Source organism: Ignavibacteriota bacterium (genome assembly GCA_019637995.1).
Classification (GTDB): Bacteria; Bacteroidota; Ignavibacteria; order Kapaibacteriales; family UBA2268; genus JANJTB01.
In genome coordinates, this window is the sequence record JAHBUQ010000003.1 from 403,701 (window position 1) to 461,371 (window position 57,671).

General features: G+C 34.7%; 56 protein-coding genes and 1 tRNA gene (2 of these 57 cut by a window edge). 34 read left to right on the top strand and 23 right to left on the bottom strand.

Annotated elements, in window-relative coordinates; genetic code table 11:
* On the bottom strand, positions 1-181 hold the beginning of the coding sequence (locus KF896_13790; GenBank protein ID MBX3044779.1) for a hypothetical protein. The gene continues 941 nt to the left of window position 1, outside the view; only the first 181 of its 1,122 coding nucleotides appear in the window; its start codon is at positions 179-181; its stop codon lies off the left edge, out of view.
* Positions 182-254: 73 nt separating this feature from the next.
* Positions 255-647: a hypothetical protein gene (locus tag KF896_13795; GenBank protein MBX3044780.1), complete on the bottom strand. Its 393-nt coding sequence runs from the start codon at positions 645-647 to the stop codon at positions 255-257.
* 579 nt (positions 648-1,226) lie between these two features.
* On the opposite strand from KF896_13795, the gene uvrC reads away from it, so the two are divergent.
* A complete protein-coding gene (gene uvrC / locus KF896_13800; GenBank protein ID MBX3044781.1) occupies positions 1,227-3,074 on the top strand; it encodes an excinuclease ABC subunit UvrC in 1,848 nt (615 codons plus the stop codon).
* 118 nt (positions 3,075-3,192) lie between these two features.
* On the opposite strand, the gene infC is transcribed toward uvrC, so the two are convergent.
* Complete coding sequence (gene infC, locus KF896_13805; GenBank protein ID MBX3044782.1) at positions 3,193-3,696, bottom strand: translation initiation factor IF-3; 504 nt, start codon at positions 3,694-3,696, stop codon at positions 3,193-3,195.
* A gap of 288 nt (positions 3,697-3,984) precedes the next feature.
* Between infC and pgi the strand changes: the two genes are divergently transcribed.
* Positions 3,985-5,631, top strand: coding sequence for a glucose-6-phosphate isomerase (gene pgi / locus KF896_13810; GenBank protein ID MBX3044783.1), 1,647 nt, complete (start codon positions 3,985-3,987; stop codon positions 5,629-5,631).
* An 85-nt stretch (positions 5,632-5,716) separates the two neighbouring features.
* Here the strand turns inward: pgi and KF896_13815 are convergent, their stop codons facing one another.
* Genes KF896_13815 through KF896_13825 form a run of 3 tightly spaced genes read right to left on the bottom strand, consistent with a single transcriptional unit; the run spans position 5,717 to position 7,857 of the window.
* Positions 5,717-6,346, bottom strand: a complete 630-nt coding sequence (locus tag KF896_13815; protein MBX3044784.1) for a tetratricopeptide repeat protein — start codon at positions 6,344-6,346, stop codon at positions 5,717-5,719.
* A gap of 46 nt (positions 6,347-6,392) precedes the next feature.
* Positions 6,393-7,343: an N-acetylmuramic acid 6-phosphate etherase gene (gene murQ / locus KF896_13820; GenBank protein ID MBX3044785.1), complete on the bottom strand. Its 951-nt coding sequence runs from the start codon at positions 7,341-7,343 to the stop codon at positions 6,393-6,395.
* A gap of 1 nt (position 7,344) precedes the next feature.
* The gene (locus tag KF896_13825) at positions 7,345-7,857 is read right to left on the bottom strand and encodes a hypothetical protein (GenBank protein ID MBX3044786.1); all 513 of its coding nucleotides are present in this window, start codon (positions 7,855-7,857) and stop codon (positions 7,345-7,347) included.
* 199 nt (positions 7,858-8,056) lie between these two features.
* On the opposite strand from KF896_13825, the gene KF896_13830 reads away from it, so the two are divergent.
* The 6 genes from KF896_13830 to KF896_13855 all read left to right on the top strand — a co-directional run bounded on the left by KF896_13830 (position 8,057) and on the right by KF896_13855 (position 13,673).
* Complete coding sequence (locus KF896_13830; protein MBX3044787.1) at positions 8,057-8,839, top strand: SDR family oxidoreductase; 783 nt, start codon at positions 8,057-8,059, stop codon at positions 8,837-8,839.
* A 19-nt stretch (positions 8,840-8,858) separates the two neighbouring features.
* On the top strand, positions 8,859-10,673 hold the full coding sequence (locus KF896_13835; GenBank protein MBX3044788.1) for a long-chain fatty acid--CoA ligase: 1,815 nt from the start codon (positions 8,859-8,861) through the stop codon (positions 10,671-10,673).
* A 26-nt stretch (positions 10,674-10,699) separates the two neighbouring features.
* Positions 10,700-11,716, top strand: coding sequence for a chemotaxis protein CheB (locus KF896_13840; GenBank protein MBX3044789.1), 1,017 nt, complete (start codon positions 10,700-10,702; stop codon positions 11,714-11,716).
* Positions 11,717-11,727: 11 nt separating this feature from the next.
* Entirely contained in the window at positions 11,728-12,417 is a 690-nt protein-coding gene (locus tag KF896_13845) for a serine/threonine protein phosphatase (GenBank protein ID MBX3044790.1), read from the top strand.
* Positions 12,418-12,500: 83 nt separating this feature from the next.
* Positions 12,501-13,259: an enoyl-CoA hydratase/isomerase family protein gene (locus KF896_13850; protein ID MBX3044791.1), complete on the top strand. Its 759-nt coding sequence runs from the start codon at positions 12,501-12,503 to the stop codon at positions 13,257-13,259.
* On the top strand, positions 13,260-13,673 hold the full coding sequence (locus KF896_13855; protein MBX3044792.1) for a putative toxin-antitoxin system toxin component, PIN family: 414 nt from the start codon (positions 13,260-13,262) through the stop codon (positions 13,671-13,673).
* A 1-nt stretch (position 13,674) separates the two neighbouring features.
* Here KF896_13855 and KF896_13860 read toward each other — a convergent pair whose 3' ends face one another.
* From KF896_13860 to KF896_13870, 3 genes are read right to left on the bottom strand one after another with little or no spacing between them, the layout of a single operon-like run.
* Positions 13,675-14,700 carry a serine/threonine-protein phosphatase gene (locus KF896_13860; protein MBX3044793.1) on the bottom strand — a complete coding sequence of 342 codons (1,026 nt, stop codon included), beginning with the start codon at positions 14,698-14,700 and terminating at the stop codon, positions 13,675-13,677.
* A gap of 2 nt (positions 14,701-14,702) precedes the next feature.
* Positions 14,703-15,080, bottom strand: a complete 378-nt coding sequence (locus tag KF896_13865; GenBank protein ID MBX3044794.1) for a DUF1987 domain-containing protein — start codon at positions 15,078-15,080, stop codon at positions 14,703-14,705.
* 3 nt (positions 15,081-15,083) lie between these two features.
* Entirely contained in the window at positions 15,084-15,614 is a 531-nt protein-coding gene (locus KF896_13870; GenBank protein MBX3044795.1) for a SiaB family protein kinase, read from the bottom strand.
* A gap of 143 nt (positions 15,615-15,757) precedes the next feature.
* On the opposite strand from KF896_13870, the gene KF896_13875 reads away from it, so the two are divergent.
* Positions 15,758-15,830 (top strand) — tRNA-Gln (locus KF896_13875).
* Between the two features lie 166 nt (positions 15,831-15,996).
* Positions 15,997-16,971, top strand: a complete 975-nt coding sequence (locus KF896_13880) for a class I SAM-dependent methyltransferase (GenBank protein MBX3044796.1) — start codon at positions 15,997-15,999, stop codon at positions 16,969-16,971.
* A gap of 27 nt (positions 16,972-16,998) precedes the next feature.
* Here KF896_13880 and KF896_13885 read toward each other — a convergent pair whose 3' ends face one another.
* Positions 16,999-18,810, bottom strand: coding sequence for a tetratricopeptide repeat protein (locus KF896_13885; protein MBX3044797.1), 1,812 nt, complete (start codon positions 18,808-18,810; stop codon positions 16,999-17,001).
* A gap of 96 nt (positions 18,811-18,906) precedes the next feature.
* On the opposite strand from KF896_13885, the gene KF896_13890 reads away from it, so the two are divergent.
* From KF896_13890 to rfbD, 6 genes are read left to right on the top strand one after another with little or no spacing between them, the layout of a single operon-like run.
* Complete coding sequence (locus KF896_13890; protein MBX3044798.1) at positions 18,907-19,440, top strand: hypothetical protein; 534 nt, start codon at positions 18,907-18,909, stop codon at positions 19,438-19,440.
* A complete protein-coding gene (wecB, locus tag KF896_13895; GenBank protein MBX3044799.1) occupies positions 19,440-20,543 on the top strand; it encodes a UDP-N-acetylglucosamine 2-epimerase (non-hydrolyzing) in 1,104 nt (367 codons plus the stop codon). The genes KF896_13890 and wecB overlap by 1 nt, the downstream gene beginning before the upstream one ends.
* Positions 20,540-21,172 (top strand): dTDP-4-dehydrorhamnose 3,5-epimerase family protein, encoded by a 633-nt coding sequence (locus tag KF896_13900; protein ID MBX3044800.1) that lies wholly within the window; start codon positions 20,540-20,542, stop codon positions 21,170-21,172. The genes wecB and KF896_13900 overlap by 4 nt, the downstream gene beginning before the upstream one ends.
* Before the next feature lie 10 nt (positions 21,173-21,182).
* A complete protein-coding gene (rfbA, locus tag KF896_13905; protein ID MBX3044801.1) occupies positions 21,183-22,055 on the top strand; it encodes a glucose-1-phosphate thymidylyltransferase RfbA in 873 nt (290 codons plus the stop codon).
* A 1-nt stretch (position 22,056) separates the two neighbouring features.
* Entirely contained in the window at positions 22,057-23,049 is a 993-nt protein-coding gene (gene rfbB / locus KF896_13910; protein ID MBX3044802.1) for a dTDP-glucose 4,6-dehydratase, read from the top strand.
* Complete coding sequence (gene rfbD / locus KF896_13915) at positions 23,046-23,876, top strand: dTDP-4-dehydrorhamnose reductase (GenBank protein MBX3044803.1); 831 nt, start codon at positions 23,046-23,048, stop codon at positions 23,874-23,876. The genes rfbB and rfbD overlap by 4 nt, the downstream gene beginning before the upstream one ends.
* Positions 23,877-23,973: 97 nt before the next feature.
* On the opposite strand, the gene dapB is transcribed toward rfbD, so the two are convergent.
* On the bottom strand, positions 23,974-24,714 hold the full coding sequence (dapB, locus tag KF896_13920) for a 4-hydroxy-tetrahydrodipicolinate reductase (GenBank protein MBX3044804.1): 741 nt from the start codon (positions 24,712-24,714) through the stop codon (positions 23,974-23,976).
* Positions 24,715-24,816: 102 nt separating this feature from the next.
* Between dapB and KF896_13925 the strand changes: the two genes are divergently transcribed.
* Positions 24,817-25,953 (top strand): PAS domain-containing sensor histidine kinase, encoded by a 1,137-nt coding sequence (locus KF896_13925; protein ID MBX3044805.1) that lies wholly within the window; start codon positions 24,817-24,819, stop codon positions 25,951-25,953.
* A gap of 22 nt (positions 25,954-25,975) precedes the next feature.
* Here KF896_13925 and KF896_13930 read toward each other — a convergent pair whose 3' ends face one another.
* The 10 genes from KF896_13930 to KF896_13975 all read right to left on the bottom strand — a co-directional run bounded on the left by KF896_13930 (position 25,976) and on the right by KF896_13975 (position 39,461).
* Positions 25,976-26,758 carry a hypothetical protein gene (locus KF896_13930; GenBank protein ID MBX3044806.1) on the bottom strand — a complete coding sequence of 261 codons (783 nt, stop codon included), beginning with the start codon at positions 26,756-26,758 and terminating at the stop codon, positions 25,976-25,978.
* A 4-nt stretch (positions 26,759-26,762) separates the two neighbouring features.
* A complete protein-coding gene (locus KF896_13935) occupies positions 26,763-28,748 on the bottom strand; it encodes a chemotaxis protein CheA (GenBank protein MBX3044807.1) in 1,986 nt (661 codons plus the stop codon).
* 9 nt (positions 28,749-28,757) lie between these two features.
* Positions 28,758-29,756 (bottom strand): protein phosphatase CheZ, encoded by a 999-nt coding sequence (locus KF896_13940; GenBank protein ID MBX3044808.1) that lies wholly within the window; start codon positions 29,754-29,756, stop codon positions 28,758-28,760.
* A gap of 22 nt (positions 29,757-29,778) precedes the next feature.
* Positions 29,779-30,147 carry a response regulator gene (locus KF896_13945; protein MBX3044809.1) on the bottom strand — a complete coding sequence of 123 codons (369 nt, stop codon included), beginning with the start codon at positions 30,145-30,147 and terminating at the stop codon, positions 29,779-29,781.
* Between the two features lie 20 nt (positions 30,148-30,167).
* Positions 30,168-30,533 carry a response regulator gene (locus tag KF896_13950; protein MBX3044810.1) on the bottom strand — a complete coding sequence of 122 codons (366 nt, stop codon included), beginning with the start codon at positions 30,531-30,533 and terminating at the stop codon, positions 30,168-30,170.
* A gap of 10 nt (positions 30,534-30,543) precedes the next feature.
* Positions 30,544-31,368 carry a protein-glutamate O-methyltransferase CheR gene (locus KF896_13955; GenBank protein ID MBX3044811.1) on the bottom strand — a complete coding sequence of 275 codons (825 nt, stop codon included), beginning with the start codon at positions 31,366-31,368 and terminating at the stop codon, positions 30,544-30,546.
* A 109-nt stretch (positions 31,369-31,477) separates the two neighbouring features.
* Entirely contained in the window at positions 31,478-32,794 is a 1,317-nt protein-coding gene (locus tag KF896_13960) for a HEAT repeat domain-containing protein (protein MBX3044812.1), read from the bottom strand.
* Between the two features lie 9 nt (positions 32,795-32,803).
* Positions 32,804-34,213: a sigma-54-dependent Fis family transcriptional regulator gene (locus tag KF896_13965; protein ID MBX3044813.1), complete on the bottom strand. Its 1,410-nt coding sequence runs from the start codon at positions 34,211-34,213 to the stop codon at positions 32,804-32,806.
* 116 nt (positions 34,214-34,329) lie between these two features.
* Positions 34,330-35,436 carry a PAS domain S-box protein gene (locus KF896_13970; protein MBX3044814.1) on the bottom strand — a complete coding sequence of 369 codons (1,107 nt, stop codon included), beginning with the start codon at positions 35,434-35,436 and terminating at the stop codon, positions 34,330-34,332.
* Positions 35,437-35,459: 23 nt separating this feature from the next.
* Positions 35,460-39,461 (bottom strand): hypothetical protein, encoded by a 4,002-nt coding sequence (locus tag KF896_13975; protein MBX3044815.1) that lies wholly within the window; start codon positions 39,459-39,461, stop codon positions 35,460-35,462.
* Positions 39,462-39,563: 102 nt separating this feature from the next.
* On the opposite strand from KF896_13975, the gene KF896_13980 reads away from it, so the two are divergent.
* From KF896_13980 to KF896_14000, 5 genes are all read left to right on the top strand, one after another.
* Positions 39,564-40,274, top strand: a complete 711-nt coding sequence (locus KF896_13980; GenBank protein ID MBX3044816.1) for a CPBP family intramembrane metalloprotease — start codon at positions 39,564-39,566, stop codon at positions 40,272-40,274.
* A gap of 33 nt (positions 40,275-40,307) precedes the next feature.
* On the top strand, positions 40,308-41,129 hold the full coding sequence (locus KF896_13985) for a haloacid dehalogenase-like hydrolase (protein MBX3044817.1): 822 nt from the start codon (positions 40,308-40,310) through the stop codon (positions 41,127-41,129).
* Positions 41,130-41,232: 103 nt separating this feature from the next.
* The gene (locus KF896_13990) at positions 41,233-44,634 is read left to right on the top strand and encodes a S8 family serine peptidase (GenBank protein ID MBX3044818.1); all 3,402 of its coding nucleotides are present in this window, start codon (positions 41,233-41,235) and stop codon (positions 44,632-44,634) included.
* A 663-nt stretch (positions 44,635-45,297) separates the two neighbouring features.
* Positions 45,298-45,900, top strand: coding sequence for a hypothetical protein (locus KF896_13995; protein ID MBX3044819.1), 603 nt, complete (start codon positions 45,298-45,300; stop codon positions 45,898-45,900).
* 71 nt (positions 45,901-45,971) lie between these two features.
* Positions 45,972-48,248 carry a T9SS type A sorting domain-containing protein gene (locus KF896_14000; protein MBX3044820.1) on the top strand — a complete coding sequence of 759 codons (2,277 nt, stop codon included), beginning with the start codon at positions 45,972-45,974 and terminating at the stop codon, positions 48,246-48,248.
* Between the two features lie 316 nt (positions 48,249-48,564).
* Here KF896_14000 and KF896_14005 read toward each other — a convergent pair whose 3' ends face one another.
* Positions 48,565-50,445 carry a VWA domain-containing protein gene (locus tag KF896_14005; protein ID MBX3044821.1) on the bottom strand — a complete coding sequence of 627 codons (1,881 nt, stop codon included), beginning with the start codon at positions 50,443-50,445 and terminating at the stop codon, positions 48,565-48,567.
* Between the two features lie 34 nt (positions 50,446-50,479).
* Positions 50,480-51,808 carry an AAA family ATPase gene (locus KF896_14010; protein MBX3044822.1) on the bottom strand — a complete coding sequence of 443 codons (1,329 nt, stop codon included), beginning with the start codon at positions 51,806-51,808 and terminating at the stop codon, positions 50,480-50,482.
* 160 nt (positions 51,809-51,968) lie between these two features.
* On the opposite strand from KF896_14010, the gene KF896_14015 reads away from it, so the two are divergent.
* The 12 genes from KF896_14015 to KF896_14070 all read left to right on the top strand — a co-directional run.
* Complete coding sequence (locus KF896_14015) at positions 51,969-52,493, top strand: hypothetical protein (GenBank protein MBX3044823.1); 525 nt, start codon at positions 51,969-51,971, stop codon at positions 52,491-52,493.
* Positions 52,494-52,500: 7 nt separating this feature from the next.
* Positions 52,501-52,707: a hypothetical protein gene (locus KF896_14020; GenBank protein ID MBX3044824.1), complete on the top strand. Its 207-nt coding sequence runs from the start codon at positions 52,501-52,503 to the stop codon at positions 52,705-52,707.
* Complete coding sequence (locus tag KF896_14025; GenBank protein ID MBX3044825.1) at positions 52,704-53,081, top strand: type II toxin-antitoxin system VapC family toxin; 378 nt, start codon at positions 52,704-52,706, stop codon at positions 53,079-53,081. The genes KF896_14020 and KF896_14025 overlap by 4 nt, the downstream gene beginning before the upstream one ends.
* A 273-nt stretch (positions 53,082-53,354) precedes the next feature.
* The gene (locus KF896_14030) at positions 53,355-53,624 is read left to right on the top strand and encodes a DUF4160 domain-containing protein (protein MBX3044826.1); all 270 of its coding nucleotides are present in this window, start codon (positions 53,355-53,357) and stop codon (positions 53,622-53,624) included.
* 7 nt (positions 53,625-53,631) lie between these two features.
* On the top strand, positions 53,632-53,874 hold the full coding sequence (locus KF896_14035; protein ID MBX3044827.1) for a DUF2442 domain-containing protein: 243 nt from the start codon (positions 53,632-53,634) through the stop codon (positions 53,872-53,874).
* A gap of 42 nt (positions 53,875-53,916) precedes the next feature.
* On the top strand, positions 53,917-54,645 hold the full coding sequence (locus tag KF896_14040; GenBank protein MBX3044828.1) for a hypothetical protein: 729 nt from the start codon (positions 53,917-53,919) through the stop codon (positions 54,643-54,645).
* Entirely contained in the window at positions 54,632-55,225 is a 594-nt protein-coding gene (locus KF896_14045; GenBank protein MBX3044829.1) for a hypothetical protein, read from the top strand. The genes KF896_14040 and KF896_14045 overlap by 14 nt, the downstream gene beginning before the upstream one ends.
* 1 nt (position 55,226) lies before the next feature.
* A complete protein-coding gene (locus KF896_14050; GenBank protein MBX3044830.1) occupies positions 55,227-55,610 on the top strand; it encodes a hypothetical protein in 384 nt (127 codons plus the stop codon).
* A complete protein-coding gene (locus KF896_14055; protein ID MBX3044831.1) occupies positions 55,610-56,404 on the top strand; it encodes a hypothetical protein in 795 nt (264 codons plus the stop codon). Before KF896_14050 ends, KF896_14055 begins: the two co-directional genes overlap by 1 nt.
* A gap of 2 nt (positions 56,405-56,406) precedes the next feature.
* Complete coding sequence (locus KF896_14060) at positions 56,407-56,784, top strand: hypothetical protein (GenBank protein MBX3044832.1); 378 nt, start codon at positions 56,407-56,409, stop codon at positions 56,782-56,784.
* Between the two features lie 41 nt (positions 56,785-56,825).
* Positions 56,826-57,428 (top strand): hypothetical protein, encoded by a 603-nt coding sequence (locus tag KF896_14065; protein MBX3044833.1) that lies wholly within the window; start codon positions 56,826-56,828, stop codon positions 57,426-57,428.
* A gap of 53 nt (positions 57,429-57,481) precedes the next feature.
* Positions 57,482-57,671 carry the 5' portion of a DUF4160 domain-containing protein gene (locus tag KF896_14070; protein ID MBX3044834.1) on the top strand. 77 nt of this gene lie beyond the right edge of the window, so only the first 190 of its 267 coding nucleotides appear in the window; the start codon lies at positions 57,482-57,484; the stop codon falls past the right edge of the window.

A 57,671-nucleotide genomic window follows, 5' to 3' on the forward strand; every position in this document is an offset into this window, starting at 1 on the left:
AGTTATCATTAGCTGAATACGAAAGACTCAAACTATTTGATGAGATCGGAGAGTTGAATGCTGTTCCATTAAACGAATTAGCAGTATATCCTGATTGAGAATTAAAATCAACATCAAGCTGAGAAAAACACAAGTTAATTGACATCATCAAAATTACACTATTTACAATTAGATTTTTCATATTAATAACTCTCCTGATTAAATTCAATTAAAATGCCGGTCTGTCATTCTATTGAAAGACCGGCATCATAAGATTACTTGTTACCGCGTTTTCTAAGACCGGTTTTTGAGCCTTCGCCGGCACCTGAGCCATCCATTAATCTCTGACGAACTGCACTGCCTGCATTATCACAAACACCATCACCATCTGCATCTACAAAATTCAATCTTTTACCTTTGCCTTGAGGATTACCGGCATTATCACAAACGCCATCGCCATCTGCATCTACAAAGTTTGGAGCTGCCGGATTATTCTTATTGAGTTTCTTTGGAGTTCCGGTATAGTTGTCACATACACCATCACCATCTGCATCAACCCAGTTAGTCTGGAGTTTTTTCTGAAGCATTTTGCCATTTTGAGCAAATGCATCGGTATTAAGAGTTACAGTAAGAATTACTGCTGCGAGGATTATCATCATCTTTTTCATTGGTTTACCTTTTAGGTTATAATTATTAAAAAACATTTTATTTTACTTTTCTGCACGCGTACAATTGTAGTTATACAAATGCCGTGCCAAGAACACAAGTCGATTATTAATATAGTACTTGCAAAATCATTCAAGTTTTTTACAAATTATTAATCGTCAATTATTGTAGTACTTTGCTTCATTACCGACAAAAATGTCGAAAAGTTATCAATTTCAGTTTATAATAATCTCTAATGAAATTGAAACCTACAAAGCTAATTATAAAATGATTGTTTTTTGCATGGTTCTGTCCTGATATTGGCTATTCAAAATAGTTCGGATATTGACACGTTAAATTTTTTATAAAAAACATTTAGAAATAAATTATGGAAATCAACAGGTAACATGAACCGTGACAACTTCGATGGCAGCTCATATGATGCAGAATCTGATTTGAAGATGCTCGGTTTTCAAATGTATAATAACGAAACTGGTCGTTTCAAAACGCCGGACCTTTCGAGAGCATATTTCTTGTAATTGAGATAAAAAAATAAATCTATTATGCTTGTGAATACAAACAATTGTCAATAACAAATTACTATGTTAAAAGAAAAAACGCATAATTACCCTAATGAGGATTTTAGAGATAAAGTGATGAATTTGCCGACCAAGCCAGGAATTTATCAATATTTCAACTCCTTGGATAAAATCATCTATATTGGCAAAGCAAAGAACTTAAGAAATCGGGTAAAGTCATATTTCCAGCAAGGGCGTCACTTGGATGCCAAAACTAAAGCGCTGATATCACATATTTTTAGATTTGAATATATAATAGTTGATTCCGAAACCGAAGCATTGCTTCTCGAAGATAATTTAATAAAGCAACACAGACCCAAATACAACATTCTGCTCAAAGACGATAAATCATATCCGTTTATACGTTTTACAAATGAAGCATATCCAAGAGTATTTCAGACAAGGCAGATTGTGCGTGACGGCTCAAAATATTTCGGACCATACACTGATATCCGGCAAGTCCGAAATATGCTGAAAATTATCCGAACTCTTTTTTTGATACGCAGTTGTGATTTGGCGATATCTGAAGATACAATAATGAAAAAAAAGCACAGAATCTGTCTTGATTTCCATATAAAAAAATGCGAAGGTCCATGCGAAGGTCTTGTCAGTAGTCAGTCATATAATGATAACATTCGCAATAGTATAAAAATTCTTCAAGGTAAGACGCGGGAAGTTGAGAAAATTCTCGAAAATCAAATGAATGAACTTAGCGAAAACCTCGAATTTGAAAAGGCGGCTGTTGTTCGTAACAGGTTTTTATTGCTCAAAGAATATTCATCCAAACAAAAAATTATTTCAGCAGATTTAGTTGACCGTGATGTTTTCGGAATTGCAAAGATTGACGACACGGCTTGCTCAATTGTGCTAAAAGTAAGAGAAGGTAAACTCATAGGCAAGCGGCATTATATCGTCAAAAATGCTGCAGAACTAAGTTATGAGAGCATTCTGCAACGCACGATTGAGAAATGGTATCTTGAAAGTGATTTTATCCCTTATGAAATTTTACTTCCTAATGAAACAGATGAATTTGAATACATTTCCGGTTGGCTTGCTAACCTTAGAGGCAAATCTATTGATTTTCAGATACCTCAAATCGGTGATAAGAGACGAATTATCGAAATGGCGAATTCCAATGCAGAATATGTTATCAGAGAGTACAATCTTGCTCTTGAAAAGCGAGATCAGGTAATACCAAGACCGGTTTTATCACTGCAGCGGGATTTACGCCTAAATAAACCACCGAGAATAATTGAGTGCTTTGATAATTCGCACCTTCAGGGAACTGATTTGGTGTCTTCTATGGTTTATTTTGAAGATGGCAAACCCAAGAAGTCAGAGTATCGTAAATTTAAAAATAGAACTGTAAATCAAAATGATGATTTCGCTGCTATGCGTGAAGCTGTCGAAAGGCGTTATTCACGACTGATTGAAGAGGATAAGCCTTTGCCTGATTTGATAATAGTTGATGGCGGAAAAGGTCAGTTATCATCAGCATATTCAGTTCTTGCAAAGCTTGAAATTACAGATAAAGTCCAGATAATCGGGCTTGCAAAACGGCTCGAAGAAGTATTTCTGCCCGGAAAGAGCGAAGCAATTAATCTACCCCGTACTTCGAGCAGTCTGAAGCTAATTCAAAAGCTTAGAGATGAAGCCCATAGAGTTGCGATTACTTATCACAGGCAACTACGCTCAAAACGAACTATTGCAACAAATCTAAGTGATATTAAGGGAATTGGCAAAAAGACAGGCGAGAATCTGCTCAGAGAGTTCGGCTCGATTGAAATCATCAAAACGATTTCTGATGAGGAATTATCAAAAATATTAAATAAAACTCAAATCAAAAATATTCGTGAATATTTTGCTATTTGACATAACTTGATTTGAATTATAATAGATGTGATTTGTTTTAAAAAATAAACCTTCCGAAATTTTAATTTTTTGGAAGGTTATAAATAGCATATTTTCAATTAAAATTAATGCAAATATTTTACTTTTTCTTAGTTTTTTGAGGGCTCATAATAACAGACAAATTTCTTCCTTCCATTCTTACAGGAGAGTCAACTTTGGCAATATCCTGTAGTTCAAGAACAAATCTTTCCAATAGCTCTTTACCAATTTCCTGATGTGTTATTTCACGACCACGGAACATAACCGAGGCTTTAACTTTGTTGCCTTCTTCGAGAAATTCACGTGCATGACGAGTTTTGAAATTGAAGTCATGAGTATCAGTACGCCACTTGAAACGAATTTCCTTCATAAGTTGTTGTTGCTGATTTTTCTTAGCAAGTTTTTCTTTTTTCTGAATTTCATAAGAAAACTTACCATAATCAATTAGTTTACAAACAGGCGGTTTCGCTTGCGGGGCAATTTCTACAAGGTCAACTTCTTTCTCTTCAGCCATTCTCAGGGCTTCTCGGGTTGACACTACACCTAACATATTACTGTCGGCATCTACTAATCTGACTTCCGGTACTTTAATCTCGTGATTGATTCTATGTGAGCGTTGTGGTTCTCTACCGCCTCTTGCAGGCGCTGATGGATTAAAAAAAATTGACTTCAAGCATTCCTCTAATAGTTAATAATAATTTTATTGAGATTTATAAAATTTTCGACTACAAAATTAATGATAATTCCTATTTTATCCTAATAAAAAATGAAATTTGTTACTAAATTATTGATAAATAGTTAATTTAGTATAAATTTTGCAATTTCTTTAGCTTTTTTCGTAATTGTAATAATAAAAAAGTGAATTTATATAATTAATATTTGGGTAGTGAAAATGTTTGATAATCAAAAAAATGAAGTGTGGTATCAATTAGAAAATCACAAAATTGAAATTGACAAAACATCAATTAAACAGTTATTTAAAGAAGATCAATATCGTTTCAAAAAATATTCAATTAGTTTTATGGATACTATATTCGATTTTTCAAAGAATATAATAAATGAGCAAACTTTAGACTTATTGATAAAATTGGCGGAAAGTTCGGATTTAAAGAGTAAAATCGATGCTATGTTTACCGGCGAAAAGATAAATTTTACAGAGAAAAGAGCCGTATTGCATACTGCTCTAAGGAATATGTCGGACAATCCTGTATTTGTAGATGGTCATAATGTGATGCCCGATGTAAAAAATGAATTGGAAAAAGCAATGAGCTTTGCAGAATCTGTTAGAAACGGAATTCATAAAGGGTTTTCGGGCAAGTCAATCACAGATGTGGTAAATATTGGAATTGGCGGTTCGCATCTTGGACCTGATATGGTTTGCACAGCTTTATCACCATACTCCGGTTCTGTATCTGTACATTTTGTTTCAAATGTTGACCCCACAGACATTTCCGAAAAGCTCAGGAACTTAATTCCCGAAACAACATTATTTTTGATTGCTTCAAAGACATTTACAACCCAAGAAACAATGTCTAATGCAGGCAAAGCCAAAGAGTGGTTCTTAAATAATTCCGGTGCAGGAAGTGAGGCAATCGCTTATCATTTTGCAGCTTTATCTACAAATATATATGCTTGCAAATCATTTGGAATTGCAGAGCAAAATATTTTTGGATTCTGGGATTGGGTAGGCGGCAGATATTCTGTTTGGTCTGTTATTGGTCTGTCAGTAGCAATTTCGATAGGCGCTGATAATTTTAAGAAATTTCTAAATGGTGCATATCAGATGGATTTACATTTCCGAAATAGTGATTTTGCTAAAAATATTCCTGTTTTGATGGCACTAATTGGAGTATGGTATGCGAATTTCTGGGGTGCATCAACTCAAGCTGTAATTCCTTATGATCAATATTTGCTCAAATTTAGCGAATTTTTACAACAACTTGATATGGAAAGTAATGGCAAGAGAATCAATTACAGCGGAGATGAGGTGAGTTACACAACCGGACCCGTAATTTGGGGAACAATTGGAACAAATTCCCAACATTCATTTTTTCAGCTGTTACATCAGGGCACCCAGATGATTCCTGCAGACTTTATTGCAGGTATAAACAGTCGCTCTGGCGACCAAAATCAGCACAGTATCTTACTCTCAAACTTTTTTGCTCAAACCGAAGCTTTAATGAGAGGCAAGAATCATGATGAGGTCAAATCAGAGCTTGAAGCAGCTGGATTAAGCGAAAATGACATTAATTTACTACTGCCTCACAAAATATTTCCGGGAAATAAGCCTACAAATACTATTCTTTACAAAGAACTCACTCCGGAAACACTAGGTATGCTGATTGCAATTTACGAGCATAAAGTTTTCGTTCAGGGTGTTATTTGGGAGCTAAATTCATACGACCAATGGGGTGTGGAATTAGGAAAACAGCTTGCTAAAGGTATTTTGAATGACTTTGCCAATCAAGGCGAAATCAATTCACACGACGCCTCAACAAATGCACTTATCAATTATTATAAAGACAATATGAAAGTATAGCAAAATGATAACACATGAAATGCATTACACACTTTTAAAAAATAAATCAAGAATATATACTCCTGATTTTGAGCAAAATGGACTGTTAGTCTTTAGATACTAACTCTTCGATAAGTCTTTCAACTTCGGACTTCAAGGGTGCATCTTTGCCTGACAGCTCCAAATATTTATCAAAATCCCGTAGGGCTAAATCATTGTTTTTCAAAACTTTATATGTTATAGCTCTGCCGTAATAAGCTTGTGCATACTTTGGATTAACACTTATAGCTTTAGAATAATCACTAAGTGCATTTTCATCTTCTTCAGCATAGTAATATACATTTCCTCGTGCGTAGTATGCTTCAGCAGAATTTGGATATGACTCCAAATGCTTGGTAAAGTCTTCAATTGCTCTGTTGAGATTATTTAACTGTGTATTAGTAAGGCCTCGTGCATAATATAAATCTTTTAGATTGGCATCAAACTGAGCTGCTTTATTCAAATCAATCAGCGACTGATTATAATTTTTCAAATGATAGTAAGCTATACCTCTGCCAAAATATGCAGGAGCATAATTAGCTTTGGTTTCAATAACTTTTGTATAATTTTGAATTGCAACATCAAAATTATTACTTTTCAAAGCATTAAAAGCAGTTTGAATCTGGCTAGCCTGCTGAGAAAATAAAAATGGGACGTTAAAAAATACAACTAAAATTAAAAATAATCTTCTAATCATAATAATTCTCAAAAATGTAATTCTAAATATTTTTAAAAATAAGAAATTATTTTGAATCACTGTTCAACTTTTTAGCAATTTCAATTGCCTGGCGTACAAATCCACCTGTTGAAGCAAGTAAGTCAATAGATTTTTCATAATCAACACTTCCCAAAATCATAACAAGAGCACTTTTGACATGCCCATTTGATATCATCAAATAATATTCAGCCGTATCATAATCCACTTCACAAATTCTCATGATGATTCTTTTTGCACGCTCTTTTAGCTTTTCATTAGTAAGTTGAAGGTCAACCATCACATTGCCTAATGTCTTACCCAGCTTAATCATTGATGCAGTTGTAAGCATATTCAAAACAAGCTTCTGTGCAGTTCCGGATTTCATGCGGGTTGAGCCTTCTACAACTTCTGGACCTACATCTGGGCATATAGCAACATCAATATTCAGTCCTAAAGATTCGATATGCTCGCGTGAAGATGTAGTTACAAAAATCGTGAAACATCCTAAAGATTTTGCATATTCAAGCGCTCCGCGTACATAGGGAGTTCTTCCTGAAGCTGCTATTCCACAGACAATGTCACGACTATTCAGTGATGTATCAATAAGTACTTCCCGTCCACCTTCATAGCTGTCTTCAGCACCTTCCTGAGCTTTAAATATTGCAGCAGTACCGCCGGCAATAATTCCTTGTATCATCTCACTGTCTGTTCCAAAAGTAGGTGGACATTCGGAAGCATCAACTATTCCAATTCTGCCACTAGTTCCGGCTCCAACATAGAAAAGTCTGCCACCATTTCGAAAGCCGCTGACAATTCTGTTAACAGCAGTCTCAATATAAGGCAACTCCTTTTCAACAGCGAGAGGAACAAGTTTATCTTCATTATTTATAATTTCAAGTATCTCAAATGTAGAAGCAATATCAATTGATCTGCTGTTTGGGTTATTTTGCTCTGTCCTTAGAGATTTTATTTCATCGAATAACGTGCTTGCGGGCATCTTAGTCCTTCAAATTTAATTGCTCTTTAACTTTATTATAATCATTCCAATCTATATCTTTATATGTTTTCGACCTGTAAAAAGCATCGTCAAAATATACAGCTTTGATTCTCATAGCATCTTTTGGAGCAGTTGCAATGCCGGGAATCGTATTCCTGTAATCAATATACAGAAACTGAAGATTATGAGAAAACCATAATTCATCCGAATAAACTACATCATTATCAGTCCAGAATATCCTTGTTGAAGGAAGAGCTTCCCAAGCATCGAACTGATTCAGATAATATACCATTACTCCTACGTAATCATAGTTAGAAAAACCTGAAGTTGGTAGTCTGAACTCCTGATACCACTGTATTGAATTATTTGGCACCTGTCTCCAACCGTTAGGATTAAGGGTATAAAATTCAGTACGGATATTTGCGTAGTAATTATCATTATAAACAGGATTCTCGGTGCATCCTATAATAAGTATTACAAGAAATGTAGCGATTAAAACTGATATTCTTTTCATTTTACTTTCTCCATATTATGATTTTATTTTTGTAGAACGAAATAAATATAAAAATTGTTGCAAAATAATTTTTTACACTTTATTTTAATAGAAGACATAATAAAATATTTAAAAAGAAAAAATAACATTTTTTTTACTAAAATCATTTGTATATATTTGTATTATATTATTTGAAATATTAAAAATTTATTGTATTAAAATGAAAGTAAATCTTTCTGATAAAACCGCTCTGATATGCGGAGCATCTAAAGGTATTGGTAAAGCCATTGCTATGCAGCTTGCCGAATCCGGTGCTAATGTGATTATAACAGCCCGCAACATAAAAGATTTAATGGCTGTAAATTCCCAACTTGGTGGCAACGGCAAACACAATTACATAGCTGCAGACTTTCAGGAACCGGAGAAAGCTGTGAAAATAATAATTTCTCAGCTTCCATCAAAGGGATGCATTGATATACTTGTCAATAATTCCGGCGGTCCTCCTGCCGGGAAGATAATCAAAAATGAAATCGAAGATTTTCGTCTGGGAATTGAAAGGCACCTTTTTGCATCTCATTTATTGGTAAAAGCATTATCACCGGCGATGGAAGAAAGGCGATGGGGCAGAATTTTAAATATTATTTCAATATCGGTCAAACAACCGATTGATAACTTAGGCGTCTCAAATACTGTCAGAGGTGCTATGGCAAGCTGGGCTAAAACTCTTGCAGGAGAACTTGGTCCATCAGGTATTACTATTAATAACATTCTTCCCGGACAGACCGCAACTGCAAGATTATTCTATCTTATTGAAAATATGGCAAAAAATTCAGGGAAGCAAACCTCCGAGGTTGAGGAACAATTAATTTCTCAAATTCCTGTAGGAAGATTTGCCAAACCTGAAGAAATAGCTTATCTTGCGGCTTTTCTTGCTTCCGACTTTGCAGCATTTATTAATGGTACGAGTATTCCGGTAGATGGAGGATTTTTGAAATCATTATAGTATTTCAAGAATAATTATTATGAAAAACATCAAGAAATATAAAAATATTCCTGAAAGATTTGTCGAAAGATGCCATTTATCATCAAACTTGGGTAAACCGGCATTTAGATTTAAAAAAGATGGATTCTGGATTGAAATGTTACATAATGAGTTGCTTGAAAAAGTAACGTGTATGGCGCTGGGATTGCTTGAACTTGGTATAAGGCATGGCGACCGAATAGGGATTGTATCCGAAAACAGAATCGAGTGGATAATTTCCTCACTTGCTATCAACTGTATTGGCGCTGTTGATGTTCCACTTTTTCCAATTTTAACATCTAAACAAATAGAAGATATTTTTGGGGACTGCTCTGCAACAGCGGTAATTGTTTCGAATAATTATCAGCTTTCTAAAATTCTCGAATTTAAAGACAGACTGACTTCTTTGAGGCAAATCATCCTTATGAGCGAAGAGGAGCAGCCCAGAGATGTTTTTGTCCATAATTTGAATAATATAATTGCCAGAGGATGCGAGCTTAGGACCTCAAACGAGAGAATGAATTTGATTCAGGAGCAAATCGAGAAAATCAAACCTGATGATTTGATTACTTTGATTTATACAAGCGGTACAACCGGTAATCCAAAAGGCGTAATGCTCTCTCACGGCAATATATTATCTAATATTGATGGTTCAATGGCATTGCTTCCTGATTTATCAAATCATGAATCGCTGATGTATCTTCCATTGTGCCACTCTTACGAAAGAATTGCAGGATTTTATACATTGTTTTTCTTTGGAACATTAATATCGCTTGCCGAATCAATCGAAAGTGTTCCGGCTAATGTAAGTGAAATTAAACCATCTTTGATTACTACTGTTCCAAAAATGCTTGAAACAATGAAAAAGAAAGTTTACATCAGCATTGATAAAGAAAGTAAAATAACTAAGACTATGTTCAATTGGGCAGTAAGTATTGGCGAAAAGAAAAGCAGACTTGATTCTGAAAAAAAATCTAATCCTATAGTAAATGCTCAGTATAAAATAGCAGAAAAAATTGTTTTATCTAAAATCAGAGCTAAGCTCGGTGGAAGAATGAAACTTTTTGTCTCAGGTGGAGCACCAATGTCGCCTCAGGTTGGTAATTTTTTCCAGGCTATTGGCATAACAGTACTTCAAGGCTACGGTTTGACAGAAGCTTCACCCGTTGTTTCTCTCAATTCTTATGAAAATAATGAAATTGGTACTATTGGACTTCCTCTTCCAAATATTGAAGTAAAAATTGCCGCAGATGGTGAAATTCTGGTCAAAGGACCAAATGTGATGAAAGGCTACTGGAATGACCAAGCCGCAACAAATGCCGCAATTGACCCTGAGGATTGGCTTTATACAGGTGATATTGGTGAATTTACTTCTAAGGGCAATTTAAAAATTACAGATAGAAAAAAGAATCTGTTTGTGTCATCAGGTGGCAAAAATATCGCTCCCCAGCCGATAGAAAATTTGATATGTCATAGCAGATATATTGATAATTGTGTATTAATTGGTGACAACAGAGAGTATATTACCGCTCTGATTACACCAAATTTTGAACAATTAGAGTCACTTGCCAAAGGTTTTGGTATAGAATATGCTAATGTAACTGAACTGATTAGCAATGATAAGATTATCACTCATATTAAGCAGGATATTGATTTTTATCAGAAGGATTTGTCAAAATTTGAAAGAATTCGTAGGTTTCAGTTGTTGTCAGAGCCATTTACAGTAAATGGTGGTGAATTAAGCCCAAAAATGAGTGTTAAACGTCACATAGTGGAAAGAAAATATTCTGATCTGATTGAAACAATGTATAAATAAGAAAATGAAATTATATTAAGTGAATTATGAATAAGAAAATTTTAGTAGTGGAAGATGAGTTAGTCGGCGCCTTGCTTTTGAAAAGACTCTTGATTAAATCCGGTTATGATGTTGTAGTTGCTAATAATGGCAACGAAGCAATAGAACATCTCAAAAAAGAAGCATTTGATGCTGTTCTTACTGACTGGATGATGCCGCAAACCGATGGTATTGAACTTATTAAATACATCAGGAAAAAAATTGACCCGATTCCATACCTCATACTAATCACAGCTTTAGTTTCTGAAGGTTCGAAGCAATATGCAGTCGAATCCGGTGCGGATGATTTCATTGCCAAACCTGTTGATATTGACGATTTGCTTGTCAGACTTAAAGACGGATTAGACAGACAACAACAAGTCAAACCTGCCGTTTCGGTTACTGTTGTATCGCGGGAAATTGATGTGAAGCCACCTCATGTATGTGTTGCGATTGCCTCAAGTACAGGTGGTCCACCGACATTGATGCATGTTTTCAAAAATCTTGAATGGAAGAATAATGCCGCTTATCTTGTAGTTCAGCATGGACCCGCATGGATGCTTGAGACTTTCTCTGACAGACTCAGAAAAGAGTCAGGTATGCCCGTGAATCTTGTTGCTAACAGAATGATAATACAACCCGGCACTATATACCTTGCACCCGGTGATAAGCATATTCGTGTTGATAAAGAATCTTATCATGTTGTAATTGATAATGGTCCAAAAGAAAACTTTGTTCGTCCATCGGCAGAGCCGCTTTTCAGAAGTGCTGCCGATGCTTATGGTAAATTTTGCATTGGTGTTGTTCTTACAGGTTTGGGAAGAGACGGGGCTCAGGGCGCTGCAAGCATTGTAGGTGTGAAAGGCACTGTCATTGTTCAGGATCCTGATACTTGTATAGCTCCTTCAATGCCTAATACTGTTATTGAAAGTGGTATTCAGCACCGTAAAGTACCATTCCAGGATTTGCCAAAGGCAATTTCAGAAACAGTGTTTCCGCTTGCAGCTAATTTGAAACGTTCTTAGCAAGTTCAAAAATGAGCAACAAATTATATATCATTGGCGATGTACATGGATGTAGTCAAACTCTGCGGGGATTAATTTCTACTTTCGATGAACTTGTTGCAGATGATAAGATAATCTTCATTGGGGATTTAATTGACAGGGGTCCCGACTCAATGTCAGTCCTTGACCAAATACTTGAGTTGAAAGATAAGGGAATTGAAGTCATTATTATCCGTGGAAATCATGAGCAGATGATGCTTGATTCGATAAATAACTCCAAATCAATGAAATTATGGTTCCGTAATGGAGGGCTTGCTACTTTGGATAGCTTCGGAGTCTATCATCCCGGTTTTATAGAGGATAAATATTTAGAAATTATTTATAATTCCAAGTATTACTACGAAACAGAAAAATTCGTTATTGTTCATGCCGGAATGAATTTTAATATCGAAAATCCCTTTAACGATAAAGCCAAAATGCTTGCTGTTAGAATTGAATCCTGTGATATTGAAAAAATTGGCAACAGAAGACTTATAGTTGGTCATACTCCATATCCTCTTGATAGTATAAAGTCCTCGCTTTCGTCCGATTTAATCAGGCTTGACGGTGGATGCGTTTATCACAGGAAAGTCAATGGTTTAGGCTATCTTGTTGCTTTAGAGCTAAATTCTTTTGAACTTTTCCATTATCAAAATGCCGAAAATATTGATAGTTTGATATAATTACAATCATTACAAAATTATACTCAATATTTATTTTTTTGCTGCGTATAGCAATATTTATATAATTTTAATCAGGAAATAATATGCAGAATGAAGGATATGTAAATCTTAGTGTTCAGGATAAAGTAGGAATAATCACATTTTATCACCCAAAGAGCAATTCACTTCCCGGAGATATATTAAGAAAGTTAGCTGATACTATCAGTGAAGCATCAAATCATAATGATGTTAATGTTATAGTCCTGAAAAGTGATGGCGAGAAAGCTTTCTGTGCAGGTGCTTCATTTGATGAACTTGTTGAAATAACTGATTTTGAAACCGGCAAAAAGTTTTTTATGGGTTTTGCTAATGTAATTAATGCTATCAGAAAATGTCCAAAATTTGTTATTGCAAGGGTTCAGGGTAAAGCAGTTGGTGGTGGTGTAGGCTTGGCAGCAGCAGCTGATTACACTTTTGCATACCAAGATGCATCAATTAAACTCAGTGAATTTGCCTTGGGAATAGGTCCTTTTGTTGTTGGTCCTGCTGTAGAGAGAAAGATTGGTAACTCTGCTTTTGCTCAGATTTCGACAGATACTGATTGGTATAATTCGACATGGGCGCTTAATAAAGGACTCTATAGTAATGTTTTTTATACAATTGATGACTTGAATACTGCTGTAACTCAGCTTGCCGTCAAGCTTTCCAATTTAAGTCCTGATGCAACCCGTGAACTTAAGAAAATATTCTGGGAAGGCACTTCAGATTGGGACAAATTACTGGAGAGCAAAGCCGAAATTAGCGGAAGGTTAGTACTTTCGGACTTTACTAAAAATTATATCAAAGATTTCAAGAGTAAATAATTGAAAATTGTAATTGATACCAACATCCTTATTTCCTATTGTTTAGGCAATGAGGATGTTAATTATTTTCTAAACTATATTTTTGTTCATAAAATTGATGTCTATACTGATAACAGACTTTTACATGAATATAAAACAATATTTAATCGGAAAAAATTGAATTTAAATCCTGAATTTAAGGAAAACTTATTAGAAAGAATTAGCAATTATTTTCAGGAAATAGAAGTTCATGATAAGTCATTAAAATTTAATCCTGACCGTCAGGATTCCAAAATCATCGAAATTGCAAATACTGCAAATTGTGATTATATAATAACTGATGATAAGCAACTTCTTAGAAACTCAACTCATCTTACAAAAGCAAAAGTAATATCAAGCAAAGACTTTAGATATTTGTTAGAAAATATGAAGTGAATTATTTAATCAAAATTCGCATAATTGAAAAGTCATCGTCAAGCGAATCTTCAAAACTTATATCGTTGATATGCTGATATAATTTGTCTAAAATATTATCATCGTCATTGTTTTCTGAAAGATAGGTAGCAAGTTCTTCAATAGTCCAGTAATCCTTTTCATTCAAAGGAATTTCATAGGCACCGTCTGAATAGAGAAAAAGTTTGTCCCTGGAATCTAATCGGCAAGTTTTTTCTACAAACTCAAAGTCTAAACCACCTATAAACAAATTATCGCACTCGAGTAATTCTGAGCTTCCGTCATTCTTCAGCAGTATAGCCGGTGGATGACCGGCTGAAGCATAAACCATCTCGCGAGTAGAACAATTATATACGCCATACCACATAGTAAAGAACAAATTGTTATGATTTTTCATATCAAACATTTTGTTAAGTGATTTGAACACACTTTTTGGACTGTTGAAATTCGTATTTGGTAAATTGAAATAGTTGATAGTATTTACTACCGAAACAGAGTATAAAGCTGACTGCACACCATGACCGCAAACGTCAAGCAAATATAAAGCAATATTATGCCCGTCTAATTTTTTATACCCAAATAAATCCCCACCTAATTTAGACGAAGGAATAAACTTCCAGTCAATCTTTAACTCTGAGGAGCTGTCCTTAAGCGGCTTTGGCAGAATTGACTTAACGTAATTAGCAGCTTTAGCTAATTCCTTGTTTATGATGCCAAGAAGTCTTTCCTGGTTTTCGTTTGCTATAGTAAGGTTTTCATTTTGTTCTTCAATCTGGACATTTTGCTTTTTCAGAATTGCTTGAGCATTTCTCAGTTTTAGCTGTGTATTATCTGATATTTTTACAAGTTTAACAGCCTGATTGAGTAAATTCAAATATGAATTGGCAAAATCTTTAACTTCATTTTTTTCTATTGGATTAGCATCTATAAAGTTGCTGAATTCGTTATAAATCTCGAATTCGTGAAGAAATACTTTTTCGGCTTCATCTAAATTTTTTATATCAACCATAATTAATCTTGATATGGTATTAATTCACAATGCAAATTTAATTTTTCGGTAAATTCCTGCCCGCTTTCCATAATATCATCATCATCTTCTTCATAATGCCAGATAAGTTTGACATTGCCTCCTGAATTATGATATTCCTCGAGTATTGTAATTAAGTCCAAAATAGCTTTAGATGAACTGGTGTTAAAATATACCATTTTAAATTCAAAAGTAAAACTCGGTTTTCCGGCTGTATATTCTCTAAGCCATTTAAATACAGGGTCATAAAAACCGGATGAATTTTCAGGAAAAGACTCACCTGAAATTTTCAAAATATTTGTAACTGAATTGAAGTCAACCTCGGGAGTGGTTTTATCAGGTGATATGTATAGATTTTCCATTTTTTATTCCTTAATAATTATTACTTTGTATGTAAAAAAAGAATGTTGATTATCAAAAGGGTCGAATGTATAAGAGATTTGATTGTCAGATTTTCTGCTTATCTCGATGAAGCCAAGACCTGCACCCTTGCTGTCTTCAGAGCGGTTCTGGCGAATTCGTTGATTATACTGATCCTTCAGTTGTTCAGCGTTCAAAGACTTAATATAATCAAGTTTTTCAGTCAATTTCGGAGTTTTACTATTTAAGACTAAATTTCCCGATGTAACGGTATAGTAAGATTCTTCTTCTGTAAAAATGATTATTCCAATACCGATATCACTATCATTTGTTACCTCTCTTTCATCGGAATAGTGCATAATATTCTGAGACAGCTCAACAAATACAGAGAAAATCTTCTTGAATTTCTTATTCACACTCAAATGACTTCTCATTTGATTGCCCATCTCAACCAGAATTTCCTGACTGATAGCTCCTTTGAAAGAAAATATAATATTATTTTCTTTCATAAGCTTGTATATATTAAGTAAATCCATTTTATTTCCAATTGTTACAAAAATAATTTCATACGAGTATATGCAAATATCTTACCAAAAAAGACTCTTTAAGTAAAAATAAATTTTGTAGAATGCAAATTTCTTATTACTTTTGAATATTATTATTAATTTGATAATAAAATTGTCTCGTAGTGTAACTGGCAACACGTCTGACTCTGGATCAGAAGACTCTAGGTTCGAACCCTAGCGAGACAGCACCAACAAAAAATTATTTTGACTTACAAGTACCCAAATTTGCTTGTAAGTTTTTTTTTATGGTTCTATCGCAAACTATATATTAATAATAAAGTCAACATTTGATTTATAACAAAATAATATCTATTTTTGTGTTTTATCAAATTTAGATTAAAAATACTTGCAAATGAAAAGATTTATTCTGAAAATTTTACTAATTCTTGGAGCCCCGCTCACATTCATTTCAGCAGTTTGGTTGAAATTTATTAAGTCTAAAGTAATTGAAGGTGGCTCTGTCAGTGATAAAATATTGATGTCTGTAGGTATGCTGCCTGTCATTGAGCATTATTACGAGCCTATGATTAATCCCAAAAAACATTTAAAGAAATCTCTCAGAGATGATAGAGACCTTCCGGGAATAAATCTTAATACATTATGTCAGCTCGATATTCTCAATAAATTTTGTTATCAAAATGAACTTCTCAGTTTTCCATTTGATAAGTGTGCTCATAATGAATATTATTACAATAACGAGTGGTATTCAACCGGAGATTCTGAGTATCTTTACAGTCTGGTTAGATACCTTAAACCAAAGCAAATTTTCGAAATTGGCAGCGGGCTTTCGACACTGATGGTTCGAAATGCAGTTGCAAAGAATCAAACTGAAGAGCCGGATTATAATTGCCGGCATATCTGCATTGAGCCTTACGAGTGTGGCTGGCTCGAAGAATTGGAAAATGTAGAAATTATCCGAAAGAAAGTCGAAGATGTTGAAATTGCTTTCTTCAAAGAACTTCAAAGCGGTGACGTGCTTTTCATTGATTCTTCCCACGTAATCAGACCTCAGGGAGATGTGCTTTACGAATTTCTGGAAATCCTGCCAAACCTGAGTGCGGGTGTTATTGTTCATATTCACGATATATTTACGCCAAAAGATTATATTGATGGGTGGGTTTATCGCCATAGTTTCTGGAATGAACAGTATTTGCTGGAAGCTTTCCTTTCAAATAATGATAACTGGGAAATAATCGGAGCAACTAACTATCTGGCATATAACCACAAGGAATTATTCTCAGAAAAATTCCCATTATTTGCAAGGAAAACAGGCTATAAAAACCTTGTAGGCGAACCAAGAGCTTTTTGGATAAGGAAAATCAAGTAATTGAAGCTCATGCTTTTAGTGACATAATTAAATATTGTCTTTACGGATGATTCTTATTTTTTTTCGAGCATCCTGAAGATAAATTGATTCAGGATATTTTGTGATAAGTTCTGTATAAAATTTAAGTGCCTCACCGAAATTTCCCTCTCCATAATATGAGTCAGCTGTTAGCATAATTCGTTTATCTGCTTGCTTTGAATCAGGATATTGAATATTCAATTTTGTAATAGTTTCAAGGCATTGCTTATAATCGGAACTTTTAAAATGTATTTCAGCAATTTTAGTGAGGGCAGTTTCACCAAGCATAGAGCTTGAAGCAGTCTCGCTTACCTGAGTAAATATCTTGACTGCTTCATCTAATTTGGATTGATATTCCCTAAGTTCTGCTTTTGCAAAAAGTTCAAGTCCGGCAACTAATTGCTCATTTGAATTTATTATAAAAAGTTTCCTCAAGACATCGTTTGCAATATCGGAATCAGAATTCACAGCCAGAATATTGAAGGCTTTAACTGCATTTTCGATATCCCCATTGAAATATGTAATGAGCGCATTGTGATACAGAGCAAAATCTTTTTGTTCAGAAGTAGCATATCTGTGCAGATTTTTTACTTTGTTGAATGCCTCATCTGCATCTTTCAGATTATCGTTCTTTATATGAATCATTCCGAGTTGGATATTTGCTGAAACAGCATATTGTGTAGTAGGAAATTCTTTGATTAATTGTTCTAATTCAGCCATAGCTTTTTTGTTATCATTCAATATTTCCGAATAAATAGCAGCAAGTCTTATTCGGCTGTCAGCTGAATTTCCTGAGCGTGGAAACTCGCTGATAATTTTTTTGTATGAGTCAATTATTTCATTGGCAGTAGATTTTGAAATATTTTTTTTATCAGATTCCATTCTTTGCTCAAGTGCACGTGTAAATCCAAAAAGTGCTGATGAAGCATAAGGATTCTTTTTTCCTTTTTCGATAATCAACCTGTATGCTTTCAAAGCAGTTTCATAATCTCCATCGCGGCTGGCTGTAGTTGCAAAATTTATTATCTCAAGCCCCTGAGTATTTTTCATTTCATCAATTCGGATAACAAGTTCAAGAGCTTCCATGCTATTGCCTGTTGTACGAAGATACCAGGAATAGACCTCTTGATAAACGATATTAGTTTTTTCCTTATTTGAAATATTTTTGAGTTCATTTCCTATGAATTGTTTCGCATCTTCATTTATCATCAGAGCAAAAAGCCTTCCCTGTGCTTGCGGCAGATTATAATCATGGCTAAGCATTGTGATAATTTCTTTTGTACCATTTTTATAATCACCGGCAGCGATATAAAGTTTAGTAAGAGGGTCATTGAAAAGTCTTGGCTCACCAAAGTCTTTCCTTCCTTGCAAAAGTGTGGCAATTGCTTTTTCGAATAATCTAAGATTTATATGAGTTTGAGAAACGTGCATATACACTTTCTGTGTTTTAGAGAACTGTTTAAGGACTTTATTCCAAGCTTTATTTGCTTCGTCGGTATTTCCGGTACGCCAGTTAAGCTCTGCATACAAATCAATCATTTCGATAGTTTCCTGTCCGGGAAGTCTCTCGCTGACTTTCTTTAATAATTCCGAGTATTTGCTTAGTGCTTTCATTGACCGAACATATCCTTCAAAATATAAATCTGATTTTGGCTCAGATTCGATTAATTCCGAATATATTCTCAAAGCACTCTCATAATCACCATTTGCCTCGAAACTTTCAGCCAATCTAAACCTTTGATCGTTGACATTTTGTGAATTTGATATGGTAATATTGAATGACAGCGATAATATAATTAGAATCAAAATTCTCAATTTCATAAAAAATACTCTTAGAATGTATAAATTTACAAAAAATGACGCAATATTTCATAAGATGTTGTTATCTTGCATATTTGTTTTTAACAAATATCTAAAATGAAAATTATTAAGAAAATTTTGCTTGTATTTTTTGGTGGTCTGATATTGATGTTTTTGGTTTCAATATTTTTACCGTCCAAATATGAAATTGAAAGAACTGAAAAGTTCAGTTGTTCGAAAGATGCACTATATCAATATCTTATCAATATTGATAATCTTGATAATTGGTTTTATATTACCAAAGAACTTGATTCTACTCTGGTTTACAAATTCGCACAAGATTCTGCTGAAGTTCAAAGCTCAGTCGAATGGAATGGTGATTTGATGGGTCAGGGAGTTTTTCAATATACAAATTTAACTGAAAATGAAATAATTGAGTTTAAAATCAGTTTTCAAAATGATGCGGTATCAAAAAACGGAAAAATTTCTCTAACAACAGGTAAAGACGATTCAACAAAAGTTGTCTGGATAGATTACGGCGAAAATGGATGGAATCCAGTTAATCGTATTTTTGGTTTATTCATTGATGGATTTTTAGGTCCTGATATGGAAAAAAGCCTTTCAAAATTAAAAAATAATTTGGATTGTTGATGTATAAAATATTAAATATTGTCGGTGCAAGACCTAATTTTATGAAAATCGCACCTCTTATGTCGGCTATGGAAAAAAGCAGTTTGATTGAACCTGTATTAATTCATACCGGTCAGCATTATGATGAAAAAATGTCGAAGCTTTTTTTTGAAGAACTTGAAATTCCTAAACCATTTGTCAATCTTGAAGTAGGCTCAGATTCCCAGGCAAAGCAGGTTGCCAAAATCATGGAAAGGTTCGATGATGTTTGCCAGGAGCTCAAACCCAATGCTATTCTTGTAGTCGGAGATGTGAATTCTACTATGGCTTGCTCAATAGTAGCTGCAAAACTTGGTATTAAGATAATTCACATGGAAGCAGGACTTCGCAGTTACGACAGACGTATGCCGGAAGAAATCAATCGTATTGTAACTGATGCTTTGGCTGACCTACTGCTTACTCCATCGGATGATGGCACTGAAAACCTGATGAAGGAGGGCATTTCGCCTGATAAAGTGCACCTTGTTGGCAATATTATGATTGATACATTAATGCACTTTTTACCAAAATCTCAACATTCTGAAATTTTAAATTCTCTTGGTATTTCACCTAAAGATTATGTTGCTGTTACACTTCACAGACCCTCAACTGTTGATGATGAAGTGAATTTGAAATCGGTTTTGGAAACACTTTCAACAATTCAAAAAGATATTAAAATTGTATTTCCAATTCATCCAAGAACAAGAAAAAATATAACGCATTACGGTCTTAATGATTTAGTGGAAAATTCACCGGATTTAATTCTCACAGAGCCACTTGGATATTTGGATTTTCAAAAATTAATGTCAAATTCCAAATTTGTTATTACCGACAGCGGAGGAGTTCAGGAAGAAACAACAGCACTTAAAATACCTTGTATAACTGTACGTGAGAACACTGAAAGACCGGTTACCATATGGGAAGGCTCCAATGAAATAGTCGGATTTGATATGGAAAAATTGCTCTTTTTTGCTAATAAAGCATTCTCAGGAAATTGGAAAGAATCAAAAATTCCTAAATACTGGGATGGAAAAACTGCAGAGCGTGTAGTAGATGAAATTGAAAATTATTTTGGATTGAAATGAAAATTACCGAAGTAAAAAGCCTGGCTATTGAAGGCTGTAAAGTTATAAAATATCAACGGTTTGCAGACGAAAGAGGCTTTTTTGCCGAATCTTACCGCAAACAGGATTTAGATATTCATCCAGAAACCGAAATTCTGAGAGATATGCATTTTACACAGATGAATGAATCTTATTCCAAAGCCGGAACAATACGCGGAATGCACTTTCAATGGAATCCATTCATGGCAAAACTTGTTCGCTGCATAAGCGGAAGAATGATTGACTTACTGCTTGACGTTCGTAAGGATTCGCCTACTTTTGGAAATATTATCGGATATGATTCAACAAGCTCGGTTGATAATCATTTTGGAGAGTGGGTTTATGCTCCCGTCGGAATTGCTCATGGAGTTTTCCTTCCTGAAAATACTTTGATAGAATATTATTGTACCGGATTCTGGAATCCGGAATGTGAAACAGGAATTTCTCCGCTTGCCGGTGATATTGACTGGAGTAAGTGCGACTCAGAAATTATGGAATTAATCCACAGAACAGTCAACAGCGGTAAATTAATTATTAAGGATAAGGACCGTGATGCTCATACTATTGAGTCATGGTCAAAACTTCCTGAATCAGATTTATTTAAAATATGAGTATTAAGCTATGCAAACAAAAGGTATAATTCTCGCAGGAGGAAAAGGTACAAGACTTTATCCTATGACTCATGTAATCAGTAAGCAGCTTCAGCCTGTTTATGATAAACCTATGATTTATTACCCGCTTTCCACATTGATGCTTGGTGGTATCAAGGACATTCTTATAATTTCTACACCACAGGATACTCCAAATTACCAAAAACTTCTCGGTGAAGGGTCTGCATGGGGCATTAATTTGCAATATGCCGTTCAGGAAGTTCCGGCTGGTTTGCCGCAGGCTTTTGTCCTTGGAGAAGAGTTTATTGCAGGTCATCAATCCTGCCTTATTTTAGGTGACAACCTTTTTTATGGGAAACTTGATTTTCTGAGAAATGGTATTAGCCAAAATCAGGGTGGGACTGTGTTTGCATACAAAGTAGAAAATCCTGATGCTTATGGTGTGGTCGAATTTGACAAGAATAATAAAGTTCTGAGTATCGAAGAAAAGCCAAAGCTGCCAAAATCGAATTTCGCAATTCCCGGTCTGTATATTTTTGATTCTAATGTTTCGGAGTATTCCAAAACCCTTCAGCCGAGTGCAAGAGGAGAATATGAAATTACCGACCTGCAGAAAATATATCTTTCTCAAAGCAAATTAAATGTCCAGCAAATTGGGCGCGGAGTTGCATGGCTTGATACAGGTACTCCTGAAGCACTTCTCGATGCTGCTAATTTCATACAAGCTATTGAAAAAAGGCAAGGGCTAAAAATTGCCTGCCTCGAAGAAATTGCTTTGCTAATGAATTTTATCTCCATCAATCAATATGAGAATTCTGTCAATAATTTACCAAATTGTGACTATAAGAATTATTGTCTGAAAATTTTAAGGGAATTTAATTAATATGAAATTACTTACAACAGGTACAGCAGGATTTATAGGCAGCGAATTTGTCAGACAGGCTGTTTCAAAAGGTTATGATGTAATTGTTGTTGACTCAATTACTTATGCCGGCGATACAGACAGATTAAAAGAAATTGAGAGCAATTATAAATTTTTTCAGCAGGACATTTCAGACTTTTCAGCTATGGATAAAATCTTTTATGCAGAAAAGCCTGATGCCGTGGTACACTGGGCAGCAGAAACCCATGTTGACCGCAGTATTATTGATTCTTCTCCATTCATGAAAACAAATGTCATCGGTACACATTCACTTTTAGAATGTGCAAAAAAATATGGAATAGAAAAATTTATAAATATTGCAACTGATGAAGTCTATGGAGAACTTGGCGAAACAGGCTCTTTTTATGAAGATACTCCTCTTGAGCCGAATTCACCTTATTCTGTGAGTAAAACTAGTGCTGATATGCTGGGAAGGGCTTACTACAGAACATTCGGAACTCCTGTAATCACGGCAAGACCATCCAATAATTATGGTCCGTGGCAATTTCCCGAAAAATTAGTTCCTGTCGTCATTTTAAAAGCACTCCATAATGAAAAAATTCCGGTTTACGGAAAAGGACTCAATATAAGGGAGTGGTTATACGTTTCTGACTGTGCACAAGCTGCAATAACATTATTAGAAAAAGCAGAACCCGGAAGTATATATAATATTGGTAGCAGGCAAGAAAGAAGAAATATTGAAGTAGTTTCAAAAATACTAAGTCTTCTCGGTAAATCCGATGATATGATTGAGTATGTTCAAGACCGCCCGGGTCATGACTTCAGATACTCTTTAAACTATGATAAAATAACAAATGAGCTTGGTTGGACTCCAAAATTTGATTTCGAGACAGGTATGAAACTTACAGTTGAATGGTATCTTGAAAATATTTCGTGGGCAGAAAAAAAATTAGATTATTTAAGAACTTATTGGAAATCGGTTTATAAAAAATGAGTTATGTTATTTTTGGCGGAAAAGGACAATTAGGAAGGAAGTTTGTTAACAAATTTATTAGCTTTGGCGCTAAATTTTCTTCCTATGATATTGATAATTGTGATATCACTGATATTAATGAAGTATTTAAAGTTGTCAAGAAAGACAAACCGAAATTTATTATCAACTGTGCTGCTTACAACTTGGTTGATGAAGCTGAAAAAGATTATAAATTAGCATACCAAATAAATCAAGCAGGTGCTCGTAATATTGCTATCGCTGCACGTGAATTGAGGACTTATTTAGTACATTACAGCACAGACTATGTTTTTGATGGCACTCAGGATGAACCATATTCTGAAACTGATGATGTCAATCCTATTAATCACTACGGAATGAGCAAGCTGCGTGGCGAAGAAGCAGTGATGGATGTGCTCGATGATTATTTAATTCTCAGATTGAGCTGGGTTTATGGCAAGGGGCAGCAGAATTTTATTCATAAATTGTCACAATGGGCTGAAAATAATCAGGAGTTGAATATTTCGCAAAATGAATATTCTGTTCCTACTTCTGTCAACTTAATTGTTGATGCAACACTTAAAGCTTTGAAAAAGAATCTTGCAGGGCTTTATCATCTTACTTCCTCAGGCTCTGCTTCCAGACTTGAATGGGCGAGGGAAATTGTCAGGCTGAAAGGGATTGATGTTAAGCTTAATCCTGTGGACATTGACTATTTTAATTTGCCGGCAAAAAGACCACTGAATTCCGCTATGTTTAACGGCAGAATATCATCATTAATTGGTGAATTACCGCATTGGAAAGCTGATTTAGAGGGCTTTCTATTGTAATATAAAGTTGAATCTTTTTGTAACTATCCAATTATTTTAAGAGGCTGCCTACAAAATCGTGTTTAGGAGACAGCCAATTGTCGAAATGAATTGATTCTTATTTCCACAATTCATCAAGCAGTTGCTCGAAGCTGTAAAAACCCTTTTTATTCTTAATCAATTTTGCGGCTGTGATTGCTCCCGAAGCAAATCCACTTCGGTTTCTTGCTCTGTGGGTAAGCTCAATAGTATCAGCTAAAGAATCAAAATAAACCGTATGAGTGCCTGGAACTTCCCCGCCACGAGTCGAAGTAACGTGAAGTTGCTCCTGCAGAATATCAAAATTAGCAGTTTCTGTCAGAATTTCCTTTTTGCTGTCAATTATAGTCAATAATTTTTCAGCAAGAGTCACTGCCGTTCCTGAAGGGCTGTCTTTTTTGCGACTATGATGAATTTCGTGCATAAATACATCATAATCACCGGTATCATTAATAAGTTTTGCACCTAATTCTGCAATTTTGAAAAATATTTGCATACCAACAGAAAAATTAGCACCCCAGACAATTCCTGTATTGTTCTTCAAAGCGATCTCTCTGATAATATCGGCATTTTTGTACCAGCCGGTAGTTCCAATGACAAGATTTTTTCCACTTTCTGCAATAACTTTCGCATTATCAATAACAGCAGGTGGTACAGAAAAATCAATTGCCACATCAAATTTATAATCTTCCTTGTGTGCAGGTAGAGTATATTCATCAAAAATATCTGTTACTTCAATATTTTGTGATAGAGCAATTTTTTTTATTTCCTTACCCATATTGCCATAGCCGATTAATGCAATTTTAATGTTCTCATTCATATTTTAAACTCCAATATAAATAATTAGTAAATAGATTTAAAAATAATATGTTTTTTTTGACGTGTAACTTGTATTATAATTTAATAAAATAAATTTAGAATTATGGTAAATCAGATAAAAACATATTATGCCCCGGCAGAGAAGCTTAAGATTAATGATGTTAAAAAACAAAATAAAGTTTTGGAAACGCTTCCGCAAATAAAATTCTTTCTCGATACTATCCCGAATGCATATTTTATTTTGAATGAACAAAGACAGATAATTTATGCTAATAAGATAGCTCTTGAAGCTTTGGACGTCTCTCAGATCGAAAATATTCTTGGTATGAGATTCGGAGAAGTATTGAGTTGTACCCATGCAAAAGAAATGCCCGGAGGTTGTGGTACAGCTGAAGCCTGCCAACATTGTGGAGCTGTAAATGCTATTCAAACAAGCCTTAAAAATAAATCTGATATTCGGGAATGCAGAATAAGTACAGATAGTAATGATAAAGATTATGACTTCCGTGTATGGAGCAATCCGTATGAAATTGCTGGAGAAAAATTTATACTTTTTTCCATTGCGGATATCAGTGATGAAAAAAGAAGGCGTGCATTAGAAACAATCTTTTTTCATGATGTACTAAACACAGCCGGTGGGATAAAAGGCATAAGTTCACTAATTCATGATTTTCCGGAAGAAGTCAATGATTTTAAAGATATTTTGTATGATTCAAGTAAGCATTTAATCAATGAAATTCAGGCACAGAGAGACCTTGCTAATGCTGAGAATAACGACTTAAAATTGCATATTGTTAAACTTAATTCTAAATACATTCTTGAGCTGATTAAGGGCATTTATAGCAGTCATGATATTGCCATGAATAAGACAATTGAAATTGACCCTAAAAGCGAATATTCTAATTTCGAATCTGATGAACCATTGCTGGTTCGTGTACTAAGCAACATGACAAAGAATGCACTTGAGGCATCTGAGGAAAATCAGGTCGTGACTATTAAGTCTGAAATAGAAGGTGAATACATAAAATTTAGTATTCATAACCAAAAGTTTATGTCTCGAGAGATACAATTGCAAATTTTTCAAAGATCATTCTCTACAAAAGGTGCAGGACGCGGATTAGGCACATACAGTATAAAACTTTTAGGCGAGAAATATCTCAAAGGTAAAGTAGGTTTTGATACAAGTCGTGATTTTGGAACTACATTTTATGGTAAATTTCCAATTAAATTAGTGGAATAATTCAATCAAAAAAAAAAGCATCTTACTTTTTGGGGGTGTTGATTTTGATTTTATCAACATGGAGTGGTTCAATACCGGTTTGGGTTTTGATATACTCAATCGAATCTTTACCGGAATCTTCCTGATAATTGAATCTTATCTGTGTAACTTCTCCGCATTTGCAGTAAACGGCGATACTTTCAATATCGCCACTGTCCGTACGACTGATTTCTATTGATGTATGTAAGTGCTCATCTGCATCAGGCTCATCAACTATTTCTATCCTTCTTGAAGATGAGTTAATTAAGTCTGAAGTAATTAGTGTTTTTCCGGATATTTTTTGTTCTTCACCGCTGATTAAGGGAAATTCAATAAAGTCCAAAAATTCATCTTCAAGGAAGTCGTTATCCTCATAATCACCGGAAATCTCAGACCAGTTAATACTCTTTTTTTGAACAGTTTTTTCGATTTCTCTTTGAAAATCCGCTGCGGATAAAACTTGTTTTTTTTTGATTTCCTCCTGCTTAATCAGATTGCTCTCTTTTTTTTGTTGTCCTCCCTTTTTTAATGAAATATTAGGATCAGATTTAATGATTTCTGCTAATTCATTCTCAGAAATGAGTGGCTCAATTAATTCAGGTTCAGCTTTTGAAGTATTATCAGGATTAGATTCTTGATTATCATTTTCATTTGCCGATTCGGAAGACAGATTTATCGGTTTATCTGCCTTTTCCGTTGCACCTGGAAAAAGGTCAGAGTCATCGAATCCATAGTATTCAATGCCTCCTTCACCATCATCAATCTTTACTTTTTTAGGTTCTGCCATATTTCTAGCTTCTTAATTTTTTATATTGCTTAATAATGCCTTGAGTATCCAAAATCATAATAACTCTACCGTCACCAATTATGGTAGAGCCGGCAATACCTTCAATATTAACGAGATAGTTACCAAGAGATTTTATTACGATTTCCTGCTGACCCAATAATTCGTCAACAACAAGACCCACACGCTCTATACCAATAGCAAGATTAACAACATACCTTGAGCCTTTATTTTCAATTACATTATCACCTGTAATATCTTCTAAGAACATTAGAGGTATAACCTCGTCGCGAATTCTTATAACCTTACCGGAATTTACATAGTGAACAGTTTCTTCGTCAAATGAAACAACTTCAACAACCGAGCTCAGTGGTAATGCATAAATACTATTGTTGGATTTAATCAGTAATCCCTGAATAATAGCCAATGTCAGCGGGAGTTTTACTGTAAAAGTGCTTCCAATTCCAGGTGTTGAATCAATTTCAATAATACCTTTTAATTTATTGATATTGGTTTTAACAACGTCCATACCTACGCCTCTACCGGAGACGGCGGTAACATTTTTAGCAGTGCTGAAACCCGGCTTAAAAATAAGTTGTAGGATTTCCCAATTACTTAACTGTTTCAACTGGTCTTGATTAACAAAGCCCTTTTCTATTGCCTTGCTCAAAATCTTTTCAGGGTCAATTCCTTTTCCATCATCAATAATTTTGAGAATTATATGATTTCCTTCATGATATGCAATAAGTTGTATCTGACCTTCCGGGTTTTTTCCTGAGACTCTTCTTTCCTCAGCTGTCTCAATACCATGGTCACAAGAATTTCGGAGCATGTGCACAAGAGGGTCATTCAGTTCTTCTATGATACCTCTGTCAACTTCAGTATCTTCACCTTCAAGAGTAAGTTTGATTTTTTTGCCGAATTCTTTGGATAAATCACGGATAATTTTGGGTGCTTTTTGGAATAGTCTGCCGATTGGAACCATACGCATTTTCATAGCGGATGTCTGAACTTCGGAAGTAATAAGATCAATTTGATTGGTTGTTTCGACAAGTTCATGAATAAGTTCTTTTATATTACCGCCCGCTACAATTTTGTTTGTAATCTGAGTCAATCTATTTCTTCCTAGTACGAGTTCACCCGATAAGTCCATCAGTGACTCAACCCTGTTTATGTCGATTCTGATAGTTTCGGTCTGGCTGGCTGGCTTTGAAGCGAGTGCTTTAGCTGCATTATTAACAGTTGAAACTTCTGCTTTTGGTGGACTTGCAGGAAATTCTTTTTCAATTTCCGGCAAAGGAGTTTCTGCTTTAGAAACAGGTTTTGAATCTTCAATTATATTGATCTGCACTTTATCTGTTTCCGGCTCTTTTTTCTCATGTTGAGCAGATTGTTCAGATAAATCCGGCGACTGGAATGAGTTATTCACTTCAGCAAAAGCTTTTTCAAGCAGAGCAAGCTCTTCATCTGAGAATTCGCCCGAACCTTGGAATAAATCAGAACTCTCAAATACTTTCTCAAGTGCAGATTCGTCGGAATCTATCACTATGCCGGCAGATTTTGAAGTTGATTTTGATATGTTTGTTTCAGCTGATTCGACATCCTGAATTGCCAGAATTCTTGAGACCAAATCATCGTAAGTAATCTTATCACCAGGATTGGTTATACCTGCTACCATCAGGTCAAGCCTGTCACGCGAATCCATTAGTACATCAAGAATTTCCTGAGTAACAGAAAGTTCACCGCGTCTTGCTTTATTAAGTAAATCTTCAGCACTGTGAGTAAGTTTCGCAATATCGTCAAACCCCATAAAAGAAGAAGTTCCTTTTATAGTATGAAAATATCTGAAAATCTTATTAACCAGGTCGCTGTTATCAGGACTGTTTTCAAGCTCAATTAAGCTTGAAGTTAAAATTTCTAAAATTTCGCCTGTTTCTATTAAATAACTTTCGAGGATTTCAAGCATTTCCTCATCTTCAAAGCTACCAGTCATTTTTATTGCCTAACTGTTAAACATTTTATCAATATCTTCCTGCGAGATAGATTCAAAGTCATCAACCTCTTGAATATTATTAGTTTTTTCTGACTGTGCTGAATCCGGTACTTTATGTTCTACAGTATTATCATTCGAATTCTGCTTTTGTTCAATTTCCCGTTCAGCTTCGTCCAAATCGGCAAAATGGCTGTCATGTTCTCTGAACTGCCCTTCTTTTGCTAATCTGATGTACTCATCAACCTCAGTTTGTCGGAATTCTTTATTTGCAATTGAATCTACGGCGTTAGGGTCAAAAGCAATTTCTCGGTGTAACTTGGAAACCTTGATTTCCGATTCATTATTTTCATCAACTTCTTTAGAAATCATTTCGCTCAAATCTGAATCTTTGAAATGATGCAAAATTGAATTTAATTTATCCTGAACTGTTTCCAGCAATTTGTTAACAGCAGCAATTTGCTGAGAAGTGATATCCTGCACTTGCAATGACATCATTATTGATGAAGAATCAGACTGAATAGTTCTCAATATTTCTTTAGTATTGGAAATTATTTCAGATTTTTCAACACTTGAATTTTGTTTGAGATGTTCAATTAATTTCTTCATCTCAGGTAGCAAACCTCTGACATCAGCTCCATTTTCAATAGCATCATATACAAGTTCTAAAATTTGAATAGGTTTCTGAAATTCCAGGTCTGCAATTTTTTGTACTTTTGTAATGTTTGTAGCAATACTTTCTGAATTGAATACAATACCATCTACCAAGTCCATTATTTCATTTGTAGCAAGCTCTGTAGCTTCAGTTACTTTGGAAAGTTGCTTACTTGCATTAGGCATCCTTTTGAGATTATCTCTGATGGAATTATTGATGTCATCTAAAAGTGGCTGTATCTCGCTAACAAAAACAAATATTTCCTCAAGGAATGGAATTACCTTCTGCCCCAATACAAATAAAGCTCTTAGTTCATCAGCTTTGCGAAGCAAAATTTTTATTTCATTATCAATCATTATAGTTTTTTCCTAACTTAATTTAACTGGTTTTTAGAATAGCATCAATTTTTTCTTTAAGAACCTGAGGTGTAAATGGTTTAACAACATAATTGTTGACTCTGGCTTTCAGAGCTTCGACAATATCCTGCTTCAAACCTCTTGTTGTTACCATCAAAATTGGAACGTTTCCAAAATTTGGAGAGTTTCTAATATTCTTAGTCAGATCAAGTCCGCTCATATTAGGCATATTCCAATCGGTAATCACAAAATCAATTTTTTCACCATGCAATTGTTCCATAGCTTCAATACCATCATTAGCTTCGAGAAAATCTTCGTAACCGAAAGTTTTGAGAGCATTTATAACAATTCTCCGCATAGTTGGCGAGTCATCAACAACAAGAAACTTCATAATCTACCAATTATATTAGTTTATAAATATTTAGATATTTCGTACTGAATTTTTTTTGTATTAAATGGCTTGATTAAATATGAATCAGCACCTGCATCAAGCCCTTCATTAATATCTCTCTCACTAGTAAGTGACGATAAAATAATTATGGGCAAATCCACATAATTAGGATTTTTTCGGATTTCTTTAATCAATTCAATTCCATCCATATTAGGCATATTAAGGTCAGTTAGAACAAGGTCAACCTGATTTTCCTGAGACAGAATTTCAAGCGCCTGCATACCGTCTTCCGCTGTAATCACTTTATAACTTTGTATTTTTAATGCTAAAGAAATAAATTTTCTGATTGATGGCGAATCTTCTACTACTAAAATAACTTTTGACATAATCTCCCTCTTAATCCTTTTGATAAGCCATAGCTTTTGGTAAATGAACTAATTTGAAAGCCTTGGATATTCCATGTAATGATTCTGAATAGCCAACAAATAAATATCCTCCTTTTGTCAGAGTATTGTATAAATCTGATACTACTTTCTGCTTGGACGGTATATCGAAATAAATAAGCACATTAGCGCAGAAAATCACATCGCAGGGTGGTATAGCACGCAAAGCAATGTTGTCGTATAAATTTAGCTGCGAAAATCTGACTATTCTTTTTATTTCATCTTTAAGAATATATTGATTATCTTCTTTTTTGAAATATTTCTCTAACAAATTATCAGGAACATTTCTAATAGCGTACTCTTTGTAAACAGCTTTACGGGCGCTTTCGAGAACTGCTGAGTTAATATCTGTACCAATTATCTGGAAATTTATCTTAGGGTACTTGTATTTCAGTCTTTCATTTATCATTATTGATATTGTGTAAGCCTCCTCACCTGTTGATGCGGCGGCACTCCAAATTCGTATTGTCGGGTTTGGAAGACCTTCTTTCAATTTTGCAATTTCAGGTATTATTACATTTTCAAGGGCTTCGAACTGTTGAGGTACTCTGAAAAAATAAGTTTCGTTAATTGTAATTGCTTCGAAAAGTGCATCAAGTTCAACTCTTCCGGGTTTCAATTTCAAAAAACTAATATAATCAGCAAATGATTTCATATTATTTGCTGTTATTCTTTTTGCAATACGACTTTCGAGAAGATATTTTTTACTGTCTGTGAAGTATATACCACTCAAGTCGTATATCAATACCCGCATTTGTTCAAATTCTTCGTTTGTCATTTCGCTTGCACCACTACCGGAAGATTTGGGAAGAGCCACAGTCCGTGCTGGTTCTTCCTTCTTCTTCATTCCTAAATTAAATAAACTACCGGCCATTGATTTTAAACTATTAATTTCTTAAATAATTTTGCAAATCAGAAATCTGTTCAGCGATAGAACCTTCTGCTTCTGATGCCATTTTTTCTAATATATTGTCAAATACAAACTCGTTTATCATCCTTAAATTCTCAAATACGTCGTATTCGTGCATTTCAAGCTGCAAACCAAGATTACTTATGAATACCTTAATTACTTCTGATTGAGTCTCAGTATCGTAATCATCTATGAAATTCCGAATATTACTTATCATCTCAAGAATTCCGTAGCAGTGGTCTGCAGAACTTGTAAGCCGGGCAAACTCAACAATAAAATCACTCAACAAATTTATGTTGTTGGCAACAAAATTATTAAGTATATAGAGTTTGATTTCATCTCCGCTTTTATGGTATTCACCGGCGATTAAACTCAAATCCTGATATGTATAGGTATTGCCCAATGCAAGTAAACCGGCAGTTCGGATATCAGGGTCAGAATCTTCAAGAGCTACTAACGCTATGTCTCTGAATGATTCCTCGAAATCAATACTGCATCCTACTCTGAAGCTGATAGCAATAATAGTCTTGAGAACTACGGGCTGCAATTCTTTCATAAAGGTGTGAAGTTGCTCTTTTAGAAGTACACAAATTTCTTCAGAATTGCCACAAATAGACAAGCCGTCAATTGCATTTGTTTTGAGAAATAAGTCTTCTTCAGTTTTTATAATATATATCAGGAAATCAACGGCTCTGTCTCCACCGATTTTGGCAATAGCTTCAATAATAACCGGCTGTGTGTCATAATTTTGATGATTATAAATATTGGTCAACTTATCAATCATCAAATCACCAAGTCCAATTTGCTCACTGTGCCTTTCGTAAATTCGTCCAATTGATTCAATAGCGGAAGTGAAAACATTCATATCTTTAGCGTTCAATAAATTCACCAGATTCGGTATTTCTTTGTCTGTACCTGAAAATCCGAGGATATCACTTGCAAATTTCTGAACATCAACATCAATATCTTCTAAAAGTGGGAGCAGGTATTCGTTTGCGTTTGTGCCGAATTTCATTAATAAATCCGCAACTAAATTACGCAGTTCGAGATTTTTATCATATAAATGCTTAACAAGAAATCCTGATGCATAACTTTTGCTCTCATCATCAAGGGATAAAAGTATCCTGTAAACAAAGTCCTTCAAACCTCTGTTATCCAGAGTTATTGCATCAGTAAGAATCTTCAGTTTATCTCCGGCTTCCCAAAATGAAGGGTCAAGTTCTGAGGCATTCCTGAGAAATTCATCAGCATCTCTATTATCTAAAAGTTGTTTTAATAAAGTATAATCGTCCATAAATTATTCCTATGAAATTTCTTTGCCTGATATATTAATTCCAAGCTGCTCAATTCTATATCTTAGCTTAGCTCGTGAAACACCGAGCAATTTTGATGCTTTAATCTGATTTCCACCTGTTATTTTGAGTGTTTGAATAATCAAATCTTTAAGTACATTACCCATCAGAACACCTGAGTCAGCAATTTTAAGATAGTGCTGACCGGCACTCAAAGTCAACTCCTGTTTGGGAACTTGAGTGGATGAATGTAGTTGACTTCCACCCTTGAGAAATGATAAAGAGTCTTTTGTTAATATAGTGGCTTGTTCAAGAAGGACAACTCTTTCAATAACATTTCTAAGCTCACGGACGTTACCTTTCCACGGGTAGAAATTAATAATATCTGCTGCTTCGGATGTAAATCCTGTAACATTTTTATTGAATTTTTTATTAAATTCCTTGACAAAAGCAGTAGCTAATTTTATTATGTCCTCACCTCTTTCTCTTAGTGGTGGAAGCAAAATTCTTGCTACATTTAGCCTGTAGAATAAGTCTTCACGGAATTTTTCCTGCTCGACCAGAGTCTCAAGTTCCTTATTTGTTGAGGCAATTACTCTTACATCTACAGATATTTCCTTATTTCCACCCAACCTGTAAAACTTGCGTTCCTGGAGAACTCGCAATAGCTTGACCTGAAGCTCCATACTAAGTTCGGCAATCTCATCAAGCAGAATTGTACCGTGCTGAGCTTGTTCAAATCTACCTTGGCGAATTTTTTCAGTTGCACCAGTGAATGCTCCACGCTCATAACCAAAAAGTTCGTTTTCAGCAAGCTCACGAGGTATGGCGCCACAATTAATTGTCACAAACGGTCCTTTATGACGAGGTGAATTATCATGAATAAATCTTGCCATAAGCTCTTTACCCGTTCCTGACTCTCCAAGAATAAGTACAGTTGTATCGTCGGCATAAGATATGAGTTTTGCCATTTCCATAGCATCTTTCATTCCCGAAGAAGTACCCAGAATTTCACTAGGCTGGTCTTTTTTCAATTGCTCGGAAAGAATATCAACTTGACGGCGTAAATCAAAATTTTTCAAAGAACGATCAACCGACACTTCCAACTGCTCAAGGTCCAAAGGCTTTACGATGAAGTCTTCAGCACCTAATTTCATAGCACGGACAGCCATTTTTATATCACTGAAGGCAGTCATTATTATCACAGGCATAGTATAGCCCTGTTTTCTGAGCTGCTCTAATATATCAAGCCCGTTTGAATGACCGAGAAATATATCAAGGAGTATAAGGTCAGGAGAAATCATGTGAAGTTCGTCCAAACCTTTGTTGGCATCTGTAAAAGTTTCTACCCGAGAATATTTAGACGAAAGTATTCCTTTGATTGTCGAGTTAACCAAAGGATCGTCTTCTATAACAACTATTGTATAATTTTGTTTTGACACTTTTTTCTTTATTTAAGAAACAACACAAACAAATCGAAATATAACACTTTTTTTTCTAATTTAAACATAAAAAAAAACAATTTGCTTAAATTACTTCAATTTTTTTTAATTTCTGATGGCAGAGGTAGTTTTACATAAAAAGTTGTACCGGAACCGAATGAACTTTCTACGTCAATTATACCACTGTGTTGATGTAAAATTCTTTGCGTAATCGGAAGTCCAAGACCTGTACCGTCAGCTTTCCGTGTAAAAAAAGGATTAAAAATCTTCGGTAAATCCTCCGGAAGTATGCCTATCCCATTATCGGATATAGAGGCAACAACATAAATACCATCACCCGAACGACCAAATTTTTCAGTATAAGTCTCAATTTTGATATTTCCCTTAATTTTTATTGCATCAGCGGCATTAGTTATAAGATTTATCAATACCTGCTGTATTTGCTTAGAATCAGCGGCTATGACCGGAAGGTTCTCGTCAAATTTCAGCTCAACTTTAATATCCTTTCTTTTAATCATAGCCGTCACGAGCTCAAGAGTACTTACAATTAAACTATTTAACTGTAAATCCTTGATATCGGGCATTGTCGGACGGGAAAAATTCAATGTAACTTCAACAATTCTTGAAATTCTGTCAACTCCCTGAAGGGCGGTTTCAATATACTCATATTCAGGAGCCGTTGGCTCAAAGCGCCTTTTAAGTACTTGAAGGTTCAGATTAACAGCAGCAAGGGGGTTCCTTATTTCATGTGCCACTCCGGCAGAAAGCTGCCCCAAAAGGACAAGTTTATCAGCTTGAACTAATTTATCTGTAAGTGCATGTTGCTCGCTGACATCACGGGCAATTGCAAGAATTAAGTCCTGCCCCTCGAATCTCATAAAGCGAGCACTGACCTCGACCATGATTGGATTGCCTTCCTGATTTTCAAGCGACAATTCGCTGAGAACCATCGTAGAGTTTGTCTTATTCAAGAGCTTAAATATTCTGCGGAATTGAGGTAAAATTTCCCCTAAAAGATTATCCCGCGATCTGCCTAATATTTGTGCCGCATAATCATTTGCATCAAGGACACTCCAAGTCTCCGGCTGTACTATAAATACTGCATCTGTGGCGTTATCAAAAAAAGATTTATACCAGGCAAGTTGCTTTTCTGTCGTCGAAGTATTGTCATCTTTTTTTACTTTTTTTTGTTTACTTGTCATTATTTCAAAATTATTATTATTTTTTATTTCACAACCGGATAAGTTATTGAATCGTATCTAATTCCATTTGTAAGTATGAAACTGTACACTCCGCTTGGAAGACCCGAAACATCGTAATTGATAACGTGGTCTCCGGGCTTAACATGACCGCTTATAATTGTATCTGCCAATTCGCCAAGATTATTATATACTTTTATTTCTGTGTTTTCATCTGATATATTTGAAAAATATATATTGAGTGATTCAAGATTTCCCGTTTCTCTCACTGTAATCCCGAAATTTCCGGCAACGGCAAGCAATCTTCCTTCGAGGTCACAATCACCAATTATTGTAATATCAGATTCGTTAGTTTCAACCGAAGTAGGCATTCTTGAGCTGATAATCACAGAATCGAGAGTTATTTTTGCATTTAGAGCATCTCCTAATAGAGGCTTAGCAGTTATTAGAATCAATTCGCCGTTATTAACCATTTCAGGTTCTGAAATATTCAAAGTTAGAATTAATTTACCTTCTCGGCTATCATCAAAAGTGATTAATGATGTAGGAGAATTCAGTGCCTGTCCTAATAGTGCTGTTCTGAGATTAAGATTAATATGGTCGAATGAAAGATGGAATGCAATATTTCTCAATTCAAGCTCTGAAATAGAATAATTTGGGTCGAATTCGAAATTTACCGGCAATCTTTTCTCCGAACCTATTTCGATAATTTCACTTTCGGGAAGTTTTGCTTTAATCATAGCCATTCGATTATCAATTGTTGATCCTCTGATTATAAACTCGAATTTCTCCGGGCAGGGTTTATTAATATATACATTGGCTAAAAGATTATGCGAACCTACATTTGAACGCGGGTAACTAATGGTTATTTCAAATGTGCCGGATGGTGGTATTTCCACCGGAAAATCTGTTGCATTTGGTGAAACCAAAACAAATGGAGCAGGAATTTGTATAGAATCAATTACTGCATACAGCCCTGCGTTTAAGTTTACGACTGTCAAAATTCTTGTATCAGCATCTAATAAGTTGCCTTGACCAAAGTCAACAATTATAGTTGAAAACTGCGGGCTTAGAGGATTAATTCTCTCGCCTTTTATATATAAAGTATAAATTTCTCCGCAAGGTTCAACTTCAAAAACTATGCTGTCGCTAATAATTCCTTCACTTGTTTCAGGGATACGAATTTCAAATAAATTATCTCCAATATTGAAAATCTTATCTTTGAACAAATTCGACCTTACAAATGTCCCGTTATAAATCATCCTTCCGATAAATGCACCTTCTGCTGAAGCAAGAATTTTCGAATCAATTATCACATCACCTTTTGTAACACAATTATTAATTACACCAAAATCTACATTATTATCCTGAAGTGACACATCAAGTTCGACTGCAGGAGGAATTACAGTTAAATCCATTCCAATCTGACAGGGATTTTCATACATAAAAGTGATTGTGAAAGGGTTAGAATTCGTAAAATTTAATCTGATATAAATTGTGTCAGTCACTCCCGGTTCGATTTCACGTGGCATATCTGTCAGGAATGTAATTCTCGCATCTCCGAAAATGCCTTCAATTGTTGCAGTTTCGATTGTATTATTCTGCAAAATCAAAAAAGTATCAAGCGTTCTTTTGCAGGTAACTTCATTGCTAACGTCAATCATTTTTGTCAAAAGTGTAATTTCAGGGTCATAGACCACAGCTTCCACAGTTACTTTGGTGGAGGAGGTATCAGTCCTGCCAACCGGCACATATTTCACAGTAAGCTCACCGGAATAAGTTCCGACATTATAATTTTCAAGAACAAAAAAGCCGCTGAAGTATTCACCCGGCTTAATTCTAATTACATCATCAGTAGCAAACTCGGATGAAACAAATGTGAAATCAGCATTATTTAATGTAGGTTTAATGACATATATTTCCTCAGTACCGGATGCTATAAATCTGATTGAGTCAATAGTATAATCATAATCAGGGCATAATGAAGCACGATTTCCCAAATTTATGTTTGACTTGTCTGCGTCAAGCCTTGTAGAGCCAAGGTTCGGTCTTTGACCGAATAAGTCTGTAAATTTGCTTAAATTACATAATGTGCTAATTGTAATTCTACCATCCCGCGAACCAAATCCAACTATTTCAAATTTTATCCTTATAGTATATGAACCTTTAGCAGGTATTCTAACAGGGAACACAGCCGGGGAAATCAATTTAAAATTATTTGCAGGTGTTATGATTATATCACTCTGATTCAGGACTAATTCATCATTGGAATTGTTTGTGAGAATGATATCTTTTTCGAAATCTGAATCAGCGTCAAATTCAAGTCTGTTTGTACTTAATGTGAAGTCCGGAGCAACTATTTTAACAGTAACTGCTATTGATGTGTCCGGACATAAACCGCCGGATTCTGCGATGAATTTATAAATTCCTTCTTCTGAAATTGATACATCATTCAGCCCGGACAGCATAGCGCCATCTTTTTCCCATCTTGATTCAATATTTGAACCTGAGGGAATTGACAATCCCCTCAAATTTAAGTCATTGCCCGCACAAAGGTAAATAGTTGTATCTTTACTAAATGTTCGACTTGTTACGGGGTCTATAATAAAAGTTTCGGGAGCTTCGAGAATTTCAATTTTGATTTCATTTGATGATGATGCACAACCGGAAGATTTACTTGTAATAACCAGCCAGTAGTCGCCGGGCTTTGTGAGGTCTAATGTAAATCCATCACCTGCCAATTCGCCGTCCTGATTTGAATACCATTGATAAAAATACTTTTGTGTATCTTTGATATTGGCTTCAAGTTTTGCCTCAACATTGCTGCAGAACTGTGTGACTCCAATTGTTGTTGATATTTGAGGTTCGGGTGGTATCTCCTTTATAATTGACTGCGCCACACTTGCAAAGCTTGCTTCGTTATATTGTCTGCCTCTTGCATTACGTGGGTCGGCAAAATCGTACTGAACCGGGTCAAAAAAACTTGGACCATAACGAAAAGCATAAATTCTGTAAGCATATCTTTTGCCACATTCAAAGCTTTCGCCATCGCTGAAATCATCAAGAAATTGGTTGGTTGTTAATCTTGGAACAATTCCTACAACTTTGTAAATACCGAGAATTTGCCCAACATTGTATATTTTTCCATCTTCAATAATCGGCTCAATATTATTATTTTCTATATAACGCAAAATCATATAACCTTCGTCAGGGTCGCTATAAGTAGATGCAGCATTCCAGGTAAGCTCCACAGAGCTGAAATTATCTACAATTCTTGTATTTATTATTCCTGGATTTGTCCAGTCGGGCTGACGTAGTTCACGCCAAAATGCATGATTCTGATGGTCGTCATTGCTTCGTTTGTTGGGAAGACCTTTTGTGACTGAGCCTGTACCGGAAATATTCGCAGGAGACAGACCTGCGAGATAATTACTGAGCATCAGTCCAGGGGATACTTTTACGCTGTTGTTTTGAGAGATTCCGGAATTGAGAAATATATTTGGCTTTGGTATTGTATCATAATTGTCTCCAATTTGCCCACCTATATATCCAAGACAGTGGACATGATTTCCAAGAACATCACGGATTTGTATCATATCATAACTGCTGTTAAGGTCAAGTGAACTCAAAGGTGTGCCATCCTGAGTATATTCTAAAGGTCCATCAGTACCATCGGCTTTGAATGTAGTGAAATAAAAGCTACTTTGGGAGCCCATTTCAATATAACCATCAGATTTTTCATCATCAAAATTTCCACCTCTGTGGTTTATGACTATAATCGTTCCAATTCGTAAATTTCTCCAAAGCTCAACATCGTTGAACCTTATGCCACCCATCCAACCGTTAGATCCGCTATTGTCACGCATTGTATAACCAACAAGCGAGACATTATCTTCAACAACCAGAAGTTCAGTCCATTCGTTTGCTGAACCTGCGGCATAAAATATTTCACTCACAACCACAGGCTGCGACATATTTATATTAAAATTTGCCAGCAATAAAGCTAACAGCAGTAATAACTTTTTCATAATTTCTCACTTACAAAGAAAAAAAGCATTATTTTTGTATATATTCATTAACGTATTAAATCGTATTTACATATAATATTAAATAAATATAAAAAAAGACAAATGAACAACTACAAAAGTTTAAAAATAACGGGATTTTACCAAATTATATTATCAATTTTTCTAATTTTTATATATAATATTCTTGCTGTTTCTGTTTTTCCTCCTGATTTGTCATCAGGTGCACCTGTTCCGAGTATTTCTTTTTTATTATCTTCGCAAATTTTAGGCTTCTTTTTTACATCTGTAACATTAATTTTTGCTTTCAGAGTTTTCGAAATCAACGAATATCTCAAGTTTGATATATCTTTTTTGGGATTGATGCTGGCTTTGTCCACTCTACTGCTTGCGATTATTTTAATATCTTCGGCAGAATATTTACAAAAGTCAATAGTTCCGGTATATTTAATCAGCAGTTATTTGTCAATGTCGGGCGAGCTGCATTCAGGCTATGAGTCTCTCGCCAGAATGCTGGTTGAGGTACAACCTGCAATGCTGTACTTAGCCGGGGCTCTTTTACCGGCAGTCTGTGAAGAGTTTTTCTTTCGTGGTTTTTTGCTTCAGCTTAGTCTAAAATATTATTCCAAACTGACATCACTTTTTATTGTTAGCGCAATTTTTTCACTTTTACATTTTCAAATTATCGCTGTTTTACCACTTTTCATATTTGGATTTTTACTCGGTCTTCTCACACTTAAAACCGGCAGACTAAGTTACGCAGTATTAGTACATTTTCTAAACAATACATTCACACTTTATATAGTAAGCAATTGAAATGATTTATTAATTTAATTCGTTTTTGAAATTATGAAAAATTTAACAGAATATAAAAATAAAATTATCAATAAATTAAGACCTAATCTCAAAGAAGCAATTTTGGAGTTAGAAATGAAAAACATCTGTGACGATGAAAAGATTGCAGTTTTTGATTTGGATAACACATTGATAAACGGCGATATTGGTGATTCTCTATACTGCTATTTGAAGTCAACAGGTCATGAGTTTGATTATAAATGGTCGGATTATCAGGCTATGCTTGCAAGAAAAGATTATCAAAATTCATACTGTGATATAATTACAACAATGAAAGGATTGAATATTTCAACTGTATACAATGCGGCAAAGCATTTGATTTCAACTAATTCAGAAATAATTTGCTTTTCGGAAGATGGAATTGAATATGAATTTCCTGTTCCTACACCAATCCCTGAAATGCAGATTTTAGTTACTTATCTAAAAATTTCAGGATGGAAAGTCGGAGTCATATCAGCAAGTTATCATATAGCAGTTAAGGCAGTATGCGAGAGCTTGTTCAATCTAAATCCTCAATTTATCAGAGGTGTACGTACAGAAATCGAAGTAACAGAAAAATATGAAGATTTAATAACCGATATAATCAAAGGAACTGTTACTTACAGGCAGGGCAAGGCTGATGTATTTCAAGAATTATTCGGAGAGGGCGTGAAGCCACTGATTTCAGCAGGCGATTCCCATGGCGATATTGAGCTGCTCAACCTGACATCGCAAAATGGTCTAATAATTTTGTGCGGTAAATCTTTATCAAATATAAATTTTTTGAAATCAAAAATTGAAAGTAATGCAAAATTTGTTGATTTTCAAGTATCTTAGATCATTTTTTTTTGATAATTCAAATTATTTAAATTAATTTTGTGTTAATTAAATATTACATTAAATAATAAGTAAAATCATTTTATAGTTTTTGGAAAATCTTATGAAGCATTTAGTATTATTTCTAACGGCGATATTTTGTTTAAATATTGCAAATTCTGCGGTTCCACATTATTATTTTGACAAAAGTCCAACAGCAAAGAAGGATATTGAATATACAATTGATATTCCTGAAAAGCATATTAACGGAAAATTTTATCCGGCTCACACACTTGAAATGGAAAGAGTGGATTCCGAGCATGTATATCACAATAAAATTGAAATAAAGACAAAATCACATCAGTATATTAATGAAGCAACAGGTCGTTTTGAAAATAATGAGCTGAATTCTCTTTTGGAGAAAATCAATTTTGTTTCAGCAAGAGCACCCTATGAAGTTTATTTCAAAGGTAATCATTTGCTTTCTGCAGATAATCATGGTGTCAGCAGAATTTATGAAATACGATATAATGGCGGTCATGACCCTTACGAAGTTTGCAAGATGATACTTAATTATCATGAATTTGAATATGTTACTCCGGTTTTCAGACGTTATACGTATTTCATTCCCAACGACCCAAGGTTTGGCACTCAATATCACCATGAGAGAATAAATATGCAGGCGGCGTGGGATATTACTCAAGGCGATACCAATACCATAATAGCAATTATAGATTCAGGAACAGATATCGAACATGAAGACCTTATTGGCAATATTTGGACTAATCCCGGTGAAATTCCCGGCAACGGTATTGATGACGATGGCAACGGAAAAATTGATGATGTGAACGGTTGGGATTTCATCGGCAATATTACCGTCCAGCAGTATCAGCAGGGTCAGTTCCGTGAGAACAATAATCCACTTGCCAAATTGAATACACACGGCACACATACAGCAGGCTGTGCCGCTGCTTCAACAAATAATAATATTGGAATTGCTGCACCGGGATTTAAATGCAGAATTCTTCCTATCAAATGTTCCTCTGATTCTTTTCAGTCTCCCGGAATTTTGCGCGGCTATGAAGCAATTTTGTATGCCGCAGTTACCGGTGCTCATGTAATTAATTGTAGCTGGGGCGGTCCCGGAAGGAGCCCTGCAGAACAAAATATTATTAATCAGGCAATTGATTTGGGTTCTTTGATTGTTGCAGCTTCCGGAAATACCGGGAAAAATCTTGATATTAGTCCTGATTATCCTGCCGCTTATAATGGTGTCCTGAGTGTAGGCTCATCAGGTGCTACAGACAGAGCTTCCGGCTTTGCAAGTTATGGAAACTTAGTTCGCATATTTGCACCCGGAGAAAATATAATTTCTACGCTGCCAAACAATCGCTATGTAGCTCAAAGTGGAACTTCAATGGCATCGCCCGTCGCAGCCGGAGTAGCGGCACTTATTCGTTCAATTCATAAAGACTGGACACCTGAGCAAGTGATTTATCAAATGAGAGGAACTTGCGATAATGTTCTTCAGCCAACAAATCCTAATGTCAGACATCTTTATTTCGGAAGAATGAATGCAGGTAATGCTCTTAGAAATAATGCAAAGGAAGGATTTGATATGCCCGGTATCGGTCTTGAATTTGTAAGAGTAGGTCAGAGCAATACAATTTCAACGTTTGAATTTAATGATGTTACAATTAGTCTTAAAAATCATTTAGCTTCAGATAAAAATGTTACTATCAGGATTATTCCTATTGATAATTTTGTAGAATTTGAAGAATATGAATTTGTTATTCCTGAATTTTACACAAATTCAATCCAAAACCTTACTGCAAAAGTAAAACTTTTAAGCAATAACCCATGGTTCAAGGGTGATGCTGAGATTTTAATTGAAATGACAGGTTCAAATTATTACAATTTGGAAATGGCGAAAATAAATATTGATGTAGAGTCATCTAATGTATTTTCAAGGTATGGTGGTGTACCTTCAGCCTATGAAATAATATGGCACGACGGCTCAATTTTTAGCAATGACCTATTTTTTGTTGTTGGCTCCAGTTCCAGAGTTGGAGGAGTTATTCACCGCTCTCAAGAAGCTACAGGTACTCTGCTGCCGGTAAGCCAGCAACCTGTTTATTGTGTACATGCATTCGACAGCCAGAATTTAATTGTCGGTGATGGTCCAAGCAACGGAAATGCACAGGTACATCATTCAACAAACAGCGGTCAAACATGGACACAAAAATCAGCTGCACATATTACATCATTCATAAATTCATTCCATTTCTTCAACGAAAATGAAGGTATATTGCTCGGTGACCCGAAAAATGGAGTCTGGGGCGTTGGATATACAAGTGATAAAGCGCAAACATGGCAATTAGTTACAAATATTCCTCCTCCACTCAATAATGAAACAGGATTAGTTGGTTCAATTTGTCAGACTGGTGATAGTGTATGGTTTGGTACAACTTCAGGACGTGTTTACAGAACAACTGATAAGGGTTATACATGGAGCGTGCAGGTTGTCAGAGCAGGTGGTTTTATTACCGGAGTTACTTTTAATGGTGATGTAGGTGCTTGTATATATGCCGAGTCAAGTGCTCAGGGTTCACCAAGGAAAATGGCTGTTACCACTGACGGAGGTAACACATGGCAACTTGACGCTTATGATTTTACTGCAAATATGCAATCTCCTGTAGGAATTTATGCAATACAAGAAACCGATGCGATAATTGTTCAGAATTTTGACGGCAAACTTTTTGCTACTGAAGCTTTAGGAAAAAGCTGGACACCTGTCTTAAATACTAAGCGTGATAATTATTATCATGCATATTTTAATCAGAATAATAACAAAGTATCTGTATTTACTTCAGGTCTAAGTGAAGTGAACAGATTGGACTTCACTTACTCTACAGCAGATACCCGTAAGGAGCTTGTATTTGTATTTGGTAGTTCACTTGAATTTGGAGATGTTGTAATAGATGCGACATCCACACTGAACAAAGAAATTAGAAATGTTGGCAATTCTGAAGTAAATGTCGAATCAGTTGAATTTATTCCTGATGATGGCACTGAAAATACAGATTTTACTATTCTGCAACCAAATTTAAGACTCGTTTCACCAATTCAGAATGGACAGGTCAGAATCAGATTTTCGCCCAAATCTGAAGGACTTAAATCTGGTATTGTAACAATTAAATCTGATGCAGATAATAACGAAATTAAGCTCAACATTTCAGGAAATGGTGTACTTGCAAGTAGCATCAACGGTAAAAATATATTTTCAAATATTATAATTTCTCCTAACCCATCAAGTGATTTCATCACAATTCAATTCAGCAACATAGGGCTTCAGCCCTTTGCAGCGACTGAAAAAGTGCAAATATTCGATATGCTTGGTTTAGAAGTTATGTCTGTAGGGATAGGGCTTGACCTGTCCACACAAAAAATTGATGTATCACATCTGCCGGCAGGAGTGTATTTCATCCGTATTGGCAATAAGATAGAGAAATTTGTGAAGATGTGAGTTAGTAAAAAGTTATAAAGTTATTGAGTTGAAAGTTAAATCACAAGTTGCAACAAAGGGCTTCAGCCCTTTGCGTTCAGATTATGCAGCAAAAATAGATGTCCTACACTTCGCAAGTGTAGGACATCTTGCTTTTTGAAATTTGTAAAAAAATAAAATTTTATTTGTATAATATTCAGAAATTACTTATTTTAGCTATATGATAATGGTAACTAAGAAAAAATATGATTTTGATGGGTAAATATCATAAAATTTATAGTAACATTGCCCTATCTCTTGGGGAAAAAATATATCTTTTTGCCATATTGTTATCTGCATATTTCAAACGCTTTATCTCTCCTTTATTACTTCAACAGAAAAAGATTTTTTGTTTGATAAATTTTGTCTCAACGAATTCTCAACGAATTCTCAACGAATTCTCAACGAAAAGTATTTACACAAAATTAAAATATTTATTTTATTTGAGGAGCTTCAAATTCCCGGAATTACGATTTAGCGGCAGATAAGATTGACATTTTAATAATCTTTTCTGTCGCTAAAATGGTATAGTGCTGGACTTCTCTTTTAATAACGAAAGTCCGTCTTATGATTTTTAACAATTTTTATAATTGTTTAGTAAGTAAATAAAATAACTATTTATATAATTATTAAGGAAATTTAGCTATGAAAAAAGCTGTTTTATTCCTGTCATTTTTTATTTTAATGATTTTTAGTGGCTTAAACCTTAAAAGTGATGTTCCATCTTGCGGTTATGGATGGAATTCTGCTTTTTATCCGGATTTTCTTGAAGTAAGGCCAGGTGTATTTTGCGAGGTTACAATATTTTACTGTTGGAAATATGAAAATGATCAATTATTCATACATGTTAGAGCAGTTTCCTTTTTCGATAAGTACTGCTTAATCGGTGCTGAAATATCTAATTCTGATTTATTAAAAAAAGTTACAGAATCAGTGATTGATAATAGTACCCATTTACTAAATATACCACCATGTCCTGACTCAAATACTTTAATTCAAGTAAAAAATTTCTCATGTTGGAAATTTGACGATACTTCAATAATACCAGAACAAGATTTAATATTGAGGCCATGCATAGAATCAATTTATAATTGTATTTCAGAATGGAGTGTATGTTTTGACTATTCAAAAAGCCCTCCGGAATTAGTTAAAACAAAAATATCTGGAAGCGGCACTAGCATATGTCCGGACTTTGGCGTGTTTTATCCCGACCCAATTCCCGTAGGATGTTTTCATTTATGTGATTAATTGTAAACTGCCTTCGCCAATTTTTTTTGGCGAAGGTGATATTTTTTTAAATTGAATTGGAGCTAATTATTATGCTTAAAATATTGTCCTTAATACTAACATTTTTCACACTGCAAATTTTGGCTTTTGCATCTCAGGATATGTTTTATAGGTTGGATTCAGATTTTCGTGGTGCCTGCTTTTTTGGTGAAAGTAGTTTAATAGTTGTTGGAAGCAATGGAATGGCAATTGTTTCGCTTGATAATGGAGAAACCTGGTCGGGAAATCCCACTAATACTTCAAACAGCTTACTATCAGCTGCTTATCAGCAGAATACCAATTGCCTTTTTGCGGTTGGACGTAGTGGAACTGTGATTAAATCCTCAAACTTAGGTGAGAAATGGGAAATTGTCGATATTGGTGCTGATACAACTCTCAATACGATAATATTTTATAAGAATATTGGTATTGTAGCAGGAGATAACGGCAATTTATTCAAAACAACTGATAATGGGATTACTTGGTTCAAGATTAACTTAAATACTAAAAGCAAACTTGTAAGTTCAGAAGTATTAAATAATGGTAGAATTATTATAAGTGATTTATACGCAGGGGTTTATATATCTGATGATGGTTTTGAAACATGGGAATTTAACGATTATTCTTCTTTGATAAATAATAGTGTAATAAATAAGGTAAGAAGCTCCTGTGAGACTGTAATAATTAATTCATTAAGGGGGTTTCTGAAATCTAATGATAATGGTGCTAACTGGGAATTTTTCAATTTTAATGAAAGAGTAGTTCAGGATTTTATTATTTTTGATGATAGTAGAATTGTTGCTCTATGCAATCCTGTTCCGGGAGATATAGCAAACTTGGTTAATCTTTATGAAATTTACTTTACTGATTCTATCAAATGTAATTTTTATAATTATAATCATGACTTTTCAAAAGCATCGTATTTCTCGTCTGCCCTTGGTTTGGCTATTAATAGTTTTAGTGAATCCCGAAAAGCAGTAATTTACGGACAGCACAATTCAATAGTTTTGTCCGAATTCCCTTATAATCAATGGTATATGAAGTCTTATCTTGACATATCAGGATTTAATCCAATTTTTTTCCTGAATTCAAAAACCGGTTTTTTAGGTTCGAAAAGACAAAAAGTATTTCGAACAACAAATGGTGGCATAACATGGCTCCCACAAATGGAGGATGATTTTTTGGGTTTTGATGTAACACATCTACATTTTAATGACACTATTAATGGTATTTCCTGTACAAGCTCATCGTACTCTAACGCCTTTAACAGAACTACTAAGGATGGTGGAAGAAGTTACAAAAATATTGAAGATAATTCAATTAAGGGAGGTAATTACTCATATTTTAATAGTGATATTTTTGTTTCTCTAAAATACAAAACAACAATCAGAGAAATATTTTCGAGTATAAGTTTCAATAATTTATTAAATAATAAAAATAACCAAATTTATCTTGATTCATTTTTCCTTAATAACGCTAAAGCACTTTCTGAAAGCAGTTGGATATTAGCAGGTTCAAGATATGAACAATACGATTTTGATACATTGAATATGAGAATCATAAAAAGAACATATCCGGTTGTATTATTGACACAGGATTTCGGCGCAACTTATGAAATTATTAAATCAGATTTTGATTTTACATATCCATTAAATTTTCATTCATTTCTGGATGGAAAATTAATAATTATGTCAACATTAAAAGAATCTGATGAAGGAAATATTTATCGTAGTTATAAATCAACAGACCGTGGGTATTCCTGGGAATTAGTTTTTGAAAGCATGGATATAAAACCGTCCTTAATTGAAATATATGAGGATGGTAGCGGATTTATGATGGGTTCATTTTTGCAAATACTTACAACAAATAATTTTGGTGATACTTGGGAAATTGTATCTGATGATAAGTTTTTTAAATATGAATTATACAGATTTAATTATGTTGACCAAACACTTTTTGCAGTTGGGAATAACCAATTATTCAAGTTGAAGCCGGGAGAAAAAATCCCGACATCAATAAAGGAAGTTGAATCTGTAGAAAGCGGTCCGCCACCGTTCTGGCTATATCCACCTTACCCAAATCCTGCAACAAACAGAATTTCGTTTTCGTTATTATGGGATAAAAGGATATCGGAAGATGGTCTCAAAATTGAGCTATTTGATGTCCGTGGAATAAAAGTAATGGATATAACAGATATGCCCAAAATTTTTGAACTTGACAATAAAGCAACAGTAACATTCCACCCGAGCGGTTTATCATCAGGAATTTACTATTTGCGGGTTCAATATGAAGGATTTAGTAAAGCTATGCCAATTTTCATCAGCCATTAAAATTAGTAAAGAAAAAACTGATTATAGATAATTTTTGCAACTTGTTTTATGATTTTGCCTGTAAGGACACGATATGCCGTGTCATTACAACCTGCTCCATTGTTGAGAAGTTTGTGAAGATGTAACTATGTTGAATGTTGAATGTTATTGAGTTGAATGTTACAGAATTAAAGTTATTAAGTTAAAAGATATTGAGTTGAATGTTAAATCACAAGTTGCAACAAAGGGCTTCAGCCCTTTGCGTTCAGATTATGCAGCCAAAATAGATGTCCTACACTTCGCAAGTGTAGGACATCTGATACAAATTTTTAAAATACTACCTGACTACAAATTGAAAGCCGTATTCTTTTGTGAGTTTACCTGCGATTTTTTCTGCGGATTTTTGGTCTTTATATCCCCAGATTTTGACCCTGTAAACAGGTATATTATTTTGCAAATATCTTTCGTAATAAGCTCTGTATCCTTTGTCTTCCCAATCTTCGACTTTGCTTAGAGCATCGGTCTCTGTTTCGCTGATTTGAGCAATAATTTCATAAGGCAGAAGCTCGGGATCGAGCCATCTGAGCTCAGTTCTTCGGTTATAATACTGCATCCAGTGGGATTCCTGAATGTAATATACCGGATTATTGCTACCATCTGAACTGACTCTTATTTTTGATGGGTCAGCACCACTGATAATTAGTTGTCTTCTTACAGCTTGTGCACGTTTCAGACCAAGATTGTAGCAATATTTATCTCCACCCTCAATACTTGTATTACCAATTAATTCTATTGATAAATCGGGGTTTTTATTTAATACATCAGCAAGCATCGAAATTGGTTCAAGATAATCATCGGTAACTGTTGTATCACGCTCATCAAAAGAGGCGACAGCCATATATTTGAATTCGTGTCTTGGTCTGATGTCAGGAAATTTTAATGTGTCATGAATTCGGTTCTGATAGGTTACAAATTCAATATTTGCGACTTTAGTATCACAATTACCGCTTGCCGGAACCGGAATATCAAATTGATAGTTAGCTTTTTGGGCGTATAAAATTTCATTCAAAATTAGTTGAATATTCTCAATTGCGGCATCTTCGACAGGATAATATCTGCCGCCGCTGAGAGTTGAAAGAGAGCTAAGTGAGTAACTATCCACAGCATTTCCGATACCCAAAACATAAATCGGAATATCTGAATCTATTGCCAAATCAATTATATCATTTCTGTCATAAATTATTGATGCATTGTCAGTACTGTAAGCTATTGTTACTATGACCTTCTTTCTGGAATTATCACTCGATTTATTCAGCAAATCTATGGAATATTTAAGTGATTTGAATATTGCAGACAAGCCTTTTTCTTTGAATAAAAAACTTAATTTCATTATTTCGTCGGCTCTTGTCAGTGGCAATTCCTCTTTGAAATTCTGGTTGAATAAATACAATCCAAAACGGTCGTCATCCGACAGGGATTTCACAAATTTTTCGATAATATTATTAATTGGAAAATAATCACTTGCTATGGACGAATTATCAAGAAGTATGATATAATCCACTGGAATGCTTTCATCAATTCTATTTTCTGTAAAGCCTGTCACAGGTGAATTTTTCGGTGAATCAATACATCCGGAGAAAGCATTAATTGTAACAAAACCGGATTCTTTTTCCGAAAGACCGCTTATATAATTTCCAAATTCATCAAGAATCAAACTGTATGCTCTTACAACATTCCTGCTTTCAAATGGGTAATAGTATCTCATTATTTTGAGACTTTTCATATTGGCAGAACCTTTGGCTGATTGCACTCCTCGAAGGTAATCTGAATTAATAAAAGACGGTTTTTCATTTTTGACATTAGCGCCTACGGGACCGGTTGAAATTTCATCAGGAGTATCAATTACATATACCTTCCATAGAAGCTGCAACGTATCTATTCCGCGTGTAATCAAAAATCTGTAATTTGATGTAGTATCCACGGCTATACTTATACTGTCCTGCGGATTGTAATTTCTTTGCAGATCAGTAATGCGAACTTTATCGGCATTTTCAAAATTCCATTTCAGATTGGCTTTTTCTCCGCGAGCAACTTCTGTAACACCTTTGAAATCCAATACTTTAATTGCCGAAACTGGCTTTGTGGAAGAGCAACTGCAAAGTAGCACTCCCGAAATAATTCCGGTCAATATGACAATTTTAAAAAAAGTTTTACTCATTTACACACCGATAAAAATACAATTTAACTAAATTTTATTTCTTGTGAAAAGAAAATTTGCCGTTATCATCGCAATCTACTAAAATTTCAGTATTTGCACTATATTCACCCGAAAGAATTTTCATAGCTATGGGGTCTGCAACATACTTTTGAACAACACGTTTTAATGGTCTTGCTCCAAACTTTGCATCATAACCAAGATTTGAAAGCCATTCAAGAGCACATTCGGTTACTTCCATTTTTATACCTGCTTTTGTCAGCTTTTCACTAACTCTTTGTACTTGTAAATCGGCAATTTGTCTGATTTCTTTAGCAGTAAGTGGCTGGAACAGCACAATTTCATCAATCCTGTTCAAAAACTCGGGTTTAAGGCGTTTCCTGAGAAGCTCGACAATTTTCACCCTGATTTCAGACATAAGCTCTGAGCGGTTACTGTCATTCATTATAACAAGTTTATCGTTAATAAATTCCGAGCCAAGATTAGATGTCATTATAATTATGGTATTCCGAAAATCCACAAGTCTGCCTTTGCCGTCTGTAAGCCTGCCTTCGTCAAGAAGTTGCAGCAGAATATTGAATACATCGGAATGTGCTTTTTCCAATTCATCAAGCAATACAACTGAATATGGCTTTCGCCTTACAGCTTCAGTCAGCTGTCCGCCTTCTTCATAGCCAACATACCCGGGAGGTGCACCGATTAATCTCGAAACAGAAAATTTTTCCATATATTCGCTCATATCAATGCGTACCATCGAATGCTCATCATTGAATAAAAATTCAGCAAGTGAACGTGCAAGCTCTGTCTTGCCAACGCCTGTATTGCCTATGAATACAAATGAACCTATCGGCTTGTTCTCATCCTGAAGACCCGCTCTCGAGCGTCGGATTGCATTTGAAACAACCGCAACTGCCTCTTTCTGACCTATAACTCTTGAGTGAATTCTATCCTCCATTTTGATTAGCTTCATTCTTTCTGTTTCGAGCATTCGGCTTACAGGAATTCCTGTCCACTTGGCTACAATTTCGGCAATATCTTCGGCTTCAACCTCCTCCTTAAGAAGTTTGCCATTTTTCTGCACTTTCACTAAATCATCATTAAGTTTGATAATTTCGTTCTCCAGCTGTGGAATTCTCCCATAGCGAATTTCTGCAACATTGGCAAGCTCACCGGCACGCTCAAGTGACTCTGAATGAGTACGCAACTGTTCTATCTCTGCCTTGCTTTTTCGCAATCTGAAAATTAAATCTTTCTCGCTTTGCCATCTGAATTTAAGTGCATCCCGCTCTTTTATAAGCTTATCAATTTCCAGATTAATTTCATCAAGTCTTTTTTGGGTATTATCTGTAATTTTCAACTCTTCCATATTCTATCATAACCTTTATAAATTACAAACGTATTTCAAAAATAAATAGACGTTAAAAATAAAAAATAATGATAATCGAATTAAAATATTAAAATTACTAATCTCTCCTCTTGGTGATACAGGTGATGAAGTTTATCCTTGGGTTTATTATTTATTGGGTGTGGATAACAGACAATATGCAACTTATTATGGCGTCCAAACAAGTGATAATTCAATAAATTTAAGTAATTATATGTATATGAGTGCACCAGAACCGTACCGACCAACGACATTCTTCTATCCGACGGAATACAATGTCTATGGTAATGAGATGGCGCCAAGGATTACATACAGATACGTGGATGGAAATTGGCAGAAACAGTATAAGTTTTATGATTATCTTGGTTCTTTACGATTTACTATGAAAGCAGACGGAACACTACTGAACTTCAAACAATATTCGGCTTATGGTGAGACAACTCTTGATACTTTGGGAGTTACACGGGAGGGCTATATCGGAAAAGAGAAGGATGTAGAGAATGGTTTGGGTGACCACGGAGTAAGGAAGTATGATGACAAAGGCGGTAGATTTAATTCTCATGATGTATTGTGGGAGAAGTATTATGGATGGACGCCGTATCAGTATTGTATGAATAAAATAAATTTGAAATTGAATTGTCAAATAAAAAAGTTAATCAATTTGTAGGTATCTTATGGAAACATATTGTATTTCAAACGACTTTAAACTTATTTTAAATAAGGATATTCTTGAAAAAGCCGGCTTTATCCCCGGACAAGAAATTAAGATTAATTTAAAAAATAATCTTTTAGAGTTAAGTTCAAAAAATGAAAAAAAGTCTTTGAAAGGTTTCTTGAAAGGCATTAATACAGAGGTACATCGTGAGAATGACCGATTATGATTATTTTAGATTCATCTGCATGGCTTGAATATTTTGCCGGCACCAAGAATGGTGATATTTTTGCAGAATTTGCTGAAGATTTTGAAAATTTATTAGTTCCATCAATTTGCATATTTGAAGTTTATAAAAGAATATTAATTCAAAGAGATGAAAATTCAGCAAATATGGCAATCGAATTTATGAAAAATGGAAACGTTGTAGATATAAATGCTGAAATTGCAGTAATTTCTGCACAATTAAGTTTTAAACTGAAATTACCTATGGCTGATAGTCTTATTTACGCAACGGGACAGATTTTCAAATCAAAAATAATTACTCAGGATTCAGACTTCATCGGTTTAGATAATGTAGACTATTATGAAAAAAGTAATTAAACTCTGATTATACCTTATCAATACGAAAACAGACGGAACACTCTTAAACTTCAAACAATATGGTGCTTTCGGCGCGACAACTCTTGATACTTTGGGAGTGACAAGGCAGGGCTATATCGGTAAGGAGAAGGATGTTGAGAATAATCTTGGTGACCATGGAGTCCGCAAGTATTATTATGAGACAGGGCGGTTTAATTCGATGGACCATTTACTAAAATAAATTTTAATTTTTCTTGTCAATAATTTAGTTGTTTTATAATTAGAGTATATGATATGCCGACGATTTCAATGTTTTATGGAATAATAGTGTATATGTATTTTTATGATAATAAAGAGCATAAAACTCCACATATTCACGTTGAATATAATGATAAAAAATTAGTAATTTCCATTCCTGAAGGTGAAATACTGAAAGGTGATTTCCCTAGGAATAAACTGAAATTACTTCAAGCATGGATAGAAATACATCAGGAAGAATTGATGGCAAATTGGAAGTTAGCGGTAGATGGTAATGAAGTATTTAAAATTGAACCACTTAGATAGGTGATTTATGGAATATCCAAATTTAATTGAGGTAAAACCTATTGAGCCATTAAAGCTGTGTTTATATTATGATAATGGCGAAGAGAGATTGATTGATATGTCGAAATATATGAAGAGTGACTATTTTAGACAGCTAATGAATTGGGATTATTTTATTAAAGTTAAAGTAAAAAGTGAGGTTGTATCATGGCCCAATGAACAGGATATAGCACCGGAAACATTATATCTTGACAGTGTTAAAATTAATTAATGAGTTCATTGAAAAATTGATTTTTGTTCATCTTTTGTTCCTTTGGAAGTTACACGGCAGGGCTATATCGGAAAGGAGAAAGATGTAGAGAATAATCTTGGTGACCATGGAGTAAGAAAGTATGATGACAAAGGCGGTAGATTTAATTCGATAGACCCGCTGTGGGAGAAATATTTTGGGTGGACGCCATATCAGTATTGTATGAATAATCCTATCTGGGCGAAGGATTGGGATGGGAAAATAATAATGAGTAAGGAAGATCAAGCAAAATTTTCTAGAACAGCAACTATTGTGTATGATTTTATGCCTACTTTGGCTGATAATGATAGATTTATGAAAGCTATGAAAAAGGCAACTGGTGCTTCAATTAGAGATATCAAAAATGCATTAAAAGGTGGAAATCCTCCATTTCTTAATTTAGATAGAAATTTTTACGGTGCTCATGGGATGACAAGCAGCTCAGATAAAATTGGTGTAAATACTTTTAGAGCTAAAGAATTAGAAAGAAAGGAGAAAACAAAATTAGATGTAACCACGGAAGTTCAAACATTATTTATGATTAGTATTGTTTCACATGAACTGGCTCAAGCATTAGAGAGTGGTGCAGGATTTAATAAAACAGGTCATCGAAATCCAGGCGAAGTATTTGATAAACTATTTCATGGAGTTGTAGTAACATCAGAACATAGTGTAAGAGATAATTTTGATAAAATGAAAGAAGCTTACGGCGATATTCCAAAGTTTGAAGGAGACACCTATGAAGACAAATAAAATTATAATGTTAATCACATTTTTAATTTTAATATCTTTAAATTTAAAATGTGAAGATAATAAATATGATATTTATAGTAAGGGTATAAATTTTATACTACATAAAGATAAATCAATATTCGATTCTACATATTTGAAAAACCTATGTATCAGTGAGTTTAATACATTTGGAGGTGATGTAATGGCTGATTTGCAACAAGAACATTATAAAAAAATATTCAAATTTTCTAAAAATTTGGCATATAGGTTTAAAAGTAATACGATTTTAGAAACTCGGATTGTGGATAGTCTAAAACTTGATTTTCCATATACATTTCTGCAAGAAGAAGAAGTATGGGAACATTTTAGTATTGAAAGTAATAAACATAAAACTTATGATTCGTTGAGTGATTATTATAAGAATGGAGGTTTAATAAATTTATCTGAAATCATATATAATAAAAGACGAAATAAAGCAGCTTATTTTATATTTATTTTATCTGCTACCTCAAGCGGAGGTAGCATTTATTTAGTATTCAGTGAAAAAAATAACAATATATGGTACACTAAAAAGGGAGAATTGATAGGTTGGATACATTAAAATGATAGACGTTCCGCGTTACCGATATAATCCATTCGGTGAGCGGGAACAGAAACGTATGTACCAGTCTCCTCTTGGTGATACGGGTGATGAGGTTTATCCGTGGGTATATTATTTGTTGGGTGTGGATAACAGACAATATGCAACTTATTACGGCGTCCAAACGAGTGATAATTCGATAAATTTGAGTGATTATACATATATGAGTGCACCAGAACCATGGCGACCTACTACTTTCTTCTATCCGGCGGAATACAATGTTTACGGAAATGAGCAGGCGCCAAGAATTACTTACAAATACGTGGATGGAAATTGGCAGAAGCAGTACAAGTTTTATGATTATCTTGGTTCGGAGCGTTTACTGTACTCGCCAGTGGTCAAGTAATCAACTATAAACAATACTCTGCTTATGGTGAGACGCTCTTAGACACCTTAGGTTTTGCAAGACAAGGTTACATCGGCAAAGAGAAAGATGTAGAGTATGGTCTGGGTGACCATGGTGTAAGAAAATACGACTACGAAACGGGTAAATTTAATTCGATAGATCCTCTGTGGGAGAAGTATTATGGGTGGACGCCGTATCATTACACAAGAAATAACCCAATTTGCAGGGTTGATTTCAATGGAATGGACGATGGTCAATTTGGTTCATGGATGCAAGTTGGACCTATACAACAACAGATTTTGGGTGAAAAGAATGTAAAAACATATCAGGATGTTGTAAAGTATAGTGATAAACCTGAAAATAAAGAGCTTGTAAATACGTGGGCAGAAATTGGAATAATGGGGTTGACTGGAATTGGGACTGAAGCAGCATTAGCTACCAAAGTTGCCACAAAATACCTATCAAAAGCTGGAAATCTTCTAAAAGGTTTGTTTGGATTTGGTGATGATGCAGCTAAGAGTGGTAGTTCGTTTTTCGATGATGCTATTTATTCCCCAAAAGTTTTAAAACAAATGAATAAAGCAGATGATATGCAACACGCATTTCCCAACAGCGTAGATGGTTTTGCTACAAAATTTGGAAATGTAAGTACTAAAGTTGGCGGAGATGGAAAAAGTTATCAATGGTTAAAAATGTCAGGTAGTTATGGCGGTAAAACAGGTATTTTTGAATACACCAAAAATGCCAATGGTCTTATTAATCACAGATTTTTCAATGTTTCTAAGGCACCTTAGTTATGAAAAGTATGTTAATATATTTAAATTTTCTCAAAGAAAAAGGAATTCCTCTATCCGAAATTAATCCTGGTAGTGATGAAATAGCTTTATCGGTTAGCGATGCTCTACAAGGATTGGAATTATTGAGAGATAGCCAAGTTGCTATTTTAGGTGGTGATATTCTTTCAGAAGCGAATAACGAGCTTATCTATGCGTATCAACTTTGGGGTGAGGAGTATCTTTATTTAAGCTGGTGCATTGATCATAAGAATAAGTATGAAAGCAAAGAAGATTATTTAAAACGGAGCTATGATTTAGCCAAAGTCAGTATTTACAAAGCATATGAGGTAGCAGAAAAGTTGAAAAAAAAATGCTATATTGTGTTTGTAATTGAATAATCAGAGGTTGTTTTTCTTTGTATATTTTATTGTTTATTAATATGAATGAGCATTGGAATTATAATAGATTGTATATTTACCCAAAAACCGTTTGGAGATACCGATATAATCCTTTCGGTGAGCGGGAACAGAAACGTATGTACCAGTCTCCATTGGGTGATACCGGAGAGGAATTTTATCCGTGGGTTTATTATATGCTTGGTATTGACAACAGACAATATGCTACTTATTATGGTGTGCAGTCAAATGACAATGGTGTATTGTCAGACGATAATTGGTCACAAATTGCTCGTCTTGACCCGGGACGCCCGATGACTTTCTTCTATCCTACGGAATACAATGTCTATGGTAATGAGCAGTCGCCTAAGCTGACTTACAAATATCTGGACGGGAATTGGCAGAAGCAGTTTAAGTTTTATGATTATCTTGGTTCGGAGCGGTTTACTATACTCGCCAGTGGTCAAGTAATCAACTATAAACAATACTCTGCTTATGGTGAAACGCTCTTAGACACCTTAGGTTTTACAAGACAAGGTTACATCGGCAAAGAGAAGGATGTAGAGAATGGTCTTGGTGACCACGGAGTAAGAAAATACGACTACGAAACAGGGCGGTTTAATTCGATAGACCATTTACTAAAATAAATTTTAATTTTTCTTGTCAATAATTTAGTTGTTTTATAATTAGAGTATATGATATGCCGACGATTTCAATGTTTTATGGAATAATGGTGAGGATGTTCATGGGAAAATCTGAACATAATCCGCCACATATCCACGTATCGTATGGTGGTTACAATGCATCATTCGATATTAATAAAAATGAATTGATAGAAGGTAAATTTCCATTAAAACAGACAAGATTGGTTCAAGCATGGATTGAATTGC

Coding starts and splice junctions, on each gene's coding strand:
- KF896_13795 (MBX3044780.1), bottom strand. CDS start 647: ATGAAAAAGATGATGATAATCCTCGCAGCAGTAATTCTTACTGTAACT.
- uvrC (MBX3044781.1), top strand. CDS start 1,227: ATGTTAAAAGAAAAAACGCATAATTACCCTAATGAGGATTTTAGAGAT.
- pgi (MBX3044783.1), top strand. CDS start 3,985: ATGTTTGATAATCAAAAAAATGAAGTGTGGTATCAATTAGAAAATCAC.
- KF896_13815 (MBX3044784.1), bottom strand. CDS start 6,346: ATGATTAGAAGATTATTTTTAATTTTAGTTGTATTTTTTAACGTCCCA.
- murQ (MBX3044785.1), bottom strand. CDS start 7,343: ATGCCCGCAAGCACGTTATTCGATGAAATAAAATCTCTAAGGACAGAG.
- KF896_13825 (MBX3044786.1), bottom strand. CDS start 7,857: ATGAAAAGAATATCAGTTTTAATCGCTACATTTCTTGTAATACTTATT.
- KF896_13830 (MBX3044787.1), top strand. CDS start 8,057: ATGAAAGTAAATCTTTCTGATAAAACCGCTCTGATATGCGGAGCATCT.
- KF896_13835 (MBX3044788.1), top strand. CDS start 8,859: ATGAAAAACATCAAGAAATATAAAAATATTCCTGAAAGATTTGTCGAA.
- KF896_13840 (MBX3044789.1), top strand. CDS start 10,700: ATGAATAAGAAAATTTTAGTAGTGGAAGATGAGTTAGTCGGCGCCTTG.
- KF896_13845 (MBX3044790.1), top strand. CDS start 11,728: ATGAGCAACAAATTATATATCATTGGCGATGTACATGGATGTAGTCAA.
- KF896_13850 (MBX3044791.1), top strand. CDS start 12,501: ATGCAGAATGAAGGATATGTAAATCTTAGTGTTCAGGATAAAGTAGGA.
- KF896_13860 (MBX3044793.1), bottom strand. CDS start 14,700: ATGGTTGATATAAAAAATTTAGATGAAGCCGAAAAAGTATTTCTTCAC.
- KF896_13865 (MBX3044794.1), bottom strand. CDS start 15,080: ATGGAAAATCTATACATATCACCTGATAAAACCACTCCCGAGGTTGAC.
- KF896_13870 (MBX3044795.1), bottom strand. CDS start 15,614: ATGGATTTACTTAATATATACAAGCTTATGAAAGAAAATAATATTATA.
- KF896_13880 (MBX3044796.1), top strand. CDS start 15,997: ATGAAAAGATTTATTCTGAAAATTTTACTAATTCTTGGAGCCCCGCTC.
- KF896_13885 (MBX3044797.1), bottom strand. CDS start 18,810: ATGAAATTGAGAATTTTGATTCTAATTATATTATCGCTGTCATTCAAT.
- KF896_13890 (MBX3044798.1), top strand. CDS start 18,907: ATGAAAATTATTAAGAAAATTTTGCTTGTATTTTTTGGTGGTCTGATA.
- wecB (MBX3044799.1), top strand. CDS start 19,440: ATGTATAAAATATTAAATATTGTCGGTGCAAGACCTAATTTTATGAAA.
- KF896_13900 (MBX3044800.1), top strand. CDS start 20,540: ATGAAAATTACCGAAGTAAAAAGCCTGGCTATTGAAGGCTGTAAAGTT.
- rfbA (MBX3044801.1), top strand. CDS start 21,183: ATGCAAACAAAAGGTATAATTCTCGCAGGAGGAAAAGGTACAAGACTT.
- rfbB (MBX3044802.1), top strand. CDS start 22,057: ATGAAATTACTTACAACAGGTACAGCAGGATTTATAGGCAGCGAATTT.
- rfbD (MBX3044803.1), top strand. CDS start 23,046: ATGAGTTATGTTATTTTTGGCGGAAAAGGACAATTAGGAAGGAAGTTT.
- dapB (MBX3044804.1), bottom strand. CDS start 24,714: ATGAATGAGAACATTAAAATTGCATTAATCGGCTATGGCAATATGGGT.
- KF896_13925 (MBX3044805.1), top strand. CDS start 24,817: ATGGTAAATCAGATAAAAACATATTATGCCCCGGCAGAGAAGCTTAAG.
- KF896_13930 (MBX3044806.1), bottom strand. CDS start 26,758: ATGGCAGAACCTAAAAAAGTAAAGATTGATGATGGTGAAGGAGGCATT.
- KF896_13935 (MBX3044807.1), bottom strand. CDS start 28,748: ATGACTGGTAGCTTTGAAGATGAGGAAATGCTTGAAATCCTCGAAAGT.
- KF896_13940 (MBX3044808.1), bottom strand. CDS start 29,756: ATGATTGATAATGAAATAAAAATTTTGCTTCGCAAAGCTGATGAACTA.
- KF896_13945 (MBX3044809.1), bottom strand. CDS start 30,147: ATGAAGTTTCTTGTTGTTGATGACTCGCCAACTATGCGGAGAATTGTT.
- KF896_13950 (MBX3044810.1), bottom strand. CDS start 30,533: ATGTCAAAAGTTATTTTAGTAGTAGAAGATTCGCCATCAATCAGAAAA.
- KF896_13955 (MBX3044811.1), bottom strand. CDS start 31,368: ATGACAAACGAAGAATTTGAACAAATGCGGGTATTGATATACGACTTG.
- KF896_13960 (MBX3044812.1), bottom strand. CDS start 32,794: ATGGACGATTATACTTTATTAAAACAACTTTTAGATAATAGAGATGCT.
- KF896_13970 (MBX3044814.1), bottom strand. CDS start 35,436: ATGACAAGTAAACAAAAAAAAGTAAAAAAAGATGACAATACTTCGACG.
- KF896_13975 (MBX3044815.1), bottom strand. CDS start 39,461: ATGAAAAAGTTATTACTGCTGTTAGCTTTATTGCTGGCAAATTTTAAT.
- KF896_13980 (MBX3044816.1), top strand. CDS start 39,564: ATGAACAACTACAAAAGTTTAAAAATAACGGGATTTTACCAAATTATA.
- KF896_13985 (MBX3044817.1), top strand. CDS start 40,308: ATGAAAAATTTAACAGAATATAAAAATAAAATTATCAATAAATTAAGA.
- KF896_13990 (MBX3044818.1), top strand. CDS start 41,233: ATGAAGCATTTAGTATTATTTCTAACGGCGATATTTTGTTTAAATATT.
- KF896_13995 (MBX3044819.1), top strand. CDS start 45,298: ATGAAAAAAGCTGTTTTATTCCTGTCATTTTTTATTTTAATGATTTTT.
- KF896_14000 (MBX3044820.1), top strand. CDS start 45,972: ATGCTTAAAATATTGTCCTTAATACTAACATTTTTCACACTGCAAATT.
- KF896_14005 (MBX3044821.1), bottom strand. CDS start 50,445: ATGAGTAAAACTTTTTTTAAAATTGTCATATTGACCGGAATTATTTCG.
- KF896_14010 (MBX3044822.1), bottom strand. CDS start 51,808: ATGGAAGAGTTGAAAATTACAGATAATACCCAAAAAAGACTTGATGAA.
- KF896_14020 (MBX3044824.1), top strand. CDS start 52,501: ATGGAAACATATTGTATTTCAAACGACTTTAAACTTATTTTAAATAAG.
- KF896_14025 (MBX3044825.1), top strand. CDS start 52,704: ATGATTATTTTAGATTCATCTGCATGGCTTGAATATTTTGCCGGCACC.
- KF896_14030 (MBX3044826.1), top strand. CDS start 53,355: ATGCCGACGATTTCAATGTTTTATGGAATAATAGTGTATATGTATTTT.
- KF896_14035 (MBX3044827.1), top strand. CDS start 53,632: ATGGAATATCCAAATTTAATTGAGGTAAAACCTATTGAGCCATTAAAG.
- KF896_14045 (MBX3044829.1), top strand. CDS start 54,632: ATGAAGACAAATAAAATTATAATGTTAATCACATTTTTAATTTTAATA.
- KF896_14050 (MBX3044830.1), top strand. CDS start 55,227: ATGATAGACGTTCCGCGTTACCGATATAATCCATTCGGTGAGCGGGAA.
- KF896_14060 (MBX3044832.1), top strand. CDS start 56,407: ATGAAAAGTATGTTAATATATTTAAATTTTCTCAAAGAAAAAGGAATT.
- KF896_14065 (MBX3044833.1), top strand. CDS start 56,826: ATGAATGAGCATTGGAATTATAATAGATTGTATATTTACCCAAAAACC.